General features: G+C 64.0%; 58 protein-coding genes and 2 pseudogenes (1 of these 60 running past the window's edge). 43 read left to right on the top strand and 17 right to left on the bottom strand.

Annotated features, from left to right (window positions below; translation table 11 throughout):
* The 15 genes from DQW77_RS11410 to DQW77_RS11340 all read left to right on the top strand — a co-directional run.
* A protein-coding gene (locus DQW77_RS11410; protein ID WP_113258354.1) for an enoyl-CoA hydratase/isomerase family protein crosses the window boundary here: on the top strand, positions 1–689 show its 3' portion. It extends 85 nt beyond the left edge of the window; only the last 689 of its 774 coding nucleotides appear in the window; its start codon lies beyond the left edge, outside the window; it ends in the stop codon at positions 687–689.
* A gap of 2 nt (positions 690–691) precedes the next feature.
* Positions 692–1888 (top strand): CaiB/BaiF CoA-transferase family protein, encoded by a 1197-nt coding sequence (locus tag DQW77_RS11405; protein ID WP_113258353.1) that lies wholly within the window; start codon positions 692–694, stop codon positions 1886–1888.
* A complete protein-coding gene (locus DQW77_RS11400; protein WP_113258352.1) occupies positions 1888–3012 on the top strand; it encodes a thiolase family protein in 1125 nt (374 codons plus the stop codon). The genes DQW77_RS11405 and DQW77_RS11400 overlap by 1 nt, the downstream gene beginning before the upstream one ends.
* On the top strand, positions 3009–3398 hold the full coding sequence (locus DQW77_RS11395) for a Zn-ribbon domain-containing OB-fold protein (RefSeq protein ID WP_181711247.1): 390 nt from the start codon (positions 3009–3011) through the stop codon (positions 3396–3398). Before DQW77_RS11400 ends, DQW77_RS11395 begins: the two co-directional genes overlap by 4 nt.
* Positions 3399–3461: 63 nt before the next feature.
* A complete protein-coding gene (locus tag DQW77_RS11390; protein WP_181711246.1) occupies positions 3462–4685 on the top strand; it encodes an ABC transporter substrate-binding protein in 1224 nt (407 codons plus the stop codon).
* A gap of 69 nt (positions 4686–4754) precedes the next feature.
* On the top strand, positions 4755–5645 hold the full coding sequence (locus DQW77_RS11385; RefSeq protein WP_113258349.1) for a branched-chain amino acid ABC transporter permease: 891 nt from the start codon (positions 4755–4757) through the stop codon (positions 5643–5645).
* Positions 5632–6675, top strand: coding sequence for a branched-chain amino acid ABC transporter permease (locus tag DQW77_RS11380; RefSeq protein WP_113258348.1), 1044 nt, complete (start codon positions 5632–5634; stop codon positions 6673–6675). Before DQW77_RS11385 ends, DQW77_RS11380 begins: the two co-directional genes overlap by 14 nt.
* Positions 6668–7396 (top strand): ABC transporter ATP-binding protein, encoded by a 729-nt coding sequence (locus tag DQW77_RS11375; protein ID WP_113258347.1) that lies wholly within the window; start codon positions 6668–6670, stop codon positions 7394–7396. Before DQW77_RS11380 ends, DQW77_RS11375 begins: the two co-directional genes overlap by 8 nt.
* Complete coding sequence (locus DQW77_RS11370; protein WP_113258346.1) at positions 7393–8109, top strand: ABC transporter ATP-binding protein; 717 nt, start codon at positions 7393–7395, stop codon at positions 8107–8109. Before DQW77_RS11375 ends, DQW77_RS11370 begins: the two co-directional genes overlap by 4 nt.
* A 2-nt stretch (positions 8110–8111) precedes the next feature.
* On the top strand, positions 8112–8903 hold the full coding sequence (locus DQW77_RS11365; protein ID WP_113258345.1) for an SDR family NAD(P)-dependent oxidoreductase: 792 nt from the start codon (positions 8112–8114) through the stop codon (positions 8901–8903).
* A 243-nt stretch (positions 8904–9146) separates the two neighbouring features.
* A complete protein-coding gene (locus DQW77_RS11360) occupies positions 9147–10142 on the top strand; it encodes an NADPH:quinone oxidoreductase family protein (protein WP_113258380.1) in 996 nt (331 codons plus the stop codon).
* Entirely contained in the window at positions 10139–11011 is an 873-nt protein-coding gene (locus tag DQW77_RS11355) for a MaoC/PaaZ C-terminal domain-containing protein (RefSeq protein WP_113258344.1), read from the top strand. Before DQW77_RS11360 ends, DQW77_RS11355 begins: the two co-directional genes overlap by 4 nt.
* Positions 11011–11781, top strand: coding sequence for an enoyl-CoA hydratase-related protein (locus tag DQW77_RS11350; protein WP_113258343.1), 771 nt, complete (start codon positions 11011–11013; stop codon positions 11779–11781). Before DQW77_RS11355 ends, DQW77_RS11350 begins: the two co-directional genes overlap by 1 nt.
* Before the next feature lie 14 nt (positions 11782–11795).
* The gene (locus tag DQW77_RS11345; protein ID WP_113258342.1) at positions 11796–12557 is read left to right on the top strand and encodes an SDR family NAD(P)-dependent oxidoreductase; all 762 of its coding nucleotides are present in this window, start codon (positions 11796–11798) and stop codon (positions 12555–12557) included.
* Positions 12554–13747, top strand: a complete 1194-nt coding sequence (locus DQW77_RS11340) for an acyl-CoA dehydrogenase family protein (RefSeq protein ID WP_113258341.1) — start codon at positions 12554–12556, stop codon at positions 13745–13747. The genes DQW77_RS11345 and DQW77_RS11340 overlap by 4 nt, the downstream gene beginning before the upstream one ends.
* Before the next feature lie 648 nt (positions 13748–14395).
* Here the strand turns inward: DQW77_RS11340 and DQW77_RS11330 are convergent.
* The 5 genes from DQW77_RS11330 to DQW77_RS11310 all read right to left on the bottom strand — a co-directional run bounded on the left by DQW77_RS11330 (position 14396) and on the right by DQW77_RS11310 (position 18974).
* A complete protein-coding gene (locus tag DQW77_RS11330) occupies positions 14396–15577 on the bottom strand; it encodes a lytic murein transglycosylase (protein ID WP_113258339.1) in 1182 nt (393 codons plus the stop codon).
* A gap of 90 nt (positions 15578–15667) precedes the next feature.
* Positions 15668–16582, bottom strand: coding sequence for an adenosylcobinamide-phosphate synthase CbiB (gene cbiB, locus DQW77_RS11325; RefSeq protein ID WP_113258338.1), 915 nt, complete (start codon positions 16580–16582; stop codon positions 15668–15670).
* Positions 16579–17514: a threonine-phosphate decarboxylase gene (locus DQW77_RS11320; RefSeq protein ID WP_113258337.1), complete on the bottom strand. Its 936-nt coding sequence runs from the start codon at positions 17512–17514 to the stop codon at positions 16579–16581. Before DQW77_RS11320 ends, cbiB begins: the two co-directional genes overlap by 4 nt.
* Entirely contained in the window at positions 17511–17891 is a 381-nt protein-coding gene (locus tag DQW77_RS11315; protein ID WP_113258336.1) for a DUF1636 domain-containing protein, read from the bottom strand. The genes DQW77_RS11320 and DQW77_RS11315 overlap by 4 nt, the downstream gene beginning before the upstream one ends.
* A 96-nt stretch (positions 17892–17987) precedes the next feature.
* Positions 17988–18974 (bottom strand): glutathione S-transferase family protein, encoded by a 987-nt coding sequence (locus DQW77_RS11310; protein WP_113258335.1) that lies wholly within the window; start codon positions 18972–18974, stop codon positions 17988–17990.
* A 304-nt stretch (positions 18975–19278) separates the two neighbouring features.
* Here DQW77_RS11310 and DQW77_RS11305 point away from each other — a divergent pair, with 304 nt between their 5' ends.
* The 8 genes from DQW77_RS11305 (at position 19279) to DQW77_RS11270 (ending at position 26548) form a co-directional block, all read left to right on the top strand.
* Positions 19279–19503, top strand: a complete 225-nt coding sequence (locus DQW77_RS11305) for a DUF6732 family protein (RefSeq protein ID WP_113258379.1) — start codon at positions 19279–19281, stop codon at positions 19501–19503.
* A gap of 4 nt (positions 19504–19507) precedes the next feature.
* Positions 19508–20743, top strand: a complete 1236-nt coding sequence (locus DQW77_RS11300) for a sirohydrochlorin chelatase (RefSeq protein ID WP_113258334.1) — start codon at positions 19508–19510, stop codon at positions 20741–20743.
* Positions 20744–20816: 73 nt separating this feature from the next.
* A complete protein-coding gene (locus DQW77_RS11295; protein WP_181711249.1) occupies positions 20817–21455 on the top strand; it encodes a precorrin-8X methylmutase in 639 nt (212 codons plus the stop codon).
* Between the two features lie 66 nt (positions 21456–21521).
* The gene (gene cbiE / locus DQW77_RS11290; RefSeq protein ID WP_113258332.1) at positions 21522–22724 is read left to right on the top strand and encodes a precorrin-6y C5,15-methyltransferase (decarboxylating) subunit CbiE; all 1203 of its coding nucleotides are present in this window, start codon (positions 21522–21524) and stop codon (positions 22722–22724) included.
* A gap of 61 nt (positions 22725–22785) precedes the next feature.
* Positions 22786–23487, top strand: coding sequence for a precorrin-2 C(20)-methyltransferase (gene cobI / locus DQW77_RS11285; RefSeq protein WP_113258331.1), 702 nt, complete (start codon positions 22786–22788; stop codon positions 23485–23487).
* Positions 23478–25286: a precorrin-3B C(17)-methyltransferase gene (gene cobJ, locus DQW77_RS11280; RefSeq protein WP_113258330.1), complete on the top strand. Its 1809-nt coding sequence runs from the start codon at positions 23478–23480 to the stop codon at positions 25284–25286. Before cobI ends, cobJ begins: the two co-directional genes overlap by 10 nt.
* A gap of 52 nt (positions 25287–25338) precedes the next feature.
* Positions 25339–26112: a precorrin-4 C(11)-methyltransferase gene (gene cobM / locus DQW77_RS11275; RefSeq protein ID WP_113258329.1), complete on the top strand. Its 774-nt coding sequence runs from the start codon at positions 25339–25341 to the stop codon at positions 26110–26112.
* 85 nt (positions 26113–26197) lie between these two features.
* Positions 26198–26548 (top strand): hypothetical protein, encoded by a 351-nt coding sequence (locus DQW77_RS11270; protein WP_113258378.1) that lies wholly within the window; start codon positions 26198–26200, stop codon positions 26546–26548.
* Between the two features lie 21 nt (positions 26549–26569).
* Here DQW77_RS11270 and DQW77_RS11265 read toward each other — a convergent pair whose 3' ends face one another.
* Complete coding sequence (locus DQW77_RS11265; RefSeq protein ID WP_113258328.1) at positions 26570–27742, bottom strand: MalY/PatB family protein; 1173 nt, start codon at positions 27740–27742, stop codon at positions 26570–26572.
* A 95-nt stretch (positions 27743–27837) separates the two neighbouring features.
* On the opposite strand from DQW77_RS11265, the gene def (DQW77_RS11260) reads away from it, so the two are divergent.
* Genes def (DQW77_RS11260) through DQW77_RS11240 form a run of 5 tightly spaced genes read left to right on the top strand, consistent with a single transcriptional unit; the run spans position 27838 to position 30296 of the window.
* Positions 27838–28356 (top strand): peptide deformylase, encoded by a 519-nt coding sequence (gene def / locus DQW77_RS11260; RefSeq protein ID WP_113258327.1) that lies wholly within the window; start codon positions 27838–27840, stop codon positions 28354–28356.
* Between the two features lie 7 nt (positions 28357–28363).
* Positions 28364–28861, top strand: coding sequence for a peptide deformylase (gene def, locus DQW77_RS11255; RefSeq protein WP_113258326.1), 498 nt, complete (start codon positions 28364–28366; stop codon positions 28859–28861).
* Positions 28862–28865: 4 nt separating this feature from the next.
* The gene (fmt, locus tag DQW77_RS11250) at positions 28866–29771 is read left to right on the top strand and encodes a methionyl-tRNA formyltransferase (RefSeq protein WP_113258325.1); all 906 of its coding nucleotides are present in this window, start codon (positions 28866–28868) and stop codon (positions 29769–29771) included.
* Between the two features lie 27 nt (positions 29772–29798).
* Positions 29799–30041 (top strand): hypothetical protein, encoded by a 243-nt coding sequence (locus tag DQW77_RS11245; protein WP_113258324.1) that lies wholly within the window; start codon positions 29799–29801, stop codon positions 30039–30041.
* A gap of 9 nt (positions 30042–30050) precedes the next feature.
* Positions 30051–30296, top strand: coding sequence for a GlsB/YeaQ/YmgE family stress response membrane protein (locus tag DQW77_RS11240; protein ID WP_113258323.1), 246 nt, complete (start codon positions 30051–30053; stop codon positions 30294–30296).
* A 42-nt stretch (positions 30297–30338) separates the two neighbouring features.
* Here the strand turns inward: DQW77_RS11240 and rnhA are convergent, their stop codons facing one another.
* The 5 genes from rnhA to DQW77_RS11215 form a co-directional block, all read right to left on the bottom strand.
* Positions 30339–30821, bottom strand: a complete 483-nt coding sequence (gene rnhA, locus DQW77_RS11235; protein ID WP_113258322.1) for a ribonuclease HI — start codon at positions 30819–30821, stop codon at positions 30339–30341.
* On the bottom strand, positions 30814–31407 hold the full coding sequence (locus DQW77_RS11230; protein WP_113258321.1) for a bifunctional 2-polyprenyl-6-hydroxyphenol methylase/3-demethylubiquinol 3-O-methyltransferase UbiG: 594 nt from the start codon (positions 31405–31407) through the stop codon (positions 30814–30816). The genes rnhA and DQW77_RS11230 overlap by 8 nt, the downstream gene beginning before the upstream one ends.
* Complete coding sequence (locus DQW77_RS11225; RefSeq protein ID WP_113258320.1) at positions 31404–31868, bottom strand: DUF3429 domain-containing protein; 465 nt, start codon at positions 31866–31868, stop codon at positions 31404–31406. Before DQW77_RS11225 ends, DQW77_RS11230 begins: the two co-directional genes overlap by 4 nt.
* A 609-nt stretch (positions 31869–32477) precedes the next feature.
* Complete coding sequence (ispH, locus tag DQW77_RS11220) at positions 32478–33428, bottom strand: 4-hydroxy-3-methylbut-2-enyl diphosphate reductase (RefSeq protein ID WP_113258319.1); 951 nt, start codon at positions 33426–33428, stop codon at positions 32478–32480.
* Positions 33429–33498: 70 nt separating this feature from the next.
* Positions 33499–34068 (bottom strand): NYN domain-containing protein, encoded by a 570-nt coding sequence (locus tag DQW77_RS11215; RefSeq protein ID WP_113258318.1) that lies wholly within the window; start codon positions 34066–34068, stop codon positions 33499–33501.
* A 139-nt stretch (positions 34069–34207) separates the two neighbouring features.
* On the opposite strand from DQW77_RS11215, the gene folK reads away from it, so the two are divergent.
* From folK to DQW77_RS18350, 11 genes and pseudogenes are all read left to right on the top strand, one after another.
* Positions 34208–34774 (top strand): 2-amino-4-hydroxy-6-hydroxymethyldihydropteridine diphosphokinase, encoded by a 567-nt coding sequence (folK, locus tag DQW77_RS11210; protein ID WP_113258377.1) that lies wholly within the window; start codon positions 34208–34210, stop codon positions 34772–34774.
* A gap of 106 nt (positions 34775–34880) precedes the next feature.
* Positions 34881–35237, top strand: coding sequence for a DNA-directed RNA polymerase subunit omega (gene rpoZ, locus DQW77_RS11205; RefSeq protein WP_113258317.1), 357 nt, complete (start codon positions 34881–34883; stop codon positions 35235–35237).
* Between the two features lie 30 nt (positions 35238–35267).
* On the top strand, positions 35268–37409 hold the full coding sequence (locus DQW77_RS11200) for a bifunctional (p)ppGpp synthetase/guanosine-3',5'-bis(diphosphate) 3'-pyrophosphohydrolase (protein WP_113258376.1): 2142 nt from the start codon (positions 35268–35270) through the stop codon (positions 37407–37409).
* Positions 37410–37419: 10 nt separating this feature from the next.
* Positions 37420–38115: a DUF2062 domain-containing protein gene (locus DQW77_RS11195; RefSeq protein WP_113258316.1), complete on the top strand. Its 696-nt coding sequence runs from the start codon at positions 37420–37422 to the stop codon at positions 38113–38115.
* 13 nt (positions 38116–38128) lie between these two features.
* The gene (locus tag DQW77_RS11190; protein WP_113258375.1) at positions 38129–38899 is read left to right on the top strand and encodes a pyridoxine 5'-phosphate synthase; all 771 of its coding nucleotides are present in this window, start codon (positions 38129–38131) and stop codon (positions 38897–38899) included.
* Positions 38896–39333 carry an ABZJ_00895 family protein gene (locus DQW77_RS11185; RefSeq protein ID WP_113258315.1) on the top strand — a complete coding sequence of 146 codons (438 nt, stop codon included), beginning with the start codon at positions 38896–38898 and terminating at the stop codon, positions 39331–39333. The genes DQW77_RS11190 and DQW77_RS11185 overlap by 4 nt, the downstream gene beginning before the upstream one ends.
* A 36-nt stretch (positions 39334–39369) precedes the next feature.
* Positions 39370–40824, top strand: coding sequence for an alpha/beta hydrolase (locus DQW77_RS11180; protein ID WP_113258314.1), 1455 nt, complete (start codon positions 39370–39372; stop codon positions 40822–40824).
* 16 nt (positions 40825–40840) lie between these two features.
* Positions 40841–41245 carry a holo-ACP synthase gene (acpS, locus tag DQW77_RS11175; protein ID WP_113258313.1) on the top strand — a complete coding sequence of 135 codons (405 nt, stop codon included), beginning with the start codon at positions 40841–40843 and terminating at the stop codon, positions 41243–41245.
* Positions 41246–41317: 72 nt separating this feature from the next.
* Positions 41318–42154, top strand: a complete 837-nt coding sequence (gene lepB, locus DQW77_RS11170) for a signal peptidase I (protein ID WP_113258312.1) — start codon at positions 41318–41320, stop codon at positions 42152–42154.
* Positions 42151–42834: a ribonuclease III gene (gene rnc, locus DQW77_RS11165; RefSeq protein WP_113258311.1), complete on the top strand. Its 684-nt coding sequence runs from the start codon at positions 42151–42153 to the stop codon at positions 42832–42834. Before lepB ends, rnc begins: the two co-directional genes overlap by 4 nt.
* Positions 42835–43320: 486 nt before the next feature.
* Positions 43321–43494: pseudogene (locus tag DQW77_RS18350) on the top strand (IS630 family transposase); the annotation flags it as partial.
* Positions 43495–43664: 170 nt separating this feature from the next.
* Here the strand turns inward: DQW77_RS18350 and DQW77_RS11155 are convergent.
* The 5 genes from DQW77_RS11155 to iolG (DQW77_RS11135) all read right to left on the bottom strand — a co-directional run bounded on the left by DQW77_RS11155 (position 43665) and on the right by iolG (DQW77_RS11135) (position 48855).
* Complete coding sequence (locus DQW77_RS11155) at positions 43665–44867, bottom strand: sugar ABC transporter permease (RefSeq protein ID WP_113258309.1); 1203 nt, start codon at positions 44865–44867, stop codon at positions 43665–43667.
* 13 nt (positions 44868–44880) lie between these two features.
* Positions 44881–45645 (bottom strand): ATP-binding cassette domain-containing protein, encoded by a 765-nt coding sequence (locus DQW77_RS11150; RefSeq protein WP_113258308.1) that lies wholly within the window; start codon positions 45643–45645, stop codon positions 44881–44883.
* A gap of 73 nt (positions 45646–45718) precedes the next feature.
* The gene (locus tag DQW77_RS11145) at positions 45719–46804 is read right to left on the bottom strand and encodes a sugar ABC transporter substrate-binding protein (protein WP_113258374.1); all 1086 of its coding nucleotides are present in this window, start codon (positions 46802–46804) and stop codon (positions 45719–45721) included.
* Between the two features lie 174 nt (positions 46805–46978).
* Positions 46979–47854: an SDR family oxidoreductase gene (locus DQW77_RS11140; RefSeq protein ID WP_113258307.1), complete on the bottom strand. Its 876-nt coding sequence runs from the start codon at positions 47852–47854 to the stop codon at positions 46979–46981.
* The gene (iolG, locus tag DQW77_RS11135; RefSeq protein WP_113258306.1) at positions 47851–48855 is read right to left on the bottom strand and encodes an inositol 2-dehydrogenase; all 1005 of its coding nucleotides are present in this window, start codon (positions 48853–48855) and stop codon (positions 47851–47853) included. Before iolG (DQW77_RS11135) ends, DQW77_RS11140 begins: the two co-directional genes overlap by 4 nt.
* 161 nt (positions 48856–49016) lie before the next feature.
* Here iolG (DQW77_RS11135) and DQW77_RS11130 point away from each other — a divergent pair, with 161 nt between their 5' ends.
* Positions 49017–50756: an ABC transporter substrate-binding protein gene (locus DQW77_RS11130; protein ID WP_113258305.1), complete on the top strand. Its 1740-nt coding sequence runs from the start codon at positions 49017–49019 to the stop codon at positions 50754–50756.
* A 2-nt stretch (positions 50757–50758) separates the two neighbouring features.
* Here the strand turns inward: DQW77_RS11130 and DQW77_RS11125 are convergent, their stop codons facing one another.
* Positions 50759–51874, bottom strand: coding sequence for a Gfo/Idh/MocA family protein (locus DQW77_RS11125; protein WP_113258304.1), 1116 nt, complete (start codon positions 51872–51874; stop codon positions 50759–50761).
* Positions 51875–52022: 148 nt separating this feature from the next.
* On the opposite strand from DQW77_RS11125, the gene DQW77_RS11120 reads away from it, so the two are divergent.
* From DQW77_RS11120 to DQW77_RS11110, 3 genes and pseudogenes are all read left to right on the top strand, one after another.
* Positions 52023–53624 carry a GMC family oxidoreductase gene (locus DQW77_RS11120; protein ID WP_113258373.1) on the top strand — a complete coding sequence of 534 codons (1602 nt, stop codon included), beginning with the start codon at positions 52023–52025 and terminating at the stop codon, positions 53622–53624.
* Positions 53624–54646 carry an inositol 2-dehydrogenase gene (gene iolG / locus DQW77_RS11115; protein ID WP_258523838.1) on the top strand — a complete coding sequence of 341 codons (1023 nt, stop codon included), beginning with the start codon at positions 53624–53626 and terminating at the stop codon, positions 54644–54646. The genes DQW77_RS11120 and iolG (DQW77_RS11115) overlap by 1 nt, the downstream gene beginning before the upstream one ends.
* Positions 54647–54729: 83 nt before the next feature.
* Positions 54730–55552: pseudogene (locus DQW77_RS11110) on the top strand (IS256 family transposase); the annotation flags it as partial.
* Between the last annotated feature and the right edge of the window lie 67 nt (positions 55553–55619).

Below are 55619 nucleotides of genomic sequence, written 5' to 3'. Positions count from 1 at the left end.
ATTACAGCGGGCTGTCCGACGCCTGGAAACGGGTTCGTGACGATGACGGGGTCCGCGTTGCCATCATCACCGGCGCGGGTGAACGGTCTTTTACCACCGGTGCCGACATCAAGAGCTTCGTTGGCGCGCCGCCGGGTCTGGAAGAGATGTGGCTGACCCAGAAGGACCAGCTTCTCAACCGAGGTCTTGAGGTATGGAAGCCGGTCATCGCCGCCGTCAACGGCTATTGCCTTGGCGGCGGCATGACCTTGCTGCTCGGAACCGATATTCGCCTCGCGGCGCCGCATGCCACATTTTCGCTTGCGGAGGTCAAGCGCGGCGTGATCGCCGGAAACGGTGGCACGCAGAGGGTTCTGTCGCAGGTGCCGTACGCGATCGGCATGGAAATGCTGCTAACCGGCGAATCCATGGATGCCGAGACGGCCGCGCACTGGGGGCTGGTCAACCGTGTGGTGCCTGCTGAACGGCTGCTGGACGAGGCGCGGAAACTGGCGGCCAGAATAGCCGGCAACGCACCGCTGGCAACTCAGGCCGCCAAGGAACTCGCCGTGCGGGCGCGCGAGATGCCGCTGTCGGCGGGCCTTCGGATGGAGCAGGTTGTCAACCGGCTCCTGATGTTCTCGGAGGATGCAGAGGAAGGGCCGAAAGCGTTTTCAGAAAAGCGGCCGCCCGCATTCAAGGGACGTTGATCATGGCGCAGCGGCTTCCCCTCGACGGCGTGACCGTGATTGACCTGGGCCAGATCTATAACGGGCCTTACGCCACGTTCCTGATGGCGATGGCCGGCGCCCGTGTCATCAAGATAGAGCCGAAGAGCGGCGAGAACATGCGTCGCCGTGGCGAAGTCGGCGGGGCTATGGTGCCGTTCGCGATGCTGAACTCCAACAAGGAATTCGTGACTCTAGACCTGAAATCCCGGGCCGGACACGATATCGCGCTGCGCATGATCGAGCGCGCCGACGTCGTGGTGGAGAATTTCGCCCCGGGTGTCATGGAACGCCTCGAACTGGGCGCGGAAAGGCTGATGGAGGCCAATCCGCGCCTTATCTATGCGGCTGGCACCGGTTATGGCCGGTCCGGCCCCTACCGCGATTTTCCCGCAATGGACCTGACGATCCAGGCCATGTCCGGGATCATGGCCACCACGGGGTATCCTGATCGCCCGCCGGTAAAGGCCGGCCCCGCGGTCGCGGATTTTTTCGGCGGCGTGCACCTGTACGGCGCAATCGCGACCGCGCTTTACGATCGTGAGCGCACCGGGAAGGGCCGATTTGTCGAAGTCTCGATGTACGACTCGGTTTACGCTTCGCTTTCTTCCGCGCTTGGGCTGCATTTCGGCGGCGGTGAGGAGGCGACGCCGCGCACGGGGAACCGGCACTCCGGCATGGCCGAGGCGCCCTACAATGTCTATGAGGCATCAGACGGATACCTTGCACTGATTTGCGTTTCCGAGACTCACTGGGCGTCTCTTCTCAAGGCGATGGGCCGCGAGGACCTAGACGATGACCCGCGACTGGGCAGCTTAAAGGCGCGTGTCGAGAACATCGACTTTGTCGACGAGACGATCACCGCCTGGACGCGTCAGTTCACACGGTCCGAACTTGACGAGAAGCTCAAGGCACACAGGGTGCCCTGTGCTCAGGTCCGCGATCTGGGCGAGGTGGTGCATGACCCGCACATGCATGCGCGCGGCATGCTGCGCGAAGTGCATCACCCGCTTCTGGGCGATCTTGTATTGCCGGCCTCGCCGATGCGCTATGACGGCGAAGCCCGTGAGGATCTCAATCCATCGAAGCAACTTGGGGCCGATAATGCTGCCGTTTACAAGGACTGGCTTGGCCTTGACGAAGAGGAGTTCCAGGAACTCAAGGACACGGGGGCGATCTGATGGGCGCGAATTCGGTCATAGCGGGGATCGGTCAGACGGCCTTTGGCAAGCTCCCGGGGCGTTCGACCGTTTCCATGAACATCGAGGCCTGCGGTAATGCGCTGACTGACGCAGGCGTTGAAAAGGACGCCGTTGACGGCTTGCTTGTCAAGGTTCCCACCTCGCGCGTCGAGATGATGTATGGCCAAACACTGGCGGAGGCGATGGGACTGGAGCCCCGCTTCGGTGGCGTTTTCGATCAGGGTGGGGCTTCCAACATCTCGATGATCGCGTTGGCCTCTATGGCGATCGAGGCGGGCCAGTGCGATGTGGTGCTTGTCTCGCTGGCAGATAATCCCAAGACCGGAACCCGCCAAGCCTACGAGAAATCCTGGGGCGATGCTGCGGATTTCGGGTGGTCCAGCGTTGTCGCGGGGTATGCGCTGATCGCACGGCGTTACGCGCATGAGTTCCCCGGGGCATTCGACCTGTTCCGCGAGATCGCGATCGCGTGTCGCGCCCATGGGGCATCGAACCCGGAAGCACAACTCAAACTGCCGCTCGATGCCGGCAAATATGACAACGCGGCTTGGGTCGTGGAGCCCCTTCGGCGCGACGACTGCTGCTTGATTTCCGATGCCGGCGCGGCGGTGGTGGTGATGTCGCAAAGGCGCGCGCGTGACCTCGGTGTGGCGGCGCCGGTACCGGTGCTGGGCTTCGGACAGGGCAACAGTTCGTCCGACGTGACACTGCGGCATGACCTGACACAGACCCGCGCAGACGTGTCGGCCGAAACCGCCTTCCATATGGCCGGTCTTTCCCCGAAGGACATGGACTGCGCGCAGATATATGACTGCTTCACGATCACGGTTGCCATGACGCTGGAATCCTACGGGTTCGGCACCCGTAGTGAGCTTGCCGATCTCGCGCGTTCCGGGGGCTTCCTGTGCGACGGGGCGTTGCCTCTCAATACATCCGGCGGTCTTCTCAGCGAAACCGGCATGCCGGGGCTGCAATTGGTTCTGGAGGGTGTTCGTCAGATGCGTGGGACCTCGACCAGTCAGGTCAAGGACGCGAAGAAATGCATCGTCAGCAATCAGGGAGGGATCATGCACACGCACTCCACGCTGATCCTCGGCCAATGAACTCTGCCGGACCCCAGACACCGCAAGAGGCCCATGTCGCCGCGCTCGAAGAGGGGCGGCTGACCTTTCAGCGGTGCTCGGATTGCGGTCATGCCTGGTTGCCCGCGCGGCACGAGTGTCCGGCCTGCTGGTCCACGAACCATGATCGCCAGGAGGCCAGCGGCCGGGCGACGGTTGTGAGCTGGGTCGTTTTCCATGTGGCCTTCGACCCGAGGTTCAAGGATCGCGTCCCCTACAACGTGGCGCTTGTCGATCTTGATGAGGGCCCCCGCATGACCACCAACATAATCGAAATTCCTGAAGGCGAAGACATCGTCGGCAGGCGTGTCGCCCTCTGTTTCCAGGAGGACATGGGGCGAAAACTGCCAAGGTTCGAACTGACCTAGCAAACGTTGCCGGGACGAACCGTGGCGTGCGCCCTTCAGAGGGCACCATAGGGAGGAATGACAATGAACAACACATTGACCAGACGTACTCTGATGGGAGCCGCGGTGACGGCCTCCATCTTTGCCGCCGGAGCGGTTTCGGCGCAGGAGACTTTCAAGGTGGGCGCGATCAATCCGTACTCGGGTCCGCTTGCGCTTTACGGTAACGAGGTCACACGTGGCTACGAGTTGGCGGCGGACGCGATCAACGAGAATGGCGGAGTTCTCGGCAAGACAGTCGAGATCGTGAAAGGCAATGCCACGAACCCGCAGGAGGGTATCAGCGCGGTCGAGCAGTTGGCCACCCGGGATAACGTGGACGTCTTGATCGGGACCTATCTCAGCTCCGTTGCCGGCGCCGCGTCGGAAACCGCGCTGAACTACAACAAGCTCTACTGGGATACCAATGCACTGGCATCGGTTCTGACAGAGCGCGGTCTGCCGAACTTCGTGCGGTCCGGTCCCTATTCCGTCAGCTTTGCACAGGTTTCCGTTGACCTGATCCTCGACAGCCTTGCAGGAAAGCTTGGAAAGGCGCCGTCGGATCTCAAGGTCTGGATCGAGCATGAGGAGTCTGTTTACGGTTCCTCGATCGCCGAGTACCAGAAGGAGCAGCTAGAGGAGGCCGGCGTACAGGTCCTCGGCGTTGGCGCACACAGCTACAAGTCAATCGACCTGACCGACTCGGTGCTGCGTGCGAAGGATGCCGAACCCGATATCTGGCTTCAGACGGGCTATGTGCCCGACAGCAATCTCCTGCTGCGCACAGCCGAGAACCAACGCTTCGATCCGCCAGTCAAGGTCTTCGTGGGTACAGGCGATACCAATGAAACACTCGAAGCTCTGGGGGAAGAAGGTGTCGAAGGGCTGCTCGTGGTCTCTTATCCCCGGCCGGATGTGTCCGAGGAATTCGGTCCGGGCTCCGATGCCTATCTTGAGGCTTACCGCGCAAAGTTCGACCAGGATCCGGTCGCCCCTCAGAGCATGGCGGCCTTCGTGGGCATGAAGATAATGGCCGAAACTGTGAACGAGGCCGGCAACGCCGATCCTGCAGCCGTCGCGGAGGCTCTCCCGAAAATGGAGAAACCTGAAGGAACCTACGAGACCGGTTTCGGTGTCGATTTCAACGACAACAAGCAAAACGTGCGCGCCCATCCCACCGTGATCCAATGGCAGGGCGGCAACCAGGTTACGGTGTTCCCGGAAGTGGCAGCCCAGGGATCCCAAATGCTCGGGATTGGAAACTGACCGGTCCTTTCCCGCCGGCAGCGGCGGAACCGCCGCTGCCGGCCCACCTTCAACAACCGGTGAAGAACAATGCTTTCCTTCTTGAACATCGTCATCGTCGGGCTCCTGCTGGGCGGCATTTACGGCCTCGTCAGCATGGGATTGAACCTGATCTTCGGTGTCATCCGCATCGTCAACTTCTCCCAGGGTGAACTGGTGATGCTGGGGATGTACGGGGCTTATCTTTCGTGGTTTTTCCTGGGGCTTGATCCCTATCTCTCCTCGATCATTGTCGTGCCCCTGCTCTTCCTGCTCGGAGTGGTGCTACAGCGCTTCATCCTGCAACCGCTTCAGAATGAGCCATTCATGCAGATCTTTGCGACCTTCGGGCTGCTTATGTTCTTCCAGAACCTCGTTCTCGCGATTACAGGCGGTACGGGATACTCGGTGCGGTCGGCGGCGTCATCGGCTGTCATCACGATGGGCGAGATCAATGTCAGCTTGCCCCGCCTGATTGTGCTGATCGCGGTCATCGTCGTTGCGCTCGGCCTGAACTGGTTCGTAACGCACACCATGCCCGGCAAGGCCGTTCGTGCCGTGACGCAAGACCGACGCTCGGCACGACTGATGGGCATCAACGTCGAATTGGCGTTCATGCTCACCTTCGGTGCGGGCGCGGCGCTGGCCGGGCTGGCCGGTGTAATGCTGGCGCCCATATACACCCTGTCGCCACAGATCGGCGGAAACTTCATACTTGCTGCCTTCGCGGTGGTCGTGCTCGGTGGGTTGGGAAGCGTCTGGGGTGCGTTTTTCGGTGGCTTCATCATTGGTCTCGTAGAAGCCTTCGCCGGCTACTATTTCGACCCTGCGCTCAAGCACGCCATCTGGTTCCTGATTTTCATCATTGTACTGATCGTTCGTCCCGGTGGCCTGTTCGGCATCGCCGGAGCAGAGGAGATGGGGCTTCGTGAGCAAGATTGATCAACAAGAAGCGGGTGCACCGGCCGCGCCGGGCCGCAGCTCGCCGCACGTGACCAGATTGCGCACCGAACTGGGCCGCATCGCCGCGATTGCCGCCGTGTTCGGAGCTGCGATCACCTTCTGGCAAGGTGATCCGTTCATTCTCAACATAATGGCCTACACATTCCTTTTCGGGGCGCTTGCCTCGAGCTGGAATATCATCGGCGGTTTCGGGGGGCAGTTCTCCCTCGGGCACGGGGTTTTCTTCGCCATCGGTGGGTATACCACGGCCAATCTCTATTTCCATTGGCAGATATCGCCTTGGCTGTCGTTGATCCCAGCGATGATTCTAGCGATGCTGGTGGCGGTACTGGTCTCTTGGCCGACATTCCGGCTGAAGGGGCCGTTCTTTGCCATTGCGACGCTCGCGCTGAACGAAGTGGCTCTGGTTCTGGCCAACTATTTCGATACGCTGACGGGTGGCCCGCGGGGAATGATGCTTCCGTTCAATGCTGGCCTGGCCAACATGGTCTTCACGAGTCGCCTGCCTTACGCGGTGCTCATGCTGGGTTTCCTGATCGTTTGTCTCGTGGTCGGCGCCATGGTCCTGAGAAGCCGCCTGGGCTACTATCTTCAGGCTGTGCATATCGACGAGGACGCCGCGCGCGCCGCCGGGATCGACGTTCTGCGGGTCAAACTGTCGGGCATGGCGGTAAGTGCGGCACTGACCGGAATCGGCGGCTCGCTTTTCGCGATGTACCTGCGCTTCGTCGATCCGCCGACCCTTCTGAGCATTCAGGACATTGGTGTGAAATTCCTGCTGATCGCGCTCATCGGTGGTGTCGGAACGCTCTACGGTCCGCTCGCGGGCGCGCTTCTGATCATTCCGCTGGAGTTCCACCTTCGTGCCACACTCGGGGGCATGCTGCCTGGCGCGAACCTGCTGATCCTAGGCGCGCTGCTGGTCATCTTCTCGCTGTTCATGCGGCGCGGCGTGGTCGGGGCTGGACAGGCATTGTGGGCCAGATACCGGAGGACGAAGAATGAATGAGCAGATTATTCTGTCGGTCCAGAACCTGACGATGCATTTCGGCGGGCTCGTGGCGGTGGGGGACATGTCCTTCGACCTGCAGAAGGGCGACCTGTTGTCGATCATCGGGCCGAACGGAGCCGGGAAGACCACCCTCTTCAACCTTCTGACCGGGCAGCTCCAGCCCACTTCCGGCGAGGTGGTGTTTCGCGGCGAAGACATCTCCGCACTGGCACCGCAGGAGCGGGCACAGATCGGGTTTGGCCGTACGTTCCAGATTTCCAAGACGCTCACCTCCCTTACAGCCCTTGAGAACGCGATGGTAGGCGCCTTCCTGCACCGTCGTTCCCTCGCCGAGGCCTCCGAGTACGCCATGGAGATTCTCGACATGGTCGGGCTGGCGCACCGTGCAGACGTGAAGGCAGGCATCCTTACTCTGTCGGAAAGACGCCGGCTGGAAATCGCGCGTGCCCTGGCGTTGGACTGCTCTGTTCTGCTTCTCGACGAGGTCATGGCAGGGCTGAACCAGAAGGAAGTCGAAAGTGTCATCGAACTGGTCCGCAAGCTGCATGCCGACGGTCTTACGGTGTTGGTCATCGAGCATAATCTGAAAGTGGTGCGTGCCTTCGAGAACCGGGTGATCGTCATGGATTTCGGGCAGCTCATCGCCGATGGCACCCCCGAGGAGGTCTTGTCTGACCCCGACGTCATGGAAGCCTATCTGGGGAGGAAATCGGCATGAGTGTTTCCCTGGAAGTCACCGACTTGAACAGCGGCTACGGCGAGGCCAGCGTGTTGGAAGGTGTCAGCTTCAACGCCGAGGCGGGCGAGATCATTGCCGTCGTGGGTGCCAACGGTGCCGGCAAGACAACGCTTCTCAACACCATCGCCGGAGTTGTCCCGCCGCGCTCGGGCAGCATCAAGCTGGGCGACGAAGACATTGCGCGCATTCCGGCCCACAAGCTGCCCTCCAAGGGTCTGACACTCGTGCCGGAGGGCGGCCGGCTCTTTCCGTTCATGACAGTGCGCGAAAACCTCGAGGTTGGCGGATTCTGCAAGCGGGGGACACCCGAGTTCACGCGCGGGCTGGACGAGGTCATGCAGCTTTTCCCGATCCTGGGGAAAAGGCAGAACCAACTCGCCGGGTTGCTCTCGGGTGGTGAGCGGCAGATGTGCGCCGTCGCCCGTGCCGTCATGAGCCAGCCTCAACTGATCATGCTCGACGAGCCGTCGGTCGGTCTCTCTCCCAAACTGGTCCACGAAGTCTTCGAACTCGTCCGATCGCTGGCCGGCAAGAAGGGGCTGACAGTGCTGCTGGTCGAACAGAACGTCGCCGAGGCGCTGGAGGTGTCGGACCGGGCCTACGTTCTCGATCACGGCCAGATCGTGCGCGCCGCGCCGTCGTCAGAACTGGCGGATGATCCGGCGATCCGGGCCGCATACATGGGACTGTGAACATGACCGATGATCCTGCAGCCCCGGTTGCCCTTGTTTCGGGTGCCGCAACCGGTGTCGGCGCCGCGACCGCGCTTTTGTTGGCGTCGCGCGGTTGCCGGGTTTTGATCAATTACCGTAGCAGCGCCGAGGAAGCCGAAACTGTCGCCGCCGCCTGCCGGGAGGCGGGATCCCGGGCCTGGACGGTGAAGGGCGATGTTGCGGGCGACGAAGATTGCCGCGCCATGGTGGCCCGCGCCGTCGAGGTGGGCGGTCGGCTTGACGTGTTGATCTGTAGTGCCGGTATGACGCAGTTCACCCGGCTCAGCGACCTCGAGGCCCAGAATGCCGAGGATTTCCAGCGCGTATTTGCGGTCAATACTCTGGGACCTTACCAGTTGGCGCGTGCAGCGGCACCACACCTCGTCCGCTCCGGTGCCGGATCGGTCGTCAACATTTCATCGATTGCAGGACAGAATGGCAACGGCTCTTCGCTGGCTTATATCGCCTCCAAGGGCGCCCTCAACAGCCTTACCCTCGCACTTGCCCGCATACTGGCGCCCAACGTGCGCGTGAACGCGGTGCTGCCAGGGATGATCGCCTCGGGATGGTTCCTCAATGGAATGACCCAGGACGCCTACGAGGAAGTGCGAGACAATTTTGCAGCCGCCTCCGCGCTCGAAACGGTTTCGAAGCCCGATGACATTGCTGATGCGGCCGTATTTCTGGCGCTGGATGCAAGGATGATGACGGGCCAGATGATGACCGTCGACGCCGGATTTGCCCTCGGCCGCGCAGTCCGGGTTTCTCGATAGTGCGCAGAATGGAGGTAAAGCAGGATCTGGTAGGCGCGTCGGACTCGCATGGCCTTCGCACGACGAGATCCGCAACGCTGATTCTTCAGCATACGGAGTTGTTGGCGCAGGCTGACACGGTTACTCCTGTGTGCGAGCAATCAAAGCCTGCCTTGCTATTTGAACGAATGCGTCGATCGCCGTTTTCCGATGACCGGAGACGGCGATGTCGTGCGGCACCAGATGACGGGAAGGAAGCAAGTCATGAAGGCAATTCTGAGCGAGGCCCCCGGAGGCCCCGAAACACTGACCCTGCGGGATCTACCCGTCCCCGAACCCGTTGCCGGCGAGGTGCGTGTGGCCGTCTCGGCAGTCGGGGTGAACTTCCCTGACACTCTCATCATCCAGGACAAGTACCAGTTCCGGCCCGACAGGCCTTTCGCCCCGGGGGCCGAATTTGCCGGAGTGATAGACGCGGTGGGCGAGGGCGTGGACGGGTTTGCCCCGGGTGACCGGGTCATGGCGCTGCCGATGTGGGGCGCCATGGCGGAGCATGTCTGCCTGCCCGCCGCCGAGTGCCATCGTCTTCCTGACGCTGTAAGTGACGAGGCCGCTGCGGCGTTGCAGATGACTTATGGCACGGCGCTTTATGCCCTCGAAAGCCGGGGTGACCTCGTGGCCGGTGAAACGGTGGTGGTGCTGGGCGCTGCCGGCGGTGTCGGTCTTGCGGCGGTCGAACTGGCACACGCGCTTTGCGCGAGGGTCGTCGCCTGCGCTAGCACCGAGGAGAAGGTGGGCCTGGCCCGCGGGCATGGCGCGACCGAGGGGATCGTTTATTCCTCGGGTGAAATGGACCGCGAGGCCCAGAAGGCTTTTGGGGGGCAACTCAAACAGGTTGTCGGTGAAAATGGGGCCGATATTGTGCTGGACGCGGTTGGCGGGGGCTACACCGAACCCGCCCTGCGCTGCATGGGGTGGGGCGGGCGGCTTCTGATCGTCGGCTTTCCGGCCGGGATCGCGCAGATCCCGGCGAACCTCCCGCTGCTCAAATCCTGTGATATCCGCGGCATTTTCTGGGGGGCAGCGATCAAGCGCGATCCGGCCGCCCACGCCGCCGCAATGGACCGGCTTCTGGCGTTGGTCGCGGACGGACGGATCGCCCCGCATATCCATGCGCGCTATCGGCTCGACAGCGCCGGCGAGGCAATCGCGGCGCTGTCTGCGCGCGGGGTCACCGGCAAGGTGTTGGTGACCCCATGAGCCGTTACGACGATCTGATGGCACTGGAGTTCCCCGAAACCGTGCAGCACCTTACACGCCGGGACACGATCCTGTATGCCCTCGGTGTGGGTGCGGAGGAACTTGATCTTGTGATCGAAGATCGACTGAGGCCGATTCCGTCGATGGCGGTTACGCTTGCTTATCCGGGCTTTTGGTACCGCGACCTGCGGACCGGGCTGGATCATGCCCGTGTCGTACATGCTGCGGAACGATTCACGCTTCATCGGCCCCTGCCGGTGGAAGGAGAGTTGTGCGCCCGGCCGCGCATCACCGCGATTCATGACAAGGGCGCAGGGCGGGGCGCGTTGATCGAAAGCACGCGGACGATCACGGACGTGCAGGGGCGAGATGTCGCGACGGTCGTGCAGACGGCTTTCTGTCTGGCCGATGGTGGGCTGGGTGGGCCGCAGGTGCCGCCACCGGCCCCCGAACCGATGCCGGACCGGGCGCCCGACATGCGGGTGCAGGTGCCGACCGATCCGCGCGCGGCTCTGATTTATCGTTTGTCGGGAGATCCGAATCCGCTGCATTACGATCCGGCGGCTGCTCGCCGCGCCGGGTTTGACGGGCCGGTGCTTCATGGTCTGGCCAGCATGGGACATGTCTGCCGCCTGCTATGCCCGGATGAAATGGACCGGATCGTTGAGATGGAGTGCCGCTTCACCGGTTTCGTCCGCCCCGGAGAGAGGCTTCGAGTGGACCGCTGGGATACGCCGGAGGGCTATCGTTTTAGCGCGACCGTCGAGGGCCGGCGCGCCCTTGATGCGGGGCGGATACGGCTCGCTCCCGGGCCCGGGAACGACATCGCGGCGGCCTTGGAGAGCACGAAACTGGAAAGGGGCATGTGATGAACGAAACGATCGAAGTGACGAAAGAGGGGCGCGTGACGGTGATCCGGCTGAACCGTCCCGATCAACTGAACGCGCTCAACGCGAAGCTCGCGCAGGAAGTGGTCGCGGCGGCGGAAGCGGCGGCCCGGGATGAAGCCGTGGGCTGCATCCTCCTGTCTGGCAGCGAGAAGGTCTTCGCCGCAGGGGCCGACATTGCGGAAATGTCGGCGATGAGCGCCGATGACGTTGTGGAGCGCGATTTCTTCTCGATCTGGGAACGTTTCGCGCAGGTCCGCACCCCGAAAGTGGCGGCCGTCAACGGTTACGCGCTTGGCGGTGGCTGCGAAATCATGATGATGTGCGATTTCGCCATCGCGGGGCAGGGAGCCCGGTTCGGCCAGCCGGAAATCAAGCTGGGCATCATCGCGGGGATGGGCGGCACTCAGAGGATGACCAGAATGATCGGCCGGGCGCGTTCTGCCGATCTGCACCTGACAGGTCGGCTGATGGATGCCGACGAGGCGCTTGCCTCTGGGCTGGTGGCGCGCGTCGTCCCGGATGAAAAGGTATTGGAAACCGCTATGGAGGCGGCACACACCATCGCCGGGCAGTCCCGGCAGGCCGCACGTATCGCGCGCGAGGCTGTCGCACGAGCCGAGGAAAGCCCGCTTTCCGAGGGGCTGTTGTTCGAACGCCGGGCATTCCAGGCGCTCTTCGCACGTCCTGATCGCGAGGAGGGCATGGCCGCCTTCCTTGAAAAACGCAAACCGCGGTTTCACCGCGACTGAACTGGGAGAATCAAATGCAGATTGACGGATTGGCGGCGATCGTGACCGGCGGGGCTTCCGGCCTCGGCGGCGCGGCCGTGGACATGCTTGCGCAGGCGGGCGCGAGAATAACGATCTTCGACATGAACGAAGAAGCCGGTGAGGCAAAAGCGCGGCAGACGGGCGCGGCATTCATCAAATTGGACGTGACCGACGAGGCGGCTGTCGAGGCCGCCATCGCCAAGGCCGAAGGAATGCATGGCAAGGCGCGGATCCTTGTCAATTGCGCCGGAATCGGCCCGCCGGGGAAGGTCGTCTCGCGCGATGGCGCGGCAATGCCGCTGGCGGAATTTTCAAAGGTCGTGCAAATCAACCTGATTGGCACATTCAACGTGCTGTCGAAATTTGCCGCTGCCCTGCATGGCGCGGACCGGCTCGGCGAGGAGGGGGGTGTAATCATCAACACCGCCTCGGTCGCGGCCTTCGAAGGCCAGATCGGACAGGCCGCCTACTCGGCTTCGAAAGGCGGCGTGGCCGGGCTGACGCTGCCGGTGGCACGTGAACTCGCACGCCACGGCATTCGTGTGATGACCATCGCGCCCGGCCTTTTCCTGACGCCGATGCTCGAGGGATTGCCACAGGAGGCGCAGGACAGCCTCGGTGCGCAGGTTCCCTTTCCCAACCGGCTGGGTGCCCCGGCCGAATTCGCGGCGCTGGTGGCGTCGATAATCGACAACCCAATGCTGAATGGCGAGACGATCCGCCTGGACGGCGCAATCAGGATGGCACCAAAATGACCCATGCCCTCGACAATACCCGAATCTCCGACCGCGCCCTCGAGATTGCCGCGCGGGTCGAAACCTTCGTTCGAGAGACCGTCGCGCCCCATGAGAAGGATCCGCGCTGCGGCGAGCACGGGCCGTCCGAGGAGCTGGTGAAGGAATTGCGCGGCCTGGCGCGCGATTCGGGCGTGATGACGCCGCATATTCCCTCCGATGGGGATCACCTGACACACCTTGAAACGGCGGCGGTACTGATCCGCTCGGGCCTGTCACCGTTGGGCCCTGTCGCGGTCAACACGAACGCGCCGGATGAGGGCAATATGTTCCTGCTGGGGCAGGTGGCTTCACCGGAGATGAAGGATCGTTTCCTCAAGCCGCTGGTGCGCGGCGAGATGCGGTCGGCCTTCTTCATGACCGAACCCGCCGAGGAGAACGGGGCCGGCTCGGACCCGATGATGATGCGGACGACCTGCCGGCCCGATGGCAACCATTGGGTGATAGATGGACGCAAGACCTACATCACGGGGGCCGAGGGTGCAGGGCTTGGCATCGTGATGGCCAAATCCGAGGACGGCGCCTGCATGTTTCTCGTCGATCTGCCGGACCCCGCCATTCGGACGGAAAGGGTCATGGACACAATTGACAGTTCGATGCCCGGCGGCCATGCCGAGATCACCATCGACAACCTGCGCGTGCCCGCCGATCGCATGCTTGGCGAAAGCGGTGAGGGATTTCGTTATGCCCAGGTGCGGCTGGCGCCGGCCCGCCTGACCCATTGCATGCGCTGGCTCGGGGCTTGCCTGCGCGCCCACGAGATCGCGACAGACTATGCCAACCGGCGCATGGCCTTCGGCAAGCCGCTTATCGATCACGAGGGTGTCGGCTTCATGTTGGCAGAGAACCAGATCGACCTGCGGCAGGCGGAGCAGATGATCTATTGGTGCGCCGAGGTTCTGGATACAGGGGCGCAGGGCACCGCGGAAAGTTCGATGACCAAGGTCGCCGTTTCCGAGGCGCTGATGCGCATTGCCGACCGTTGCGTGCAGGTGATGGGCGGACGCGGTGTGACAAGAGACAGCATCGTGGAGCAGGTCTTCCGCGAAATTCGTGCTTTCCGGATCTACGACGGTCCCACCGAGGTGCACAAGTGGAGCCTGGCCAAGCGGATCAAGCGCGGCTGGACCAAGGCGCAGGAGGGGACTTGAGCGGACCGGCGAGACCGCCAAAGCCGGCAACGCAACGTCAAACCCCGAGGGAGAGCTCGCCAGACGGGCTTGGCCGGCTTCGGATTGATTGCCGAAGCCGGCCGACACCCGAAACCAGCGTAACGTTTGGTGCAATCAGCCAGTTTTCTGAGAGAACCCCGTGTGCCGGAATGAAAGCCGCGCCAGAACACTCGGGCCCGGATGCAGCCGTGACACGTTACAGGATCATGCGCTCACTTTTGCTGCTCATCCGGCGAATGCTCATCCGTGGATGGCTCGGGGGCGGTGGCAGCGCCCGATGGCGTGGCGGATTGGAACCGCATTCCGCGGCGCCTTGCCCCGCGCGATCTTGCGGCACCGACGGGTGCCGGCACCGATAGGAATTCGGCAAGGTCGAATTGTGGCTTCATGGAAAACATGGTCATTGAATGGTGCCTTTCTCTGGCGAAGAATGTCCCGCCACTGGTAATGATATGGGGCCGCGGAGTCGCTTTTGTAAGATGTGCATTCCAGACGAGGACATGAAGGGTTTGCCGGCTCCGGCAGGTCTGCATCCCCCTCAGGCTTCGAGAGCGTTTCGGGGTGTTTGCCGTTGTCGGACCTGACGTCGCCATGCGCGGCCGGATCATGTTTCGCGTTGGCCGGGGATCACAACCGCCCGAGAAGGCCCTGTGTCGGCCAGGCATCGGCGGGTAGTCCCAATCTTTGCTGCATGTCCTGAACCGCCGCGCGGGTTCCGGCGCCGAGGATACCGTCGATCTTTCCGACGTCATAACCGCGCGCCTGCAACTTGCGCTGAAGCTGTTTCATCTGTGGCCCGCTCAGGCCCGGCGCGGGATTGCCCGCGTCGAAAACCGGCGCCCCTTCCAGCCTGTTGGCGAAATAGGCAGCGGTCAGGACATATGTGAAGCTCTGGTTCCATTCGAAGAATACACGGAAATTGGGATAGGCGATGAAGGCCGGCCCGCGATGCCCCTCGGGCAGGATGATGTTGGCGGGCAGGTGTCCGGTTATCGATCCGTGCCGCGGGCGCACTCCTCGCCGTTCCCAGTCAGATGCGGTCATCGTTGTTCGCAGTCCCGTCCTCGACCAGTCCAGATCGGCGGGCACGATAACCTCCTGTAGCCAGGGTTCGCCCGCGCGCCAGCCCAGATCGCGCAGCATGTTTGCGCCCGACATCAGCGCATCCACTGCCGAGGTCTTCAGCGAAACCTTTCCATCTCCGTCCCCGTCGATGCCGTTGGTCAGGATATCCTCGGGCAGCATCTGCACCATGCCGATCTCGCCCGCCCAGGCTCCGGTCGTGTTGGCAGGGCTGAAATTGCCCCGTTCGTAAAGTTCCAGCGCGGCGAAGACCTGCGGCCGGAAAAGCTGTGGCCGCCGGCAGTCATGCGAGAGTGTCACCAGCGCATTCAGAGTGTTGAAATTGCCCTGAAAACCGCCGAAATCCGTTTCGAACGCCCAGAATGCCAGAAGAACACCACGGCTGACGCCATATTCGCGCTCGATCCGGTCAAACACCGGCGCGTACTGATCGGCCTTCGCGCGCCCGGTATTGAGGCGGTTGGGGCTTATCAGGTGGCGGGCGAATTCCGTGAATGACTTCCGGAACACACCTTGCCGGCGATCAGCCTGGATCACCGCCGGATCACGCTGCACCGGGGCGAAGAACCTGTTGACGGTGCTGCTGGCATGGCCGCGTGAAATGGCCTCCTGTTTCAAGTCCTCTACAAAACTCCGGAAATTGCCACCGCAGGCGGGTTGTGCCTGTGCGGGCGTGGCGGTCTGCATAGCGCATGCGAGCGCGGCAGCGAAACTGATCAAACGCATGAAACCCTCATTTCGAAAAGTCTTCGGCACGACATTAATTCGGCAGAGCATGGCTTGGAAAGGGTTTTCGGGCTGCGCCGGACCAGTCGGCTACGCGAACAGGACCCCTCCCAGGACCACCAGCCCGAGTGCTGCCCCCCAACCGCGCCACAGCGCCTTGCAGGCCGCGTCCACGGAATTTGCGCCAATGCGTTTCTCCCCCGTTTCATTGACGAACGGGTAATCCCGCAAACGGCCGTCATAGGCACGTGGCCCCGACAGGGCCACGCCAAGCGCCCGGGCCATCGCCGCCTCGGGCCAACCCGCGTTCGGGGACCGGTGCAGGCGCGCATCCTCTGCAATCGCGGGCAGGTCGCGCCATCTTCCGTGAACGGCGGCGACAAGCACCGCGGTCAGCCGTGCCGGGATCAAGTTGAGAAGGTCGTCGAACCGCGCCGCGGCCCAGCCGAAATCGCGGTGGCGGTCGGTCCGGTAGCCGATCATGCTGTCTGCGGTGTTGGTGATCTTGTAGAGAAGCAACCCCGGCAAACCGCCGACCAGGAACCAGAACGCCGGGGCGATGACGCCGTCGCTGAGGTTTTCCGCTGCCGATTCGATTGCCGCGCGGGCGATGGATGGCGCATCCATTTCCGCAGTGTCGCGCCCCACGATCCGGGACACCGCGATCCGCGCGTCGCCCACCGAAATACGAAGGGCCTGTGCCACGGCGCGCACATGATCGACCAGTGAACGCTGAGAGATCAGCACCGCCGCCAGGATCATCTCTACCGGCCAGCCGCCGACGCTCAGCACCGCCCCGAGAAAAACCGCCACCACGCCGAGCGCCGCCATCGCGACGCCCCCCCTGAGCGTCCTGTTGTCGCCGGTGTTGAGCCGTGAATCCGCAAGCTCCACCGCCCGGCCCATCAGCACCGCGGGATGCATCACCCGGTCCCAGAGCCAACGAGGTTCGCCAAGGGCGGCGTCCAGCAGCAGGGCACCGGCGAGAATTGCGGCGGCGCTCATATCGCCGCCTCCAGACGTGCCCAATCACCCGGGGCCGGCAGGCCCAGCCGGATCAGGCTGTCCGACCACGGAAAGATCCGGGTCCAAACATGATGGCGCGCCAGCCGTTCCTGCCATGCGCCGGCATCGGTCACATCATAGAGTCGAAACAGGGATGTGCCCCCCATGCAGCGTGCGCCGGCCCGGCCCATCAATGCATCAAGCCGGGCTGCATCCTCGTTCAACCGCGTGCGCGTGGATTTTGACCATTCATCGTCGGCAAGGGCCACGGTGCCGATTCTCAGCGCCGGACCGGACACCGGCCACGGCCCCAGCATCGTGGCCAACGGACCGATCAGGTCCGGCGGGCCGATGGCGAAGCCCAGCCGGAGACCAGCCAGACCCCAGAACTTGCCAAAGCTCTTGATCACGACGATGCCGGGCCGCTCGGCGTTGCCGATCAGTGACCGGTCGGGCGCGACATCGGCGAAACTTTCGTCGATCACCGTGAAGGGTGCGGTCAGGTCACTGCGCGTGTACCAGTGCCCCGTGGGATTGTTGGGATGCACGATGACCCGCGCATCCGGCGCCTTGTCGGACTTCGCCCAGCCGTGAGCGGCAAACGCGGCGGCGTGCTCGTTATAGGTGGGGGCGGGAATGTGAACGCGCCCCGCGGGCCTGAGGCCCGGCAATTTCGCGATCAGCGCCGAGGCCCCCGGAGCGGCCAGGAGCGCGGCGTCTTCGGGGATGGTCCAGTGTGCGCGCGCAGCACGCTCCAGCGCCGATTGTTCATTTGCATCCGGCAACGCGGACCACACACCATCGGGCAGATTCGGAATCGGATAAGGAACCGGGTTTATCCCGGTGGAAAGGTCGATCCAGCCTTCCCGGCTGCCGCCGTGGCGTGAAATGGCGGCATCAAGGTTTCCACCATGGTCGCGCGTACCGGTCAATCCTTGTCATCCTCGGACGGAAGGGGCGGATGGCGGGTGACAAAATGGCCCTTGACGCCCTGCGGCCAGTCGCGGAACGGAACGCGGCCTGTCTCGCTTGCGGCATGCATCTCGGCGTAGTCGACTATGGCGCGCGCCGCCTCTTCAGCCGGGGCGAAGCGCCCAAGCGTATAGGCCAGCTTGCCATTCGCCTGCACGGCCACGTTGCAGCCATGTTTGCAGCCCATCAGGCAAGACACCCTCCGCGTGCGGACGTTGCGGCCCCCGGCGTGCCGTTCGACCAGTTCGGCCATCTCTTCGCCATGCGTCCGCTCATGGGTGTTTTCGTCCCAGTCGTCACGTTTGCATGTGTCGCAGATGGTGATCCAGGTTGTCATGTGCCCTCGCCGCTTGCTGTCTGGTTCTATGAAACGGAAATTGCAGGGCAGGGCAAGCGGCTTCGCCACGTCGCAGACGCATCCCGCGCCAGGCCCTCAAACCGCGATGCTTTCGCGCCCGTGCGGCGCCGTGAAATCCGGCACCGGGTTGATCGGGATGATGCGGTGCGGGTTCACGGTATCGTGGCTGTAATGGTAGTGACGCACGATGTGATCGAAATCCACCGTCCTGGCCACGCCCGGCCATTGATAAAGCTCGCGCAGATACCCCCACAGGTTGGGATAATCGACGATCCGCCGCCGGTTGCACTTGAAATGGAGGTGGTAGACCTTGTCGAAGCGCACCAGCGTGGTGAAAAGCCGCCAGTCGGCCTCGGTGATCGTGTCGCCGATCAGGTAACGCCGGTCCGCAAGTCGCGCCTCCAGCCAGTCGAGGCTTTCGAAAAGCGGGTATACCGCCTTTTCGTAGGCGTCCTGAGAGGTGGCGAAACCGGCCTTGTAGACGCCGTTGTTGACGGTGTCGTAGATGCGTGCGTTGACCGCCTCGATCTCGTCGCGATACGCGGCGGGGTAATAATCGTCACCGTTGCCGGTAATCCCGTCGAAAGCCTTGTTGAACATGCGGATGATCTCGGCGGATTCGTTCGAGACGATGGTTTCGCGCTCCCGATCCCACAGGATCGGCACCGTTACCCGGCCGGAAATGCCGGGGTCGGCCTTGAGGTAGATATCCCGTGCATAAGGCACACCGTATAGCAGATCCCCTGTCGCCCCCGGGTAATCGGTGCGGAACTCCCAGCCATCGGACATCATGTCGGGATGCACGACCGAAACACCGATGTGATCCACGAGTCCCTTGAGTTGCCGGAAGATCAGGGTGCGATGCGCCCACGGGCACGCCAGGGCAACGTAGAGATGGTAACGCCCCGTGGCGGCCTGGAAGCCGCCCTCGCCGCTTGGTCCGGCTCTGCCGTCCGCGGTGATCCAATTGCGGAATTTCGAGGTGTCACGCACGAACTTCCCGCCGGTGGATGCGGTGTCGTACCATTCGTCATGCCATTCGCCGTCGACCAGTCTTCCCATTTCGGAGCCTCCTTGTTCGGCGTCTTACCTAGTCTCGTGGAAGCCTTGGTTGAATGCCCGGTGCCGCGCAGGGCGCGTGCACGGCCGCACATGTCGGAAACCGCGGCGTTTCGGGCGTTTCTCTGTTTGCAGCGCAGGTGCAGGACGTCTATACAGAAGGCGGACGATGCCCCACGGACGGGGCCGGAAAGGTGCGTGGAACGGGCCGACCCATGCCGGGGGCCGTCGGACCACATCGTCAGATGCCGGGTGCGCCCGCTCTTTCCCCTTTCCGCCGAGCGACATGAAGACAGGGGAAACCGTCATGAGACCATTCGTTGCACTCACCGCCTTGCTTGGCGCCGGAGCGGCCCAAGCGCATCCCGGCCACCTTGCAGAGGCTGCCGGCCACGGTCACTGGCTGGGTGCGGCAGCGATCGGCGCGGCGATCGCGATCGGGCTATGGGCCGGGCTTCGGGGACGCAGGGGCGAAGACGACACGGAGCAGGCCGAAGCCGATCCGGTCGAAGACGACGCCGCGGAGGCCTGAGCGAATGGCCCGGACCGGTGTGATGATCTGCGGCCACGGCTCGCGCAGCCAGTCGGCAGTCGATGAGTTCGCGAGCCTTGCTCAAAAGCTGCCTCCCTACCTCCCCGCGGACTGGGAGATGGAATACGGCTACCTGGAATTTGCCAATCCCGTCATCCGCGATGGTCTGGACAAGCTCCGTGACCGGGGTTGCGATCGTATTTTCGCGGTGCCCGGAATGCTGTTTGCGGCGATGCACTCCAAGAACGATATCCCGACCGTTCTCAACACCTACGCGGCAACCCACGGGATCGAGGTGTCATATGGCCGCGAACTTGGTGTAGACCCCAAGATGATCGCCGCCGCCGGTGCCCGGGTGCAAGAGGCGCTGGACCGCGCGAACGCCGCGAGCGGTCAGGTCAGCCTGCATGACACCTGCCTCGTGGTGATCGGTCGTGGCGCGTCCGACCCGGACGCCAACGCCAACGTCGCCAAGATCGCCCGCCTGCTGCAGGAAGGCATGGGCTTCGGCTGGTGCGAGGTGGGATACTCCGGTGTCACCTTCCCGCTGGTCGAACCCTGCCTGCAGCACGTGGCGCGGCTTGGCTACAAGCGCGTGATGGTGTTCCCCTACTTCCTGTTTTCGGGGATCCTGATCGACCGGATCTACGGCTTCACCGATCAGGTGGCCTGCGCGCACCCGGAGATCGAATTCGTCAAGGCGGGCTACCTTGGCGATCACCCAAAAGTTCTTGAGACATTCGCGGAACGGGTGAGCGAACAGGCTGGTGCCAACCCGCCGCCCAACTGCGGTACCTGCCAGTACCGGACCCAGATCCTGGCCGTCGAAGGACAGGATGCACGCCGGATAACGCCGGAACAGCGTGCTGCAATCGCGGCCGAGAAGGGTGCCGGCCACCCGGCCTTCAGTGATGTGCCGCCGCCGACCTGCGTCATGTGCAAGTACCGCACACAGGTGCTTGGTTTCGAAGCGGAGGTGGGTGCGGTCCAGGAAAGTCACCACCACCATGTGGAGGGCCAGGGGGCCAGCGCGCCGGGCTCCAATGTCGAGGATTGCACCCTGTGCACCACTTTCTGCACCGGGCTGTGCCGGCTGGAGCTGCAGGATCAGCACCGCCACCACCACCATCATCACCATGGTCATGACCACGGGGACGATCACCATCATCACCACCATGCAGAGTACCCGCACGCCGATCACCCCCTGGGCCCGGAAAGCGCGCGTGGCGGGCGTCCCTGAGCCGTTCTTATTGGTGCCGGAAACACCCCCGCCGGACACTGCCGGCGGCTGCGGTCATCGCAAAGGTCCGATCGTGCGTCCCTATGAGAAAAACCCCTCGGCCATCTATGCCGAAAGTTTTGCCACCGTCCGCCGGGAGGCGCGCCTGTCGCGGTTCACCCCGGGCATGGAGGCGCTGGCGATCCGCATCATCCATGCCTGCGGGATGATCGACGTCGCGGACCGGCTCGCGTTCTCCGACAATGCCTCTTCGGCGGGCCGCGCCGCCCTCGACTCGGGGGCCCCCGTACTGTGTGACTGCGAGATGGTGGCGGCCGGTATCATCCGCCGGCACTTGCCACGTGACAACGCGGTGATAGTGACCCTGAACGATCCGGCCGTGCCCGGGCTGGCACGGCAGATCGGAAACACCCGCTCGGCCGCGGCGGTGGAACTGTGGACGGACCGTCTCGAAGGGGCGGTCGTGGCGATCGGGAATGCTCCGACAGCGCTTTTCCACCTGCTTGAACGCCTCGAGGCCGGCGCGCCGAAACCTGCATTGATATTGGGATTTCCCGTCGGTTTCGTGGGTGCGGCGGAGTCGAAGGCGGAACTGGCTTCTGATCCTCGCGGCTGCGAGTTCATAGCGCTGCGCGGGCGGCGGGGCGGCTCGGCCATGACATCGGCGGCTGTCAACGCCTTGGCCGCGGGTTTGCGGGAGGCGGACGCGTGAGGGCCGTGCTCGTCGCGCCCTTGCAGGCGCGCCTCGCGAACCCCGCACGCAAGGGAGGGGAGAGCGGTGGCTGAACCCTGGCTGCATATCGTCGGCATCGGCGAGGACGGCATGGACGGGCTTCTGCCGGCGACCCGTGCGATCGTCGAGGCCGCCGAGGTCATCGTCGGCGGAGATCGTCATCACCGGTTGTCCGACAGCCTGCACGCCGAACGCGTGGCGTGGCCGTCGCCATTCGACGCACTGATCGAAATGTTGCGGTCCATGCGAGGCCGGAGAGTGGTGGTGCTGGCCACCGGAGACCCGCTGTGGTTTTCCGTCGGCGCCCGTATCGGGCGTGCCATCGACCCCGCCGAGATCATCTATCATCCGCAGGTTTCGGCGTTTCAGCTTGCCGCCGCGCGGATGGGCTGGTCGTTGCCGGATGTCGAGACGCTGACCGTGCATGGACGTCCCGTCGAACAGATGATCGCCTTCGTACAGCCGCGGGCGAGGCTCCTGATCCTTACGACGGGAGAAGACACGCCCGCACGGATCGCCGAATTCCTGGAAAGCCGGGGCTTCGGGGAATCCCGGATGACGGTCCTGGCCGCAATGGGCGGGCCGGACGAGGCGCGGTTCGACGGGCTGGCCGAAAGCTGGTCTCAAGAGGTGCCTGCCTTCAACACCCTGGCGGTGGAGTGTGTCGCCGGGCCGGACGCGGTGGTTTCTTCGCGGGTGCCGGGCCTGGATGACGGTCTGTTCGAACATGACGGAACCATGACCAAGCGGGAGGTTCGCGCCGCCACACTGGCCAGGCTCATGCCGATGCGCGGGGCGCTCCTCTGGGATATCGGGGCCGGGTGCGGGTCAATCGCGGTGGAATGGATGCGCGGCGCGCGCGATGCCCGCGCGGTGGGAATTGAACCGCGGGCCGATCGCCGCGCCATGGCGGCGGCGAACGCGCTTGCCCTCGGGGTTCCGAAACTGGATCTGGTTGATGGCCGGGCACCCGCCGCCCTCAAGGGGCTTGAGGCACCGGATGCGGTCTTCATCGGGGGTGGTCTGGCGCCGGACACGTTCGATGCGGCCTGGGCCGCGCTGCGCCCGCTGGGCCGGCTTGTATGCAATGCCGTGACGCTGGAAAGCGAGGCCGTGCTGCTGGACCTGCATGCACGTCATGGCGGCGATCTGGTCAGGATGCAGGTCAGCCGCGCCGTGCCGGTTGGCGGGCTGACCGGCTGGCGCCCGATGATGCCGGTCACGCAATGGAGCCTGGTCAAGCGATGACGGAAGCGGGAATCAATCCGGTGGCAATACTGACCGGAAGAAGCCGAAAGGGGCGTATGTCTTGAGCGGGGTGCTTTATGGCGTCGGCGTCGGGCCCGGTGATCCCGAACTGATGACGCTCAGGGCGCATCGGTTGATTTCCGGGGCCAAAGTAGTGGCCTATCCCGCGCTTGCCGGTGCGGAAAGCTTCGCCCGTTCCATTGCCGCCGAACTAATTCCGCGAGCCGCAAGGGAAATCGTGCTCGACGTGCCGATGACCACCGAGCGCGGGCCGGCGCAGGTTGCGTACGACGCGGGCGCCGAACGGATTGCCGAAGCTCTGGACACGGGGCGCGACGTGATCTGCCTTTGCGAGGGGGATCCGTTCTTTTACGGCTCCTTCATGTATCTCTTCGCCCGGCTCAGCACCCGCTATCCGGTCGAGGTGGTGCCCGGCGTGACATCCGTGACCACATGTGCGGCCGCGGCCGGAGTGCCGCTGACAGCTCGCAACGAGCGGTTGACAGTGCTGCCCGGTCCGCTGCCGGAGCCGGAACTGCGTGACCGGATCGAAGGCGCGGAAAGCGTGGCGATCATGAAGGTCGGCCGCCATCTGGCGAAGGTCCGGGCCGTGATCGACGCTCTTGGCCTGACGCGCCGTGCGGTCTATGTCGAACGCGCCAGCCTTTCCTCGGAACTTGTTTGCCCACTGGCCGAAGCCCCTGAAAAGGCGCCCTATTTCTCGATGATACTTCTGACGAAAGGGACTGACCCATGGCTGTAACGCCGGTTGTTCTGGCGCTCTCGCGCTCGGGTGAGGTGACCGCGCATCGTGTTGCCGGCATGATCGGGGCGCAGGTGCATGGCCGCGAGAAACGGGTTGAACGCGCCGATGCCACCTTCGCCAACGCGCTGGAACATGTGCGTGGACTTTTTGCCGCCGGTGTTCCGGTGGTGGGCGTTTGTGCCAGCGGGATCCTGATCCGGGCGGTCGCGCCGATGCTGGGCGACAAGCGCACTGAGCCGCCGGTTGTTTCGATCTCCGATGACGGGTCGGTCGTGGTCCCGTTGCTCGGCGGGCATCGCGGGGCCAACCGGCTGGCCCGGCGCATCGCCACCGGGCTGGAGGCTGCGGCGGCGGTGACCACCGCGGGAGACGTTTCGGTCGGCATCGCGCTCGATGAGCCGCCGGCGGGCTATCGCCTTGCCAACCCGGAAGATGCCAGGACGGCGATGGCGGCCCTTCTGGCCGGTGAGGGTGCGCGTGTCACGGGCGAGAATATCTTCGAACTGGCCGAGGACGCGGATGCAGCGGTCGAACTGGTGGTCACCGAGGCGCCCGTGCAGGGGGGCGACAAGCGCCTCGTCTATCATCCTCAGCAATTCGTGCTGGGGGTGGGATGCGCCCGCGATGCCGATCCCGAAGAGCTCTGGGGCCTCGTGAAATCGACCCTCGCCGAAGCCGGCATCGCACGCGGTGCGGTGGCCTGCGTGACAACAATCGAGCTCAAGGCCGACGAACCGGCAGTCATCCAGCTCGCGGCGCGGCTCGAAGTGCCTCTGCGGCTCTTCAGTGCGGAGGAACTGGAAGCGCAGAGTGCGCGGCTCGCCAACCCGTCGGATGTGGTCTTTGCCGAGGTTGGCTGTCATGGCGTCGCCGAAGGCGCGGCGCTGGCTGGCGGCGGCGAACTGGCGATCGAAAAGCGCAAGACCGCCAACGCGACCTGCGCCGTGGGACGTGCTTCGGCGCCGCTTGCCGCGGTGCCGGGGCGCGGACGCGGGAAGCTGAGTGTCGTCGGGATCGGTCCGGGGCAGGCCGGCTGGCGCACGCCCGAAGTCTCGGCGCTTGTCGCGGAGGCCGATGAGCTTGTCGGATACGGGCTTTACTTAGATCTGCTCGGGCCGCTCGCGGCGGGCAAGGCGCGGTCGGATTTCCCTCTGGGCGGCGAGGAGGCACGCTGCCGCTATGCGCTGGAACAGGCCGGACAGGGCCGCAATGTCGCGCTTGTCTGTTCGGGGGATGCCGGAATTTACGCCATGGGCGCGCTGGTTTTCGAATTGCTGGATCGGGGCCCCGGCGAACACGGCGTCAGCGACGCGGCACGCCGCACCGAGGTGGTGTGCTCGCCGGGTGTATCGGCGCTGCAGGCCGCGGCGGCGCGGGCCGGTGCACCACTCGGCCACGATTTCTGCACCATCTCCCTGAGCGATCTTCTGACTCCGCGCGCGGACATCCTGTCGCGTCTCAAGGCCGCGGCCGAGGGGGATTTCGTGATCGCCTTCTACAACCCCGTTTCCCGGACCCGGCGGACCCTCCTGGCCGAGGCTCGGGACATCCTGCTGCAGCATCGCCCGCCGGACACTCCGGTGATGCTGGCAACCTCGCTGGGGCGGGCAGAAGAACATCTTTGTTACCGGCGCCTCGATGCGCTGGAGGTCGATGAGGTGGACATGCTTACCGTGGTGCTGGTCGGGTCGAGCAATTCGCGCCTTGCCGAACTGGGCGAGGGGCCGCGCATGTTCACGCCGCGTGGCTATGCGCGCAAGATAGACGGTGATCTTGCCGTGCGGGCCAAGGAATGAAGTGTTCCGCCGTGATCAGGATATTCGGGAACAACGGACGAGAGGCTGTGACATGACCGTCTATTTCATCGGTGCCGGGCCGGGTGACCCGGAGCTTCTGACAAGGAAGGCAGAGCGGCTCATCGGCGCCTGCCCGGTCTGCCTTTACGCGGGGTCTCTGGTGCCGCCCGAGGTGGTGGCTTGCGCGCCACCCGGCGCCTTGGTGCGTGACACGGCCCCGATGACGCTGGAGGAAACGCATGCCGAGATCGTGGCGGCGCACCGGCGTGGCGAGGATGTGGCGCGCGTGCATTCCGGCGACCCGTCACTTTACGGCGCGATTGCAGAACAGATCCGTCGGCTGCGCGCCGACGATATCGAGTACGCGATAATACCCGGTGTTCCCGCTTATGCCGCCGCGGCCGCCGCGCTCGGCCAGGAGTTGACCGTGCCCGAGGTGGCCCAGTCCATCGTGCTTACGCGGGTGTCGATGAAGTCGACGTCCATGCCACCGCGCGAGAAGCTGGAGGTTTTTGCCCGCTCGGGCGCAACGCTCGCCATTCATCTCGGCGTTCGCAACCTCCGTGAAATCCAGCGTGTGCTGACACCGCATTATGGCCCCGACTGCCCGGTTGTGGTGGCCTATCGCGTGGGCTGGCCGGACGAGATGTTCATTCGCGGGACACTGACCGATATTCAGGCGAAGGTCCGTGCCGCGAAGATCACACGTACCGCTCTGACGCTGGTTGGCCCTGTATTGGGGGAAATCCCGGATTTCCGCGACAGTGCCCTCTATGATCCCGCGGCGCCTCATGTCTTGCGCCCGAAAGCGGTTGTAAAAGAGTGACTTTTCGAAAAAATGCATGCGCATTCACTTGATCGAAACAAATGCGTGTCAGATCCTGCCGATATATGCTTGCGGAGGCGCGGCGATGACGACATTTCTTCCTGACGAGGTGCAGGCCGGGCTTGACGCCGCACGCAAGCGTGATCTGCGCCGCAAGAGCCGTCTGCGGATCCATGCCGGCGACGAGGTCTATCGCGTCCTGCGATCCTGGGACGGCGGTTTTGCCCTCGATGCGGATACGGCGCCGCATCTGCGTGGCCTGGTCGAGATGCATGAGGGCAGCCAGCACCTGTCCAACTGCCTGATCGTCGCCTCCGAGGAAGAAGCGGGCGAAATCCGTTTCGAATACAAGCGCACCACGGAAGCGACGGCGGAACAGCCACTCGATTTCGAGCGGCCAATGAACGCGCCGGTTGCCCTGTTGGGGAAGGGCTGAGCCCGTTCTGCGTCCTTTGCGTTACTGCAAATCCGAGAACGCTGCCTGAAGGCGGGAAACTGCCTCGGCGATCTGCGCCCGCGGCATCCCGATGTTGAACCGCAGGAATGTCTCGCCGCCGCTCCCGAAGGTGGCGCCGTAATTCACCGCGATCCGTGCATCGCGGTTGACGCGTGTCTTGATTTCCTCCGGGCTCATGCCGGTTCCCGCGAAATCAACCCATGAAAGATAGGTCGATTCCATCGGCATTGATACGACGCCGGGAATGGCGTTGACGCCTTCGTCGAACAGCCTCCGGTTCCCGTCGAGATAAACCACCAGCTCATCCACCCAGGCCGCCCCTTCCGGGCTGTAGGCGCCGGTCGTCATGGCAACACCGAAATCATGGATGGCCGTGGACAGCGCCGCCATGCGTGCCTTGATCTTGCGGCGCAGGGGCTCAGCCTGCACGATGACCTGCCCGCAATGCGCCCCGGCGATATTGAAGGTCTTGGAGGGCGCCGTCAGCATGATCAGCCGGTCGGTAATTCCGGGATCGGCCAGCGGCATCGGCAGGTGCCGGTTGTCGCCGAATACGAGATCCTGATGCACCTCGTCCGAAACCAGCAGCAAGTCGTGCCGGCGGCAGAAATCGGCCACGGCGCGCAGTTCTTCAAGGGTCCAGACCCGGCCACCGGGATTATGCGGCGAACACAGGACAACCATGCGCTCGTGCCCTGACAGCAGGTTGTCGTAATGATCGAAATCCATCTCGTAGCGTCCATCGTTCAGCGCCAGCGGGCATTCCACCACTTCGCGCCCCGCGGACCGGATCACCCGCGCGAAGGCGTGGTAGACGGGTGTGAAGAGGATCACGCCATCCCCCTCTGCGGTCAGGGCGTCCAGGGTCAGGCCGAGCCCGTTGCACAGCCCGCTTGCGGTGAGGATCCAGTCATGCTCGACCGTCCAGCCATGGCGGTTCTTCATCCACCACGCAATTGCGTCCTTGTAAGGCCCGTAATCCCCCAGATATCCATAGAAGCCATGCGCGAGTTTCTGGCGCACCGCGTCCTGCACACACTCGGGCGAGCGGAAATCCATGTCGGCCACCCACATCGCCAGCCCGTCATCGGGGGAAACGCCGTATACCTCCTCCATCTTGTCCCACTTGTTGGACAGATGGCCACGCCGGTCGATGATCTGGTCGAAATCCATGCTTGCCTCCGCGTTATTCGGTGCGCACGCTACCGGATCGGGCCTCATGTGCAAGGGGCGTTGCGGTCGGCGCCGCCATGTCCTAAATCATTCTCATGAAACGGCCCATTGTCCTGCATCCTGATCCCCGCCTGAAGAAGGTTTGCGCCCCTGTCAGCGACCTGAGCGAGGCACGGCTGAAGCTGGCCGAGGACATGCTGGAGACGATGTATGACGCCCCCGGCATCGGCCTTGCCGCGCCGCAGGTGGGTGTGCCGGAGCGCCTGATCGTCCTGGATTGCGAAAAGACCGAAGAGGCCACGCCGCACCCGATGGTCATGTTCAACCCGGAAATCGTCGCGCGCAGCGACGAGCTCAACGTCTACGAGGAAGGCTGCCTTTCCATCCCCGAGCATTTTGCGGACGTCACGCGGCCGGCCTCGGTGCAGGTCCGCTGGATTGATACAAGCGGCAACGAGCGGGAGGCGGAATTCGACGGCCTGTGGGCCACATGTGTGCAGCATGAGATCGACCACTTGAACGGCAGGCTTTTCATCGACTACCTCGGCGCGATGAAGCGTCAGATGATCACCCGTAAAATGGCCAAGCTCAAGCGTGAGAAGGCGCGCGCGTGACCGGGCAATGACTGTGCGCCGCTGCATTCCCTGGCCCGACCGTCGCCTCAGAAGCCGGGCTGTGGCAGTGGACACCATCAGCAATACCGTTCTCGGGATCTGGCGGGACATGATCGACACGATGGAGGCGATGCCGGGCGTGGGGCTGGCAGCACCGCAGATCGGCGAGTTGAGCCGCCTTGCCGTGGTCGATGCCAGTGATGGGCGCGGTCAGGCCGTGCGCATGGCCAACCCGGAGATCCTGCACTCCAGTGTCACCCTGCGCCCGCATGAGGAGGCAAGCCCCAACCTGCCCGGCGTATCGGCCCGGATCGAACGGCCCCGCGCCGTCACCGTGCGGTTCCTCAACGCCTGTGGCGAAATCGAAGAGCGTGAATTCACCGGGCTCTGGGCAACCAGCGTGCAGCACCAGGTCGACCATCTGGACGGGCGGATGTACTTCGACCGGCTCAGCAAGGTCAAGCGTGACATTCTGCTCAGGAAGGCCCGTAAGGTAACAGGATGAATGGATGCGCGTGATCTTCATGGGTACGCCCGACTTCTCGGTCCCGGCGCTCGATGCGCTGGTCGGTGCGGGGCACGAGATCGCTGCGGTATACTGCCAGCCGCCGCGCCCGGCGGGCCGCGGCAAGAAACCCCGTCCCTCACCGGTGCAGGACCGCGCCACGGAACTGAACCTGCCGGTCCGTCATCCCGAAAGCCTTAAAGGGGCGGCGGAACAGGCGGAGTTCGCCGCGCTTGATGCAGATGTGGCGGTGGTGGTGGCCTACGGGTTGCTTCTGCCGCGGCCGGTTCTTGATGCGCCACGGCACGGGTGCCTGAATATCCATGCCTCCCTTTTGCCGCGCTGGCGTGGGGCGGCGCCCATCCAGCGCGCGATCATGGCCGGAGATTCCGAAACCGGCGTTTGCATCATGCGTATGGAGGCGGGGCTGGACACGGGGCCTGTGCTGCTGCGCCGGGCCACCCCGATCACCGCGCAGGACACGGCCCTGACGCTGCATGACCGGTTGGCGCGGATGGGTGCGCAGCTGATCATCGAGGCACTGAAATATATTGATAACCTGCGCCCCGAAACCCAGCCCGAGGCGGGCGCGACCTACGCCGCCAAGATCGATAAGTCCGAGGCACGGATTGACTGGAGCGCGCCGGCGACGCGGGTCGATGCGAAGATTCGCGCCCTGTCGCCCTTTCCCGGCGCCTGGACGGAGATCGACGGTCAGAGGGTGAAGCTGCTGGCCTCCGCACTCGCGCCGGGTCACGGCAATCCCGGCGAGGTGCTTGATGACAAGCCGACAGTGGCCTGTGGCACCGGGGCGGTCCGGCTTTTGCGCTTGCAACGGGCTGGTGGCCGGGCGCAGGATGCGCAGGAGTTCATGCGCGGGCTGGACCTGCCCGCCGGCACGGTTCTCTGACGGCGCGGGCAGGAAAGGGAAAAGCGGATGTTTCCAGTGCTGATCGGAACGGTGGTGATTGCCGGGATCGTCGGCTATGCCAGTGAACGCACCGGGTTCACCCGCAACGGCTATGTCGCGTCCATCGTGATTTGCGTGGGCGGGGCGTTCCTCTTTTATTTCCTGCGCATCATGTTCGGCCTGCGCATCGGCACGCCGGGGATCGACGCGGTGCTGTCTTCGGTGGGGGCGCTGATCATCGTGCCCACGCATTGGCGTCGGCGCAGATAGAGTTCGGGCATGGACGTTGTCTATCTCGTCATTGTCGGGGCCGTGGCCGGGTTTCTGGCAACCCGCCTGATGAAACTTGAAACAGGTATGATCGCCACCGTCGCCATCGGCATTGCGGGCGCCGTGATCGCCGGTCTGGCGCTGCGGATCCTGCTGTCGGTGGTCGGATTCCTGGGCGGGCTTGTCGGGGCGGTTCTGGGTGCTGTCCTGCTTATATGGGTCTGGCAGACCTTCACGAGTGATCAAAGGAAATAATTGCGCTCGGCGGTTGTTTCGGGCCAGCCGTCTCCGTAGGTATCACCCTCGGCCCGATGCGGACCCTGCGGTGTCCGGCTTGAAAGGGGCCATGCCCGCGCGTGCCAACTCATCGGCGCGCTCGTTCTCGGGGTGGCCGGCATGGCCCTTGACCCATTCCCAGGTCACGTCGTGGCGCGCTTGCGCCTCGTCCAGCCGCTGCCAGAGCTCGACATTTTTCACCGGCTTTTTCGCGGAGGTCTTCCAGCCGTTCCGTTTCCAGCCGTGGATCCAGCCGGTGACACCGTTCTTCACGTAGGCGCTGTCGGTGACGATGGTGATCCGGCTGGGTTTCGAAAGTGCCTCGAGCGCGTTGATCGCCGCAAGCAGTTCCATCCGGTTGTTGGTGGTCGCCGCCTCGCCGCCGGAGAGTTCGCGTTCCTTCACCACCGTGCCGTCCTGCGTGGCCTGCAACAGCACGCCCCAGCCTCCGGGGCCGGGGTTACCGGAACAGGCACCGTCGGTATAGGCGCGCAGCTCAGCCATGGGCGGCCATCACGATCCAGCCCTCGGGGTGGCCGGCCATGCCCTCGGCGGTGCCGAACCAGCAATCGCCCGGGCGCAGGCCCGCCCCGGTCAGCAGGCGTTCCAGCTCCTCGCGTTCATAGTACTCGTAATGGCGGTCCAGCCGGTCCCGGCCGCCGCCGCTGCCGCGCTTGAGCCCGAGAAACAGCACGCCGCCCGGCCTTAGCGCCGTGGCGATCCGCGCCAGGTGGTCCGGCATGTCCCCGCGCGGGGCGTGCAGGAGGCTGAAATAGGCCCAGACCCCGTCATAGGCATCGCGTTCGTCAAGGTCCTCGAACCGTCCCAGCCGGGCCGAAACGCCGGGCAGCTTGGCGGTGCGTTCCACCATCGCCTCGGCCGCGTCGAGGGCCCAGACCTGCAGGCCGGCCTCGGCCATGCGCAGGGCGTAGTGCCCCGCCCCGCAGCCCAGGTCAAGCACCCGCCCGCCCGCGGGGCAGGCGGCGATGAAGCGCCCGATCATCGGGTCGCCGGCGGCCTCGCGGTCCATCATCGCGGCATATGCGTCGGACTGGCGGTTGTAGACCGCAAGCGTTCGCGCGTCACTCATGCGAAGATCACCCCGATCGCCAGGCAGGCCAGCACCGCCAGCGTCAGCGGCAGCCGCAGCGCCAGCCACCAGATCGGCGCGGCCCCGTTGCGCCAGAAGAACCAGTCAAGCACCAAGAGCCCCGCAAAGCCCGCCATAAGCGAGACACCGGCCCCGGCAGGGCCCCCGCCGGTCATGAAGAAGGCCCAGAGCGCCGGGATCACCGACAGCGTGTAGCCCGCACCGGCCTGAGCGCCGTCGAGCCGTGTCGCGAACCCCCAGAGCACGCCGGACATGAACGAAAGGATGATCGCCCCGTAAAACAGCATCACATAGGGCCCGGAAAAGCGCGGCCCGATCGTCTTCACGGTCCAGAAGGCAAGGTCGGGTACCAGCACCGTGACCGCCCCCCAGAAAAACGGGATCAGGCCGGCAAATCCGAGGACGAGGGCAGGGCGCGGGATTATCATGCGCGGCAACATGGCGTGAAGGGCATGGCGTGGCAAGGGCGGAATGGGCCGGCCCGTGCCGTCCTTCGCCGATCGCACGCGCCACCCCGTCCTGGGCATGCCGCCCCGAAGAGACGGGTTCGCAATGTGGAATTTCCTGCCGTTCGCACAGCTCATGGCAAAGACCGCAGTCAGCCCCGGGGCGGACATGGCGCCTTGCGGACCGGCTGGTCAGGACGGAGCTTCGCGCTTGGTAGGTCGAGTGACCGAAGCGCGGATGGAGCGCACATTTTCCCTGCGCGGATTCAAGGCGAAGCCGCCGCGCATCGCCGGGCCGCCCCCCGGCACGGCGATATGGCCGGGTCAGGCGCAACGACCTCATATCGTCCGGATTAGCCGGGATAAAGCGCGCCGTCCTGCCGTCGGATCGCCGCACCGCGGCCCGTCGATACGCGGTTCGGTCGTGACTCTCGACCGTCCACTCCGGGCTCAAGGCATCATCGCTGCGTTTGGCCTGAACGGCGGCTTTCGGGACGTCGGCCCATCGTTGCAAACCCCGCTCCCTGCGCTCTCCTGCCGGCTGCGGTATTCCGTTGTCCGGGGTCAAGGCCGTCACCCGGCATGTCGTGCCCGCTGCCCGGTTCAGGCCGGCGCGCGCATCACGCGCGGCACCTTGAATTCCACGTTTTCCTGTGCGGTCTCGACGGTTTCGACCGTCAGATCGTAGCGTGCCTCGAGGGCCGTGACCACTTCATCCACCAACACTTCGGGAGCCGAGGCCCCGGCGGTGAGGCCGATGCTCCTGGCGCCTTCCAGTGCGCGCCAGTCGATGTCTTCCGCGCGCTGGACAAGCTGGGAATATCCGCAGCCCGCCTTTGCCCCGACCTCGACCAGGCGGCGGGAATTGGAAGAGTTCGGTGCCCCGACCACGAGCATCGCATCCACCTTGGCGGCCATCGCCTTGACCGCCTCCTGGCGGTTGGTGGTCGCGTAACAGATGTCTTCTTTGTGGGGGCCCCTGATAGCCGGGAACCGGGCCTGGAGCGCGGCCACAACCTCGGCCGTGTCATCCACCGAAAGCGTCGTCTGCGTGACGAAGGCGAGCTTTTCGGGGGCGCGCACCTCGAGCCTGTCCACGTCGTCGACCGTTTCGACCAGAAGAACTTCGCCCTCGGGAAGCTGCCCCATGGTCCCGACCGTCTCGGGGTGGCCGGCATGCCCGATCATGATGATCTGCAACCCGTCCTGGTGGTGACGCTCGGCCTCGATATGGACCTTGGAAACCAGCGGGCAGGTGGCATCCACATAGATCATCTCGCGGCGCTGCGCCTCGGCGGGGACAGCCTTGGGCACCCCGTGCGCGGAAAAGATCACCGGACGGTCGTCCGGGCAATCCGAGAGGTCCTCAACGAAAACCGCGCCCTTGGCGCGAAGGTCGTCCACCACGTATTTGTTGTGGACAATCTCGTGACGAACATAGACCGGGGCGCCCCATTTTCCGAGGGCCATTTCAACAATCTTGATGGCGCGATCCACGCCCGCGCAGAAGCCGCGCGGGGCCGCGAGATAAAGTGTGAGCGGTGGTCGGGTCATGTCTTCTCCTGGGCCAATGCCCCGGAAATAAGGCCCATGCCGCCCCGCGTCCACCCCGGCGCGCCCCTTGTCACTGGCGTGACTGTGCCGTTTCCCGGTCCTGCGCCGGATCGCGCGGGGGGCGGCCGATGACCTCCTTGAGGTCGTCAAGTTCGATGAAATTGTCGGCTTGCCGGCGCAGATCGTCCGAAATCATCGGCGGCTGGCTGCGGATGGTGGACACCACCGACACGCGCACGCCCTGCCGCTGCAGGCTTTCGACCAGTGGTCTGAAATCACCGTCGCCGGAAAACAGGACGATATGTTCGACCTTGGGGGCCAGTTCCATCGCGTCCACCGCAAGCTCGATGTCCATGTTGCCCTTGACCTTGCGCCGGCCCTGACTGTCAGTGTACTCGCGTGCCGGCTTGGTGACCATGGAATAGCCATTGTAATGCAGCCAGTCCACCAGCGGGCGAATCGGCGAATACTCGTCGTTTTCCAGCAGCGCAGTGTAGTAGAACGCCCTGAGCAGCTTGCCGCGGCGCATGAATTCGGTCCTCAGCAACTTGTAGTCTATGTCAAAGCCCAGGGACTTGCCGGCGGCATACAGATTCGACCCGTCTATGAACAGCGCCAGCCGTTCGTCCTTGTAAAACATCAAATGTCCTTTCAAGCCCAAATGCGTACCCGTGCTTTCCGTGAGTGTGAGTGGTAGGAACGCCGCACGAGCCCTGGAATACTAGAATGTCTGCCATCCGGCGGCAAGGCCCACAGCTTTGGTGAAACGCGGTGCAACTTTGACGAATGATCAAGATTTCCTGATCGCGCTCGGCGCCAATCTGCCATCTTCCGCAGGAGCACCGGAGGCCACATTGCGGGCCGCCCTGGCTGCGCTGACCGCCTTGGGGGTCACCGTGAGCGCGATCAGCCGTTTCTACAGAACCCCCTGTTTTCCACCCGGCGCCGGACCGGATTACGTCAATGCCGCGGCGCGGCTGGAGGGGCCGTCCGATCCCGCCCGAATGCTGGCATTGCTGCACCGGGTGGAAGCCGATTTCCATCGTGTCCGGGCCGAACGGTGGGGACGCCGGACCCTCGACCTGGACATGATCGCCGCTGGGGCTGCCGTGTTGCCGGACGCCGCGACGCAGGCGCGATGGCGCTGCCTGCCGGCGGAAGACCAGACCCGGATCACGCCGGAAACCCTGATCCTGCCGCATCCCCGGTTGCAGGACCGCGCCTTCGTCCTGGTACCGCTGGCTGATATCGCCCCCGGCTGGACGCATCCGCTCACCGGGCGGACCGTGGGCGACATGCTTGCGGACCTGCCGGACGAAAGCGTTGACGGGGTTGTGCCGCTGTAGCATCCGTGCACTGTCGCAACGGGCCCATTCTCTGCTTGTAAATCCCGGTCCGAGGGCTTAGGTATCCGACCTCTGACAATTCACCGACTGACCTGCCGGAGGTCCGATGGCCCGCGTTACAACAGAAGATTGCGTCGACAAGGTTCCCAACCGTTTTGACCTCGTCATGCTTGCCGCCCACCGGGCGCGCGAGATTTCTGCGGGGGCGCCCCTGACGGTGGACCGCGACAACGACAAGAACCCGGTCGTCGCCCTGCGCGAGATTGCCGAGGAAACGCAATCCGCCGACGATCTGCGCGAACGTCTGATCGAATCGAACCAGACACAGATCGAAGTGGACGAGCCGGAAGAGGACTCGATGGCCCTGTTGATGGGCGGCGGCGAAGCCGACAAGCCGGCCGAAGACGACATGTCCGAGGAAAAACTCCTGCGCGCCCTTATGGAAGCCCAGGGAGAGAGCTGAACCGGGACGGCACGCATGGGCGCGGAAGGTATGATCGCCGTCGAAGACCTGATCCGCCTTGTCCGCGCCTACAACCCCCGGACCGACGAGGCGCTGATCCGTGCCGCCTATGACTACGGCCGAGAGATGCACAAGGGCCAGTACCGCCATTCCGGCGAGGCGTATTTCAGCCATCCCGTCGCGGTTGCCGCGGTTCTGGCCGAACAGCGGCTGGACGATGCCACCATCATCACGGCGCTCCTGCATGACACGATTGAGGATACGCGTGCCTCGTATTCCGAAATTGAAAACCGCTTCGGTGGCGAGATCGCCGATCTTGTCGACGGTGTCACCAAGCTGACCAATCTGCAGCTTTCCAGTACGGAAACCCAGCAGGCCGAGAATTTCCGCAAGCTTTTCATGGCGATGTCAAAGGATCTGCGGGTGATCCTCGTGAAGCTGGCCGATCGTCTTCACAACATGCGCACGATCAAGGCCATGCGCCCGGAAAAGCAGGTGCGAAAAGCGCGTGAAACGATGGATATCTACGCCCCGCTGGCCGGCCGGATGGGCATGCAATGGATGCGCGAGGAACTTGAGGATCTGGCCTTTCGCGTCCTGAACCCGGATGCACGCGCCTCGATTATCCGGCGGTTCATCACCCTGCAGAAAGAAGCCGGCGACGTGATCGACCGCATCACCGGCGACATGCGCAAGGAACTGGACAAGGTCGGGATAGAGGCCGAGGTCCTGGGCCGCGCCAAGAAGCCCTATTCGATCTGGCGCAAGATGCAGGAAAAGGAAATGGGCTTTTCCCGGCTGTCCGACATCTACGGGTTCCGGATCGTCACGGGCTCGGAAAATGATTGCTACGCGGTGCTGGGCGCCATCCACCAACGGTGGCGCGCTGTGCCGGGCCGGTTCAAGGATTACATCAGCCAGCCCAAATCAAACGGTTACCGGTCGATCCACACCACCGTTTCGGGCCGCGACGGCAAGCGCGTGGAGGTGCAGATCCGTACCCGCCAGATGCATGACGTGGCCGAAACCGGCGTCGCCGCGCACTGGTCGTACCGCGACGGGGTGCGAAGCGAGAACCCCTTCGCGGTTGACCCGGCGAAATGGATTTCCTCGTTGACCGAACAGTTCGACGCCGAGGAAGATCATGACGAGTTTCTCGAGGCCGTGAAGCTGGAAATGTATGCCGACAAGGTTTTCTGTTTCACGCCCAAGGGCGATGTCGTCAAGCTGCCGCGTGGTGCGACACCTATTGATTTCGCCTATGCCATACACACGCGGATCGGCAATGCCACGGTCGGCGCAAAGGTCGACGGAATGCGGGTGCCGCTCTGGACGCGGGTCAAGAATGGCCAGTCCGTCGAGGTCATCACCGCCGACGGCCAGACGCCCCAGGCCACCTGGCTGGACATCGCCACAACCGGCAAGGCCAAGGCGGCGATCCGTCGTGCCCTGCGCGAACTGGACCGTGACCGTTACGTGCGCCTTGGCCGGGAATTGGCCCGATCGGCTTTTGAACATGTGGGCAAGCGCGCCACGGACAAGGCGCTCGAACGGGCCGCGCGCACCCTCCGCCTAGCGGATCGCGACGAGGTTCTGGCCCGCCTGGGCAGTGCCGAACTGACCGGTCAGGACGTGCTGGGCGCGGTTTACCCCGATGTCCGGCCCGCCGAGGGCGAGGAAGTCCGACGGGAGCGCGCGGTGATCGGCCTTGGCCCCGACCAGCGTTTTGACCGTGCCCGCTGTTGCCAACCGCTGCCGGGCGAGAGGATCGTGGGCATCACCTGGCGCGGCCGCGGCGTCGTTGTTCATGCCATCGACTGCGCGGCGCTGAGCACCTACGAGGATCAGCCGGAGCGCTGGCTTGACCTGCACTGGCACTCCGGACTGCATCCTGCAGTCTACGACGTGTCGCTCGATGTGACCATTGGCAACGACGCCGGCGTCCTAGGCCGCATCTGCACCTTGATCGGAGAACGCCGCGCCAATATTTCGAACCTGACGTTCCTTGACCGCAAACCCGATTTCTACCGCCTGATCGTTGACGTGCAACTGCGCGATGCAGAACATCTGCACAGTGTCATGTCGGCGCTGGATGCCGAAAGCGATGTGGCCGAGGTGAATCGGCACCGCGACTCGTCGTGCGACACGGGCAGTGCCGCCTTCAGGAAGTAGGAAGCACGAGGTGGTCTTCAAACGCCGAGACAGACGCCCACTTTGGAAGATCGTGGCGGGCTTTCTATGGCCGAAAGGCGGCTGGGGCCGTGCCTTCCACTATATCAAGCACCGCGTTCGCCGCCTTCCCGATCCGCCGCACCGGATCGCGCGCGGTATCTTCGCGGGTGTGTTCGTGACGTTTTCGCCCTTCTTCGGCCTTCATTTCTTTGGTGCCGCGCTGGTGGCGTGGCTGATTCGGGGTAATGTCGTCGCGTCGATCCTGGCGACGTTCTTTGGAAATCCACTGACCTTCGTGCCCATCGGGGTGCTGTCGATCAACACCGGGTATTTTCTCCTCGGGCTGCGCGGGCCGAAGGACGCTGAGCTACACCAGACGCTCGGGCACAGCTTTGCCGAGGCCTGGCATAACATCAACGCCAATATCTGGGCCCTGTTCACCGACGACCGTGCCGACTGGAGCAATCTCAGCGGGTTCTACGAGGACATCTTCTTTCCTTACATGATCGGGGGCATCATACCCGGGATCGTCTGCGGGCTCATTTGCTACTACATCAGTCTTCCACTGATACAGGCGTACCAGAACCGTCGGCGCGGGGTGCTCAGGGCCAAGTGGGAAGCGCTGAAGACTCTGAAGGAAAAAGCCGGCACGAAGGCTGACGCGGGGAACGAAGGCGACTACTCTGATCCCGACTCGAAGCAATGAAAGGATGCCTGCGATGACCGCTGAAACGGAACTTCGCCTGGGTGTGAACATTGATCATGTGGCGACCGTTCGCAACGCCCGTGGCGGCAACTACCCGGATCCCCTCAGGGCGGCTAAACTGGCCGAAGAGGCGGGCGCCGACGGCATCACCGCGCATCTGCGCGAGGACCGTCGCCATATTTCGGACGCCGATATCGAGGGTCTTATGGACAGCCTGGGTGTGCCGCTGAATTTCGAGATGGCCGCGACGGCAGAGATGCAGCAAATCGCCCTTCGGCACCGGCCGCATGCCGTTTGCATTGTCCCCGAGAAGCGCGAGGAACGTACCACGGAAGGCGGTCTCGAGGTTGCACGCGAGGAAAACCGGTTGGCCCATTTCATCGCCCCCCTGCGCGATGCCGGTTGCCGGGTGTCGATCTTCATCGCTGCCGACAATCGGCAGGTCGAGGCGGCCCACCGGATCGGCGCGCAGGTGATCGAACTGCATACCGGAGCCTATTGCGACGCCCATGCCGAAGGCCGTGAAGAAGACCGCGACCGCGAGTTGGCATGCTTGCGGGAAATGTCGGCCTATGCCCATTCGCTCGGGCTCGAGGTCCATGCCGGACATGGCCTGACCTACGATACCGTCACGCCGGTCGCCGCCTTTCCGGAGTTGCGTGAACTCAATATCGGTCACTTCATTATCGGCGAGGCGATCTTCCGCGGCCTCGTGCCAGCCATTGCCGAGATGCGCCGCCTCATGGACGCGGCCCGCGGCCCGCGGCAACGGTCGGCCGTATGAATTACCTTCGTTATACCGGCGTGTTTCTCGCTGTCGCGATCGGGGCAGGGATTCTTGTGTCTGTGCTGAATGCGACGATGGATTCGGTTCTGGGATCCTCGGCGCAGCTCATGGTACCGGCGATGATTGCGGCACTCGTGGAGGGCCAGCATCACGCGAAGCGGTGCAAGGTAAGGCCAGGGGTTGGCGAAGCGTGGAATTTCACCTGGATCGCGACGGCGATCGCGATCGGGTTGAACGTGGCTCTGGCCTATCTGGCGGCGCCGTTGCTGCCGGTTTTCGGCAGGCTTGCCATCGCTCCGTTTCCTTCGCAGCAGTTCATCGTCCTTCTCGGTCTGTACGGCGCAGGCTACCTGATCTGCAACCGTCTGTTCCTGGGCATCGGCGCCGGCAACCAGCTCAGCCTGATGCGCAGCCGGGGCGAGGTGGAATGAAACCCGCGCTCCTGTTTCCGGGCTAGGTAGGCGGGTATGCGGCGCATCGTGATCGCCCTTGGCGCGCTGGCGTTGGCGCTGTGGTCGCTCTGGGTGCTTGAAGGGGCCCGCGACGGCATCGCAATGACCGAGTTGCGCAATGGCCAGACGCCCGTGACCCGGATGAGCGACGGGCGCGGCGGCCCGCCCGTGGTGATTGCCCACGGTTTTGCCGGGTCGCGGCAGATGATGCAGGCCTACGGGCTGACCCTGGCCCGGGCCGGGTATGTTGTCTACAGCTTCGATTTCCAGGGGCATGGCCGGCACCCGTCTCCGATGCGCGGCGACCTGAGCTCGATCGACGGTACCACGCGCCATCTGGTGGATCAGACCCGGCGGGTGATCTCGATGGCGCGGCAGAATGACGGAGGTCCGGTGGCCTTGCTGGGGCATTCCATGGCATCGGATGTGCTGGTGCGTGCCGCCGAAGTGACCGAAGGCATCGGCCCGATGGTGCTGCTTTCGGGCTTCTCGCGGGCGATCACGGCCACGCATCCGGCGGATCTTCTTCTGGTTGCCGGCGAATGGGAGCCCAGCCTCGCTGAATTCGCCGGCAAGGTGCTGCGCATGGCAGACCCGGCCGCCCGCATGGGCCAGACAGTCGATGCCGAGAATGGCAATCGCCGTCGCGCTGTTCTGGCGCCGGCGGTCGAACACGTGGCGATCCTCCACTCAAGGGTGGCCCAACGGGCCGCATTGGCGTGGATAGACGGCTTTCATGGCCGCGACAGCCGCGTTCGGGTTCCCGCCACGGGCTGGGCACTGCTGACGCTGCTGGCCGCGATCACGGTGCTCTTCGCGCCGGTGGCCGGTCTTCTTCCACGCAGCGCAGTGCCGGAGGGCATCCTGCCACCGGGACGCTTTGCAGTCGTGACGCTGATCCCCGCGGTGGTTGCACCGCTGCTTGCGGTGCCGGTCGATACCCGCCTTCTGCCAGTGCTCGTGGCCGATTACCTGGCCCTGCATCTGGGGTTTTACGGTATCTTGCAGGGCGCGTTGCTCTGGCTGTCCGGACGGCGCCCGGGCGCTCTCGTGCCGCTTGCAGCCGGGTTGCTGGTGGTCTGGGGGCTCGGGGTTTTCGGGGTGGCTCTGGATCGTTACGGCGCCAATTTCGTGCCCGTCAACGCCCGTGTCTGGATCATCCTTGCCCTTTGCCTTGGTGCGGTGCCGTTCATGCTGGCCGACAGCTGGCTGGCCCTGGGCGGTCCGTTTTGGCAAAGATTGACGGCGCGGCTTGCCTTCCTGGGGTCGCTCGCGGCAGCGGTGGCGCTCGATCCGGAAAGGTTGTTTTTCCTCGTGATGATCGCACCGGTCATCGTGCTGTTCTACCTTACTTTCGGGGTGATGGGACGAGTCTCGGCCGCCCGGTCCGGACCGCTGGCGGCGGGTTTCGGCCTTGGGCTGGTGCTGGCATGGGCCCTGGGTGTAGCCTTCCCGATGATAGCCACCTGACGATGGAGTGACCGGCATGATCCTTGGCATCGGCACTGACCTTGCCAATATCGAGCGGATTCAGGGCACACTGGACCGCTTCGGCGACCGCTTCCGCAACCGTGTCTTTACCGAGGTCGAGCAGCGCAAGGCCGAACGCCGGATGGACGTGGCCGGCACATACGCAAAACGCTGGGCCGCCAAGGAGGCGTGCTCGAAGGCGCTCGGCACCGGGCTGCGCATGGGCATCGCCTGGAAGGATATGGCGGTCAGCAACGTTCATACCGGCCAGCCGCGCATGCATGTGACAGGCTGGGCCGCCGACCGGCTGGCTGAAATGACGCCGCAAGGGCATGTCGCCGTGATCCATGTCACCCTGACCGACGATCACCCCTGGGCACAGGCCTTCGTGCTGATCGAGGCGCGGCGTGCCACCGGCTGAATCCCCACGCCGCTTGACACCCGCGCGCCACCCGCCCATGAAGCGCGCGAACCCCTGCAGCCGGAGATCCCGATGGCCAGTGAATCCAAGAAAAGCAATGCCGTCATAGAGACGATCAAGACGGTAGTCTACGCGCTGCTGATCGCGGGGATCTTTCGCACCGTCCTCTTTCAGCCGTTCTGGATCCCCTCCGGCTCGATGAAGGATACGCTTCTGGTGGGCGATTTCCTGTTCGTCAACAAGATGGCATATGGCTATTCCTACGCATCTTGTCCGACCATCCGTATCGGGGCCCTGGGCATCGACATCGACGCCGCCGACATCTGCGCTTTTCTTGACGGCGACAACACCCGCATCATCGGGTCGGAACCTGAACGCGGCGATATCATCGTCTTCCGCCACCCCGTGCAGGGCACCGATTTCATCAAGCGCGTTGTCGGCATGCCGGGTGACCGGGTTCAGGTCAGGGACAGCGTGTTGCACATAAACGGTACCCCGGTCGGCATCGAGCCCGCCGGCACTTTCGAAGAGGTTTTCGCGCGGCAGGGGCCACTGGGCGTGCGCCCGCGTTGCGAGAACGGGGTCGTCGGGCAGGGGGCCATCTGTGAGAAATCGCGCTTCATCGAAACGCTGCCCAACGGGCGCTCGCACAATATCCTCGACATCGCGCTGCAGAGTTCGGACAATACGCCGGTTTTCCGGGTGCCGCCGGGGCACTATTTCTTCATGGGCGACAATCGTGACAATTCCACCGATTCCCGCTTTCCCCAGACCGTCGGGGGTGTCGGGTTCGTGCCTTACGAGAACCTGATCGGGCGGGCCAACCGGGTGATCTTCTCGTCGGCGGGGCGCTCGATGCTGTTTTTCTGGACTTGGCGCGGCGGGCGATTCTTCGAGAGGCTGGATTGAAATTATCGGCTGAGTTGAAAGCCTTCGAGGGCCGCCTTGGTCACAGCTTTTCGCGGCCGGACCTGCTGATCGAGGCCGTAACCCACGCCTCCATGTCCTCGCCCACGCGAAACGACAACCAGAGGCTGGAATTCCTCGGGGACCGGGTTCTTGGCCTGGTCATGGCCGAGGCCCTGCTGGAACGGGACCGCTTCGCCGCGGAGGGTCAGCTTGCCCCGAGGTTCAACGCGCTGGTGCGCAAGGAAGCCTGCGCCGAGGTCGCGCGCGAGATCGACCTTGGAGCGGTGCTCAAGCTGGGCCGGTCCGAGATGATCTCCGGGGGGCGACGCAAGCAGGCGCTCCTGGGTGACGCGATGGAGGCGGTGATCGCCGCCGTTTATCTGGATGCAGGATTCTCGGCAGCGCGGGACACGGTGCTTGGCCTCTGGGGGGCAAGGATCGGCACGGTCGAGCGCGATGCCCGTGACGCCAAGACGGCGCTTCAGGAATGGGCGCAGGCCCGCGGAATGGCGCCGCCGGAATACGTTGAGACGGCGCGCAGCGGCCCCGATCACGCCCCGCGTTTCACCATCGAGGCGCGGCTGCCCGACTGCACCGCGGAGGCTGCGACCGCTGGATCGAAGCGCCAGGCCGAACAGGCCGCCGCCCGGGCTCTCTTGGCCCGGGTCGAGGACGGGTGAATGGCGGCCGGAAACCGAAGAAAGAACTGGGATTTCGAGCGCTTCAGCCGGTTCTCCCCGGAGGTCGTTTTCTGACACCGGACCGCGGCCCGCCGCCGCAAGATGCAGTGCCGTTCCCCGCTACATACCATTGCGGGCATAGATGCCCGAGGTGTATCCATTTCGGTTACTTGATGCGGCGTACCGGAAAGCGGCCGCCCGAGTAGTTAGAGCATTTTCCCAACGACCTGAATCGATTTGGGATTCCCAACGGGCCGAAGGTTTGATTCACTGACCCCGAGGCAGATTTTGGGGGCAGCAATGGGCAAACCACTCTCCATGGACCTGAGGGAACGGGTGATCGCGGCGATTGATACCGGCCGGAGCCGGCGTGCTGCGGCCGCGCAGTACGGGGTCGCGCCCTCGACGGCAATCCGCTGGGACAACGAGCGGCGCTCCACGGGGTCCTTCGCGCCGAAGCCGCAGGGTGGCGATATGCGATCCCGCAGCCCCGACTTAAACCCCATCGAAATGGCCTTCTCCAAACTCAAGGCGTTGCTCCGCAAGGCTGCCGTGCGAACGGTGACGGGGCTCTGGGATATGATCGGCGAGCTTGTCGACTGCTTCACACCGCAAGAATGCGAGAACTACTTCGCCGCCTGCGGATACGATGCAGATTGATCGGAAATTGCTCTAATGCAGTGGCGTTGGTGAGGAATATCCGAAACACCTTGCACGGTGTTTCCATGCCAGTCTGAACGACGCGTGCAGGTAATGGCTGCACGCGTCCGGCGAGAGCAAAATCAGAACAGTGCTGCAAACAGGGTCATCAGATAATCTGCGCGGCTGGGCTACCCGGCCGGACCGGCGATTTTCTCGATCCCGCGGTCAATGGAAACGGCCAGGACCAGCAACAGGCCGGTCACAATCAGCCGTGCCTCGTTGGCCACGCCCATCAGGTTGAGACCGTTGGACACGGTTCCGATAATCAGCGCCCCGAAAAGCGCGCCAATCACCATACCGCGCCCGCCAAAGAGAGATACCCCTCCAATGACGGCGGCGGCGATGCTTTCAAGAAGCAACGCGCCGCCGCCGACCCCGCCGCCGGAGGAGACCGAGACGCCGAGAATGCGCGAGGCCGACAGGATGCCGCCAAAGGCCGCCATGCCGCCGGCGATGGCGAAGGCGGTGATCTTGATCCTGTCCACCTTGACACCGGCGCGCCGGGCGGCCTCGGCATTGTCGCCGATGGCATAGAGATAGGTGCCGAAGCGGGTTTCATGGGCTATATAGGACATGACGCCAAGCAAGCCGATGAACAGTATCACCGGCATCGGCAAGCCGCGCTGGTTTTCGAGGAACATGAGCAAGCCGATCAGCACCCCGCCGACAATCGCCACCGGAAAGAGCACGCCCCCGCCCAGCGAGGCGGGCAGGCCCGCGCGCTGCCGTGAGCGGAACGTGGTCAGCCGGATCAGCGCAAAGAGCGCGATCGCGATCAGCACCAGCGCCCACGCGCCCAGCCCTGACACATAGGTCGCGGCCAGATCCTCGACCCCTGTATTGAGCAGGTTGTAGCGCCCGGTATTGGGCAGGAGCAACAGTTGTACACCGTTGAGCAGGAGCCCGACGCCCAACGTGACCACGAAGGACGGCACGCCGATCAGGGTGATCCATCGCGCGGATATGGCCCCGATGAGCAACCCAGCCCCGACGCCGAGAAGGATGGCAAGCGGGATCGGTAGCCCGGCATCCACCACCATCTTGGCCATGAACACCGACGCGACGCCGGATGTCGCGGCCACTGACAGGTCGATCTCGCCGGTGAGCAGGACAAAGACCAGACCCAGCGCGATGATCCCGGTCACGGTGGACTGGATCAGCAGGTTGTTGAGGTTGCGGCTGGTCAGGAAGACATCGGATTGCGTCGCGAAAAAGAGAAACAGCGCGACCAGTCCCAGCGCCACGGGGACAAAGCGCAATTCGTTGCCCAGACGCTCGGTCAGGCCCCGTTTTGCCTGTGCGGTTGTGTTGGGTGTTGTTGTAGCTGTCATCGGATTGCCTACCTCATCCGGCCATGTTGACGGTTTCGTCGCCGCCGACCATCACGTTGACCACCTGTTCGCCGGTCACGTCCCTGGAGTTGAAACTGCCTGCGTTGCGCCCCAGCCGCAGCACCTCGATCCGGTCGGTATTGTCCAGCACGAAGTGATGAATGTCGTGGCTGATCACCAGAACCGCCAGCCCGTGCGAGGCCAGTTCGCGCACCAGGCTGCCAACCTGCTCCGCCGCCGAATGGCTCAGCGCCGCCGTGGGTTCATCCAGCAGGACAACCTTGGGTTCCCAAAGGATCGAGCGGGCGATGGCGATGTTCTGACGCTGACCGCCGGACATGGCCCCCACGTTACGGCTGAGCGAAATCGAGTCGAGCCGCATGCGCCTGAGCACGTCCTTGGCCTTTTTCTCGGCCGAGGCGCGGGTCACACGAAAGCCGGTCCACCACGGGCCGGTCAGCTCACGCCCCAGAAAGAGGTTCTGCACCGCGTCGAGATTGTTGCACAAGGCGAGATCCTGATAGACCGTTTGCACGCCCATATCCGCCACGCTGGCCGGGGTCGCCCCCTCGACCTTGCGCCCTTCGAACAGGTATTCGCCCCTGTCGGGCCGGTGCGCGCCCGCCATCACCTTGACCAGTGTCGATTTTCCGGCCCCGTTGTCGCCCACGAGCGCCACGACCTTGCCGGGCTCCAGGTCGAGCGAAACATCTGTCAGCGCCTTGACGTTGCCGAAATGCTTGGTGATGCCGCGCAAGCGGAGGATGGGTTCTGTCATCTGTTTCGCCCCTGGTAAGAGTGAGTGCCGGCGGCCATGACCGCCGACACCGCGTTCGCTCGGGATGTGCCGGTTACATGTTGTCCTGGCAAACCCGGGTGCCTTCGGCGCCCTTGCAGACCTCTTCCCAAGTATAAAGGCCAGCTTCGATCACGGTGGAGACGTTGTCGATGGTCACGTTTTCCACCGGCAGGAAGGCGGCGGGAATATCCATGTATTCGTTGTTGACGCTATCGTTGATCCAGGCCTCCGAGAGCTCTTCGCCCTTCAGGATGTCCACCGACACATCGGCGGCGGCCTCGGCCATCACCCGCAGGTCCTTGAAGATGGTGTTGTCCTGCCAGCCCTGAACGACGAACTGCACCGCCTCGATGGTGGCATCCTGCCCGCCCGTCACGACAACCTCGCCTTTCTGGAAGCCCTGGCTGATCAGCGCCCCGACCGATCCGCCGGTGGTGCCGTCATTCATGCCAAGGAACATGTCCACATCGCCCCCCGTCCGGGTCAGGCAGTTCTCGGCGAATGATTGCGCCTTGACCGGGTCCCAGTTGGGGGTGAAATCCTCGCAGACGACCTCGACGCGGCCCGATTCGATCAATGGATCCAGATATTCGTTCTGGCCCAGCTCATACTGCGTGGTGCCGTATTCGCCCTGGTTGCCCTTGACCCGCGTGAGCTTGACAGTGCCTTCGGGCATCGCCTCGATCAGCTCGGCGGCGCGCTTGCCCTGGGCCTGGCCCACGGCGCGGGCGTTGAACAGGACATGCGCCTTGGCCTTGCCGCCGATCGCGTCATGTTCGTACAGAAGGACCGGCACGCCGGCCTCTTCGGCCGCTTTCAGAGCCCCTGCGGCGAGATTTGCGTCTGACGAGGTATAGACGATCAGATCCGCGCCCTGTGCCAGTGCATCCTCGACCAGCCGTTGCTGGCGCTCCGGGTCGCCTTCGCCGTTCTGAACGGTCACGGTGGCGCCGGGCATCCGCTCTTCCATGGCCGCCACGTAAAGCGGCGCGTCGCGACGCTCGAAGCGGATGGTGGTGGAGTTCGGCAGCATGAAGAAGATGCTTGCCTCTTCCGAAGCCGCGGGGGCAGCCGCGAACCCGGTCAGCGCGATGGCCGCCAGGGTGCTGGTTTCTGTGAATCTTTTTATGATGGTCATTTTGTTTCCTCCCTTGAATGCACTGACCTTGCTTGTGTCAGTCCGGTTCATTTGCCGTCCGTCTGACGGCACTCCGTGAATTTGTTCCACACTGGTATCACTCCTCAGAGGGTATCCGTCCGGCCTCAGCCCGTCGCCTCGCTTTCTGTCCAATCTGGAACAGGCCCGACCCGATCACGGCAGTTTCCCGGGCAGGGGCGTGGCCTCGTAGCAGCCGATAATCCCCTGATCGAAATCGAGAATCGATCCGGTCATGATGCCGGATTCGTCGCTGGCCAGATGGGCGATCCAGCGCGCCACCTCGTTCATGTCGAGCAGCCGCCCGGCCGGCAGTTTTGCCCCGGCCTCCTTCTGCCAACCATCGGGCATGTCGTGATAGGTCTTCTGCGTGATGTCTTCTGCCGGGGTGTCCATCCATCCGATGGCCAAGGCGTTGACCCGGATACCGTCGCGCATCAGCGAGAAGGCCGCGTTCTTGGTGGTGGCCACCAGCGCCGCTTTGGACGCGGCATAAACGGTCAGGAACGGAACACCGCCATGGGCGGTGACCGTCGCCACATTGACCACGGTTCCCGGCTTGCCCACATCGCGCCAATGGTTGGCTGCATTCTGCATCAGGAAGAACGGTGCGCGCGCATTGATCGCGAAGGTGCGCTCCCACAGCGCCGCATCGCCATCCAGAATGCCGCCGCGATCCGTGATGCCGGCGGAATTGACCAGGATGTCGTAGCTGCCGAATTCCTGAATGGCGCGCTCATGCACCGACGTGCAATCACCCAGATCGGTCAGGTCGGCCTGATGATAGACGACGCGCTGCTCCGGCGTGCTCAGGGCCTCTGCGGCGGCCTTGCCCTCGGCCTCCTTGCGGCCCATGATCAGCGCGCCCTTGAGCCCGCGCCGCAGCATGAGCTTGACCGCAGTAAGCCCGAGCCCCTGGGTCGAGCCCGTGACCACTGCTACCTTGTCTTCAAATTGCCGATCCAACGTCACGTCACTGTCAGAGGCCGCGCGATAGGCGGCATTTCCATACGGGCTTTCATAATCCGTCATGTGTAATCCACCTCCACCGGCTTGTTGATTTCATAGGATTTCAGCGCCGCCTCAGAGAGCAGGAGCGCGCGCCGGCCGTCTTCAAAGGTGACGTTGGGCGGCTTTCCGGCCGTCACCTGGTCGATGAAGTCACGAATTTCCGCCTCATAGGCCGCGCGGTATCGTTCGATGAAAAAATAAAGCAGCTCATCGCGCGTCGCCGTGCCGCCCGCACCATAGCGCGACACCTCAGACGGGCGTTGATTGTTCGAGCGCACCATGCCTTGCGCACCAAAGGCCTCGACTCGCTGGTCGTAGCCATAGTTGGTGCGCCGTGAGTTGTTGATATGGCACAGCGCGCCGGATGCGCCGCGCATCACGACCATGGCCGTGTCCACATCGTTCAATTCGGCAAAGACCGGGTCCACCCGGTTGGCCGCCATGGTAAACACCTCCACCGGGTCTTCCCCCATGACAAAACGGGCCATGTCCATGTCGTGGATGGTGGTGTCGCGGAACAGCCCGCCACAAGCCTCGAGGATCGGGCGCGGCGGCGGCGGGCCCGGGTCGCGGCTGGTGATGATCAGCAGCTCCAGGTCGCCCAAATCCCCGCGCGCGACGGCCTGCTGCACCCCGGCATGGCTCGGGTCGAACCGCCGGTTGAAGCCCAGTTGTAGCGGAACGTCGAAGGCCCTGAGCTTCTCCTTGCATTCTTCGACCTTGTCGATGTTCACGTCGATTGGCTTCTCGCACAGGATCGGCTTGCCGGCCTCGGCCGAGCGCAGAATCATCTCGACATGCGTGTTGGTTGGCGACGCGATCAGCACGGCATCGACATCCTCCGCACCCAGCAAAGCATCGAGATCCGTCGTCGCACGGGCACCGACAGCCGCGGCGGTGGCCCCGGCGCTTTCTTCATAAACATCGAAGCACCAGGTCACGGAGGCATCGGGCTGCAAGGCGACCAGTCGCGCATGCATGTCCCCGATGCGACCGGTCCCTATGATCCCGAAACGCAGCATATGATCCTCCTTGCGCCTTCAATTTTCGCCAGCATTGCCCGCAATGCCGCCAGCCTCAACGCCCGGTTTGTCCAGATTGGAATTCTTGCACCGTGCCAGACGGGTCCGGCTGCGTTATTCTTGAACGGGAGATGTTAGAACGCGCGGTCAGAAAAGCAGAAATGACAAGACTGGAATCCGAAACACCGCCTCCGGCCGGCACCGGGAGCTTCTTCAACGAAATGTCGGCGCATGAGTTGGAGCGGTTTCTCGATTTTGTCAGCCGCTTCATGACGGAGACCCAGGACTCGCTGCTGTTGGGCATGCCCGCACGTGAAGTGCCGATCATGGTTCAACTCATGCGCTCGCATCTTCACGGCCGGCTGGAGACACCGTCATCGCTGATAGACGGCTCAGGCCTGGCGCGCGGTACGGCCCATCGGTTGATCGAGGAAATGGTCGAGAACGGGCTGATCGTCAAACGCCCCCGCACCCGCACCGGAAAGACCTTCTCGCTGCATCCGACGCGGCAGATGATCGCCGCGTGGGTCAACTACCTGCGTCGGGTAAAATCGTTGCTGGGGACGGCGTTCGGCCTGTCGGAGGACACCGACTATTTCTTTGGCGCATCCTACCTGGCCACCGCGGCCGTCGCCCCGCTGCCGGTTATGCCCAGCAAGCTCGATCTGCCCGGCGGTTTGCGTGTCCTTCTGCACGCTGATGCGGGTTTCATGGCGATGCAGAAGCTCAAACGCCAGTTCGAGATGCATTTCGGAACTGAGATTGAAGTTCGGGCGCTCAGCATTGATCGGCTGCATCAGGAGATCCTCGACAATGCCGGGCGCGCCCAATCGCGATATGATCTGGTCACCTGCGATGTCTGCTGGATGGAAGAAATGATCCAGGCCGAGGCCATTCGCCCTGTCCAGATGCTTGACGAGGGTGAGGCGCGCGACCTGATGGATTTCCATCCAGAGGCGCTTTCCACCGTGCAGCGCGGTGATGCGCTTTACGGCATACCGGTCCAGACCACGCCGGAACTATTCCTCTACCGCACTGATATTTTTGAGCAAAACGGACTGGAGCCACCGCAGCGTCTCAGCGAGGTGTTGGACTTTGCGCGCCGGCTGCACGGGTCTGCGCGCGGCCTCAGCGGTATCTGCTGGAACGGCGCGCGCGGCACGCCGGTGGGCACGAGTTTCATGATGCTGATGGCGGATTTCGGCCAGCCCGTCCTCAAGCTGCGGCGCGTGGGCAAGGGCTTCCACGACCAACAGCTTGCCGGTGAAGAGCTCATCCCGATGCTCGACAGCCCCGAGGCGTTGGAGGCAGCGGAGTTCCTTGTCGAGCTGCTCTCCTGGTCGCCGGCCAACGTGCTTCAGATGTCATGGTACGAGCGTGCCCGATGTTATGCCGATGGCCACGCGGCAATGGCCTATAGCTACACCCAGATCCTGCCAATGATCGAGAGCCAGCCGGATTCTCCCGGCTACGGGCGCACGGGCTACCTGCCGCATCCCACGGCGCCGGACATTCCGCGCAGCGCGCCGCTGGGCGGATGGAACATCTGCCTGCCATCCAACCTCAAATCCGCCCGGATCGATGACGTGACCAAGGCCGCGCGCACCCTGACCTCGGCTGCAGCCACGAAACTCTACATCGAAAATGGCAGCCTCGTGAGTTCGCGTTTCAGCGTTTGCAACGACCCGGTCGTGGCCCATGGCCGCCCCGTCATCGCCACCGTGGACCAGATGGCGCGCGCCGGCCAGCTTCAGACCTGGGCACGCCCCGCCGTGCCGCAATTCAACACGCTGGTCCGCATCCTGGGCGAGGAAATCCACACCATGCTTTTGCGCAACAAGAAGCCCGCGGCCGCCCTGCGCGACGCCCAGGCGCGCTGCGAGCGGGCCATGGGCCTATAGGCTCACAGCGCCACCCACTGCCGCTTGGCATGTGACGCCTGCATTGCCTCGACAGTGCGCTGCACCTCGTAGGCCTCGCGAAAGTCCGGGCCGCAGGACGCGCCGCCAGCATGTGCGGCGAGCAATTCGGCCACCTCGATCACCTTGAGGTCAGTGAACCCCAGATGATGCCCCGGCGCGGGGCAGAACTGGCCATAGGGCGGATGGGCCGGGCCGGATTCGATCCGCGTATACCCGCTGCGCCCCGCCGCGCCGGACCAAAGCTCCAACTCGTTCATCCGCTCCTGCGTAAAGGCGAGCGCTCCCTTGGTTCCGGTGATCTCCCATGACAGGTCCATGGTGCGGGCGGTCGCGGCCCAGTTGGCCTCGAGGCTGCCGCTCACCCCGTTTCCAAAGCGCACCAGCGCGTGGGTCATGTCATCCACCTCTACCGGGGCACGCTCGAACGCGCCGGGCGCTACGGGCCGGGCGGCGTGGATCGTCCGGCACTCCGCCTGGACCTCGGCCATCGGGCCAATCAGGTAGCGCGCCATGGAAATGATATGGCTGCCGATATCGGCCACCGCCCCGCCGCCCTGCGGATCGGTCCGGAAAGAATGCGGCACCTCGGCGTCGGCCATGTAGTTTTCCGCATGGCGGCCGCGAAAGCCGGTGATATCCCCGATCTCGCCGCTTTCGATGATCTCGCGCGCCAGCTTGATCATGGGATTGCGCAGGAAGTTGAAGCCCACAAGCGTGACCACGCCCGCCGCCTCCGCCGCCTCGGTCATCTCGAGCGCCAGCGCCGCCGTGGTCGAGAGCGGCTTTTCGCAATAGACCGTCTTGCCCGCCGCGATGGCCGCATGGGCAATTGGCGCATGCAGCAAATTGGGCGCGGTGATCGCCACGATATCCACTTCGTTATCGCTGACCAGCGCCTGCCAGTCGCCTGTGCCGCGCGCAAAGCCGAGCGCCTGCGCCGCCCTGGCTGCCAGATCGTCGCTTGCTTCGGCAAGCATGGTCAACCGCGGCTCGGTGGGCACCTCGAACAGCCCCGGAACCGAACGGAACGCATTGGCGTGGCAACGCCCCATGAACCCCGATCCCACAAGTCCGATGCCGATTTCTGGCTTGTTCATGCTCCTGTTCTCCTCTTCGGTCCATGCCACATGTCCAATCTGGAATGTCGCGCCCGAACCTGCGACCGGGATTCTGTCCAGACCTGACACTTTAATCATTCAAAGGGCCGCCGCCCTCCGGCAGTCTCTGGCAACCAAGGAGGACCGGATGGCGCAAGCGGAATACGACTACATCGTGATCGGGGCAGGCTCTGCGGGCTGTGCGGTGGCCGGCCGGCTGGCCGAGACCGGGCACAGCGTCCTGCTTCTGGAAGCCGGCGGAAAGGACCGCAACCCGTTCATCCATATCCCGCTCGGCTATTCGATGCTCTATGCCAACCGCTCGGTGAACTGGTGCTATGAAAGCGCGCCAGAGCCGCATCTGAACCATCGCCGCCTCTTTCAGCCGCGCGGCAAGGTGCTGGGCGGGACGGGCTCCATCAACGGGATGATCTACATGCGCGGCCAGCCGCAGGATTTCGACGGCTGGGAAGCGGCGGGGTGCACCGGCTGGGGCTGGGACGGCGTGCTGCCCTATTTCAAGTCCTGCGAGGATCAGGAGCGCGGGGCGGATGACTTCCACGGCACCGGCGGGCCGGTCGCGGTGTCGGATATCCGCACCGAACATGCGCTCGGCGAGGCGTTTCACGCGGCCTCCGAGGCGCTCGGCGTGCCGCGCAATGACGATTTCAACGGCGCCCAGCAGGCGGGCACCGGCTATGTCCAGACCACGACGAAGAAGGGCATGCGCTGGAGCACGGCGGCGGGCTACCTGCGCGGGGCCGCCAAAAAGAACATCGACCTGACACTGAACGCCATGGTGCAGCGCATCACGCTGGAGGGAAAGCGCGCGACCGGCGTGCGCTGGTCCGACCGGCGCGGCACGCATGAGGCCCGAGCGCGGCGCGAGATCATACTGAGCGGCGGCACGTTCAATTCACCGCAGCTCCTGCAACTCTCCGGCATCGGCCCCGGGGCGCTTCTGCAAGATCACGGGATCGAGGTTGAACACGACCTGCAAGGCGTGGGCGAGAACCTGCAAGACCATTTCGGCATCGGGGCAGAGTATCGCTCGACTGTGCATTCCACGGTGAACGACCTTTACAACAACAAGATCAAGGGCGGCTTGCAGCTCTTGCGGCACCTGATCTTCCGCACCGGTCCGTTTGCCGATAATGGCAATTACTCCAATACCTTCATCTGCTCCGGTCCGGAAGTGGACCGCCCCGACATGATGGTCACTTTCATGGCCTGGTGTACCGATGAACATCTCAAGCCGCATCCCTTCTCGGGCTTCACCATTCTTGCCGAACACATGCGCCCGAACTCCCGCGGGCGTGTCAGGATCTCCGGCCCGGCTCCCACGGATCAGCCGGAGATCCAATTCAATTTCTTCTCGGAAGACGCAGATCGGCGCGCCGCGATCGCCGGTTTGCAATTCGGAAGGAAGATCGCCGCCACGGCGCCGATGTCGGACTGCGTGGATTACGAGATCTCGCCGGGAAAGGATGTGCAATCCAAGGATGAGTTGCTGGAATACTGCCGCTCAAACGGGTTGTCCCTGCTGCACCCGGTCGGCACCTGCAAGATGGGTGTCGGCGAAGATGCCGTGGTCGATCCGCGCCTAAAGGTTCACGGTATCAAGGGGCTGCGCGTGGCCGATGCCTCGATCATGCCGCGCATCGTCACCGGCAACACCAACGCGGCCTCGATCATGATCGGCGAGAAGGCCGCGGCCCTGATCCTCGAAGACGCCAAGGAGTACGCGTGATGCAGACGCTTGGACTGGCCCTGATGGGCACCGGCCGCATGGCCCATGTCTATGGGCCCAAGATAGGCGCCCATCCCGGCCTTCGGCTTGAGGTCATCTACAACCCGCGCATGAGCTCGGCCACCAAGGCCGCCGAGCAGTATGGCGGGCGCGCGATGGATGACCTGGACGCGGTGCTGGCCGATCCGGCAGTGGATGCGGTGGTGATCGCCACGCCGACCGACACCCATGTGGATTACATCGAGGCCGCAGCCCGCGCGGGCAAGCCGATCTATTGCGAGAAGCCGCTGGACCAGTCTCTGGAGCGGGTGGACCGCGCCATGAGCGCATTGCACGCCTATCCCGTGCCTTTCATGCTGGGGTTCAACCGGCGCTTTGATCCGGACAATGCCGCCCTGCGCGACGCCGTGACGCGCGGCGAGGTCGGGCGGCTCAACATGCTGATGAGCTGGTCGCGCGAGCCCAGCCCGCCGCCCATTGAATATGTGTGCGTCTCGGGGGGGTATTTCGTTGATGCCGCGATCCACGATATCGACCTGCTCTGCTGGATCGCGGGCGAACGCCCGGCCGAGGTCATGGCCGCCGGATCCTGCATGTTCGACGACCGGATCGGCGCCGAGGGCGATTTCGACATGACCATGACCACGCTGAAAATGCCCTCGGGCGCGCTGCTTCATATCAACAATTCCCGCGCCTGCGCTTACGGGTTCGACCAGCGGCTTGAAGCCTTTGGCGACAAGGGCATGGTGCAGACGCTCAATCACCGCGACGACAATCTGGTGCGCTGGAACAAGGCCAGAACCGTGGCGCGCGAACCGCTCAAACACTTCTTTCTGGAGCGTTTTGATCAGTCTTTCTACAATGCCTTGGATGAATTCCATCAGGCCGTAACCGAAGACCGCGCGCCATCTGCCACAGCGCAAGATGGCCGCGCGGCGCTCGCCATCGCACTCGCCTGTGCGCAATCCGCCAATACCGGGACTGCCGTCGAACCGAACTATGGTTGTACGGCTGGTTGCTGACAAAAGAGCTATGGCGGGAAATGGGTGACGCGGTTTGAGAAGGCGGCGTATCGTGGCGGGTGATCAAGCCTGCCAGAACTTCCATAAGAGGAACGATACGCCATGAAGAACGATACAGAGATCATTGCCCTGCGTCAGCCGGACTCTGTGGATGACCCGCTGACCGAGATCGCCCGTGACGGGGCGCGACGGATGCTGGCCGCTGCACTTCGCGCAGAGGCTGACGCCTTCGTCGCGCAGCATGCCGAAGAGGTCCTGCCGGACGGTCGTCAGCGGGTTGTGCGGCACGGTTTCGGGCCGGAGCGCAGCATCCAGACCGGGATCGGCGCGCTCGACGTGCAGCGCCCGAAGGTGCGCGACCGCGCCACCGATGCCCCGGCGGAGAGGAAGATCCGCTTCACCTCTGCGATCCTGCCGAAATGGGCGCGACGCTCGCGCAGCCTCGATGCCCTGCTGCCCGTGCTTTATCTGCGCGGCATCTCGACGGGGGACTTCCAGGAGGCGCTGGCCGCGATTCTGGGCAAGGATGCGCCGAACCTGTCGCCCAGTGTGATCTCGCGCCTGACCGGGGAGTGGAAGCAGGAGTACGACCGCTGGCAACACCGCGATCTCTCGGCGCGCCGGTACGCCTACATCTGGGCGGATGGCGTGTATCTGCAGGCCCGCATGGAGGCCCAGGCCGAGTGCATGCTGGTCATTCTCGGGGCCACGCCCGAGGGCAAGAAGGAGCTGGTGGGCTTCCAGGTCGGCGTGCGCGAGAGCGCGCAGAGCTGGCGCGAGTTGCTGGTCGACATCAAGAAGCGCGGCCTTGCGGTTCCGCCGGAGATCGCCGTCGGCGACGGGGCCATGGGGTTCTGGAAGGCGCTCGACGAGGTCTTCCCGGGCACGCGCCATCAACGGTGTTGGGGTGAAGGGCGTCTCGGGATTGGTCCGGTGGACCAATCCAGCCCTGAACGGGCGGAGCCCCGTCGAA

Origin of the sequence: Roseovarius sp. TE539 (assembly GCF_003298505.1) — a bacterium.
Lineage (GTDB): Bacteria > Pseudomonadota > Alphaproteobacteria > Rhodobacterales > Rhodobacteraceae > Roseovarius.
The sequence above is the reverse complement of the archived record's forward strand: the minus strand, read 5'-3'. Positions and strand labels throughout refer to the sequence as shown.

Bases quoted from the DNA above. Each gene is read 5' to 3' on its own strand.
- DQW77_RS11405 (WP_113258353.1), top strand. From the start codon at position 692: ATGGCGCAGCGGCTTCCCCTCGACGGCGTGACCGTGATTGACCTGGGC.
- DQW77_RS11400 (WP_113258352.1), top strand. From the start codon at position 1,888: ATGGGCGCGAATTCGGTCATAGCGGGGATCGGTCAGACGGCCTTTGGC.
- DQW77_RS11395 (WP_181711247.1), top strand. From the start codon at position 3,009: ATGAACTCTGCCGGACCCCAGACACCGCAAGAGGCCCATGTCGCCGCG.
- DQW77_RS11390 (WP_181711246.1), top strand. From the start codon at position 3,462: ATGAACAACACATTGACCAGACGTACTCTGATGGGAGCCGCGGTGACG.
- DQW77_RS11385 (WP_113258349.1), top strand. From the start codon at position 4,755: ATGCTTTCCTTCTTGAACATCGTCATCGTCGGGCTCCTGCTGGGCGGC.
- DQW77_RS11375 (WP_113258347.1), top strand. From the start codon at position 6,668: ATGAATGAGCAGATTATTCTGTCGGTCCAGAACCTGACGATGCATTTC.
- DQW77_RS11370 (WP_113258346.1), top strand. From the start codon at position 7,393: ATGAGTGTTTCCCTGGAAGTCACCGACTTGAACAGCGGCTACGGCGAG.
- DQW77_RS11365 (WP_113258345.1), top strand. From the start codon at position 8,112: ATGACCGATGATCCTGCAGCCCCGGTTGCCCTTGTTTCGGGTGCCGCA.
- DQW77_RS11360 (WP_113258380.1), top strand. From the start codon at position 9,147: ATGAAGGCAATTCTGAGCGAGGCCCCCGGAGGCCCCGAAACACTGACC.
- DQW77_RS11355 (WP_113258344.1), top strand. From the start codon at position 10,139: ATGAGCCGTTACGACGATCTGATGGCACTGGAGTTCCCCGAAACCGTG.
- DQW77_RS11350 (WP_113258343.1), top strand. From the start codon at position 11,011: ATGAACGAAACGATCGAAGTGACGAAAGAGGGGCGCGTGACGGTGATC.
- DQW77_RS11345 (WP_113258342.1), top strand. From the start codon at position 11,796: ATGCAGATTGACGGATTGGCGGCGATCGTGACCGGCGGGGCTTCCGGC.
- DQW77_RS11340 (WP_113258341.1), top strand. From the start codon at position 12,554: ATGACCCATGCCCTCGACAATACCCGAATCTCCGACCGCGCCCTCGAG.
- DQW77_RS11330 (WP_113258339.1), bottom strand. From the start codon at position 15,577: ATGCGTTTGATCAGTTTCGCTGCCGCGCTCGCATGCGCTATGCAGACC.
- cbiB (WP_113258338.1), bottom strand. From the start codon at position 16,582: ATGAGCGCCGCCGCAATTCTCGCCGGTGCCCTGCTGCTGGACGCCGCC.
- DQW77_RS11315 (WP_113258336.1), bottom strand. From the start codon at position 17,891: ATGACAACCTGGATCACCATCTGCGACACATGCAAACGTGACGACTGG.
- DQW77_RS11310 (WP_113258335.1), bottom strand. From the start codon at position 18,974: ATGGGAAGACTGGTCGACGGCGAATGGCATGACGAATGGTACGACACC.
- DQW77_RS11305 (WP_113258379.1), top strand. From the start codon at position 19,279: ATGAGACCATTCGTTGCACTCACCGCCTTGCTTGGCGCCGGAGCGGCC.
- DQW77_RS11300 (WP_113258334.1), top strand. From the start codon at position 19,508: ATGGCCCGGACCGGTGTGATGATCTGCGGCCACGGCTCGCGCAGCCAG.
- cobJ (WP_113258330.1), top strand. From the start codon at position 23,478: ATGGCTGTAACGCCGGTTGTTCTGGCGCTCTCGCGCTCGGGTGAGGTG.
- cobM (WP_113258329.1), top strand. From the start codon at position 25,339: ATGACCGTCTATTTCATCGGTGCCGGGCCGGGTGACCCGGAGCTTCTG.
- DQW77_RS11270 (WP_113258378.1), top strand. From the start codon at position 26,198: ATGACGACATTTCTTCCTGACGAGGTGCAGGCCGGGCTTGACGCCGCA.
- DQW77_RS11265 (WP_113258328.1), bottom strand. From the start codon at position 27,742: ATGGATTTCGACCAGATCATCGACCGGCGTGGCCATCTGTCCAACAAG.
- def (WP_113258327.1), top strand. From the start codon at position 27,838: ATGAAACGGCCCATTGTCCTGCATCCTGATCCCCGCCTGAAGAAGGTT.
- def (WP_113258326.1), top strand. From the start codon at position 28,364: ATGACTGTGCGCCGCTGCATTCCCTGGCCCGACCGTCGCCTCAGAAGC.
- fmt (WP_113258325.1), top strand. From the start codon at position 28,866: ATGCGCGTGATCTTCATGGGTACGCCCGACTTCTCGGTCCCGGCGCTC.
- DQW77_RS11245 (WP_113258324.1), top strand. From the start codon at position 29,799: ATGTTTCCAGTGCTGATCGGAACGGTGGTGATTGCCGGGATCGTCGGC.
- DQW77_RS11240 (WP_113258323.1), top strand. From the start codon at position 30,051: ATGGACGTTGTCTATCTCGTCATTGTCGGGGCCGTGGCCGGGTTTCTG.
- rnhA (WP_113258322.1), bottom strand. From the start codon at position 30,821: ATGGCTGAGCTGCGCGCCTATACCGACGGTGCCTGTTCCGGTAACCCC.
- DQW77_RS11230 (WP_113258321.1), bottom strand. From the start codon at position 31,407: ATGAGTGACGCGCGAACGCTTGCGGTCTACAACCGCCAGTCCGACGCA.
- DQW77_RS11225 (WP_113258320.1), bottom strand. From the start codon at position 31,868: ATGTTGCCGCGCATGATAATCCCGCGCCCTGCCCTCGTCCTCGGATTT.
- ispH (WP_113258319.1), bottom strand. From the start codon at position 33,428: ATGACCCGACCACCGCTCACACTTTATCTCGCGGCCCCGCGCGGCTTC.
- DQW77_RS11215 (WP_113258318.1), bottom strand. From the start codon at position 34,068: ATGTTTTACAAGGACGAACGGCTGGCGCTGTTCATAGACGGGTCGAAT.
- rpoZ (WP_113258317.1), top strand. From the start codon at position 34,881: ATGGCCCGCGTTACAACAGAAGATTGCGTCGACAAGGTTCCCAACCGT.
- DQW77_RS11200 (WP_113258376.1), top strand. From the start codon at position 35,268: ATGATCGCCGTCGAAGACCTGATCCGCCTTGTCCGCGCCTACAACCCC.
- DQW77_RS11190 (WP_113258375.1), top strand. From the start codon at position 38,129: ATGACCGCTGAAACGGAACTTCGCCTGGGTGTGAACATTGATCATGTG.
- DQW77_RS11185 (WP_113258315.1), top strand. From the start codon at position 38,896: ATGAATTACCTTCGTTATACCGGCGTGTTTCTCGCTGTCGCGATCGGG.
- DQW77_RS11180 (WP_113258314.1), top strand. From the start codon at position 39,370: ATGCGGCGCATCGTGATCGCCCTTGGCGCGCTGGCGTTGGCGCTGTGG.
- acpS (WP_113258313.1), top strand. From the start codon at position 40,841: ATGATCCTTGGCATCGGCACTGACCTTGCCAATATCGAGCGGATTCAG.
- lepB (WP_113258312.1), top strand. From the start codon at position 41,318: ATGGCCAGTGAATCCAAGAAAAGCAATGCCGTCATAGAGACGATCAAG.
- DQW77_RS11155 (WP_113258309.1), bottom strand. From the start codon at position 44,867: ATGACAGCTACAACAACACCCAACACAACCGCACAGGCAAAACGGGGC.
- DQW77_RS11150 (WP_113258308.1), bottom strand. From the start codon at position 45,645: ATGACAGAACCCATCCTCCGCTTGCGCGGCATCACCAAGCATTTCGGC.
- DQW77_RS11145 (WP_113258374.1), bottom strand. From the start codon at position 46,804: ATGACCATCATAAAAAGATTCACAGAAACCAGCACCCTGGCGGCCATC.
- DQW77_RS11140 (WP_113258307.1), bottom strand. From the start codon at position 47,854: ATGACGGATTATGAAAGCCCGTATGGAAATGCCGCCTATCGCGCGGCC.
- iolG (WP_113258306.1), bottom strand. From the start codon at position 48,855: ATGCTGCGTTTCGGGATCATAGGGACCGGTCGCATCGGGGACATGCAT.
- DQW77_RS11130 (WP_113258305.1), top strand. From the start codon at position 49,017: ATGACAAGACTGGAATCCGAAACACCGCCTCCGGCCGGCACCGGGAGC.
- DQW77_RS11125 (WP_113258304.1), bottom strand. From the start codon at position 51,874: ATGAACAAGCCAGAAATCGGCATCGGACTTGTGGGATCGGGGTTCATG.
- DQW77_RS11120 (WP_113258373.1), top strand. From the start codon at position 52,023: ATGGCGCAAGCGGAATACGACTACATCGTGATCGGGGCAGGCTCTGCG.
- iolG (WP_258523838.1), top strand. From the start codon at position 53,624: ATGCAGACGCTTGGACTGGCCCTGATGGGCACCGGCCGCATGGCCCAT.